The organism is Streptomyces sp. NPDC007875 (assembly GCF_042868035.1).
GTDB lineage: Bacteria > Actinomycetota > Actinomycetes > Streptomycetales > Streptomycetaceae > Streptomyces > Streptomyces antimycoticus.
Genome location: NZ_JBIADZ010000030.1, coordinates 55,930 through 108,933 on the forward strand (window position 1 = coordinate 55,930; position 53,004 = coordinate 108,933).

Genomic DNA, 53,004 nt, shown 5'->3' on the forward strand with positions numbered 1-53,004 from the left:
GGGGCGGTGGGGGGGGTTCGGGGCCCCCCCCCCCCCCGGGCCGCCCCCCCCCCCCCCCCCCCCCCCCCCCCCCCCGGCGCCCCCCGCCCCCCCCCCCCCCCCCCGCCTCCGGGGTGTGGGTCAGCCGCCGATGGGACGACGGTGGGGCTTCTTCGGGCCCTTCTTCGGGTCCGGCTTCGGGGCGTGGTGCTTCTTCTTCGGCTCGGCCTTGCGGGCGGGCTTGACCGGGACGATCTTGTGGAAGCTCATGATTCTGCCTCTCGGAATTCGGTGTTTCTTTTCCTTTGCCGGAGCCGTTCGGCTTCGACACGGAAGACATTAGGAGCGATATCCGTGAGGAGAATCGGGCTGAGCTGTGCGTTTACCAAGAACGATTTCAAGGAATTCTCATGCCGGATGGGGAACCGCACCGCCTACGGCCCGGAGAGTGCGGCCCGGGGCGCGAGCCGGGCCGCGCGTACGGCGGGCCACAGGCCGGCGAGCGCGCCGATCGCCATGGTGGCGCCGACTCCGACGCCCAGTGCCCAGGGCGGAACGACCACCTGCCAGTTCTGGGAGAGTGCGTATCCCGCCGATGCTCCCGCGCCGAGGGCGGCGCCGCTGATGCCGCCGAGGGCGGAGAGCATGACCGACTCGGTGAGGAACTGGGTGCGGATCTGGCCACGGGTGGCGCCGAGCGCACGGCGCAGGCCGATTTCGCCACGCCGTTCGAGGACGGCGATGACCATGGTGTTGGCCACGCCGACACCACCGACCAGCAGGGCGATGGCGCCGATGCCGACGAGCAGGCTGGTGAAGGCCCGGTTGGCGGCCTGCTTGGCGCTCAGCGCGTCGGAGGGCCGGGAGACCGTGACCTCGTTGGGCGCCTCGGGGTTGACGGTGGCGGCGAGGACTCCGCGTACCTGGTCGACCTTGCTGTCGGCGGTGCGGGTGTAGATCATCGTGGGGCGGCCGTCGAAACCCAGGTGGGTCTTGGCCGCGTCCCAGCCGATGAGCGCCGCCGAGTCCAGCTCGGGGGCGAGCGGCGCCTTCTGGAGGATTCCGGTGACGGTGAACCACTGCTCCCCGAGCCAGATTTGGGCACCGGGGGTGGTGATGCCCAGGTTCTCGGCCGCGGTGGTGCCGAGGACGACGGCCGGGTAGCGGCTCTGGGCGCCGTTGAGCCACGTTCCAGCGGCCATGTGGAGCCCCACGGTCCTGGGCAGGTCGAGTCCGGCCCCGAGGACACCGATGCCTCTGCTGGCGGCCTTGGGAATGCGGTCGTTGCGGTAGACCTTGGCGTCCTTGACGCTGCCCGTGGCAGCGGCGTTCTCGACCGGGGCGATGTGTCTGACCATCCCGGCGGCGTTTTCGGGCAGTGGCGCGGGGTCGCCGACGAAGTCCTTTCCGGGCGTCACGGTGAGCATGTTCGTACCCACCGAGGCGAGTTGGGCGTTGAACGCGGCCTGACTGGAAGCGGATACGGCGACCACCGCGACCATCGCGGCGATACCGATCGCGATACCCAGCGCCGACAGCAGTACTCGGGTGGGGCGGGTGCGCAGTCCCACGCTGCCCACCCGCAGGGTGTCGGCCAAGCTGAGCCTGCGGGGGGTGGGGCGGGCCGCGGTGAGGCGCCGCGGGTCGAGGCGGCGGCTCACCGCAGGACCCCTTCGGTGATCCTGCCGTCGCGTACGCGGATGCGGCGGGGCAGTGCGGCGGCCAGTTCCTGGTCGTGGGTGATGATCAGGACGGTCGTGCCGGCCGCGTTGAGTTCCCGCAGAAGTTCCACCACGGACGCTCCGGACGTGGTGTCGAGCGCTCCGGTGGGCTCGTCGGCCAGCAGCAGCGGCGGGTCTCCGACCACCGCGCGGGCGATGGCGACGCGCTGTTTCTCGCCGCCCGACAGTTCGTTCGGGCGGTGGTCGAGGCGGTGCCCGAGGCCGACCCGGCGCAGGACCTTTTCGGCCCGCGCGCGGCGTTCCCTGCGGGCGACGCCCAGGTAGAGGAGTCCGTCGGCGACGTTGTCCAACGCGCTGACCCCGTCGGCCAGGAAGAACTGCTGGAAGACGAAGCCGATGGACCGGGCCCGCAGCGCGGACAGCCTGTTCTCGCTCAGGCCGGCGATGTCGTGACCGTCGATGCGTACGGTGCCGGACGTCGCCACGTCCAGCGTGCCGATCAGGTTGAGCAGGGTGGATTTTCCGGAGCCCGACGGGCCGACGACGGCCAGGAGTTCGCCCCGGTCGACGCGGAAGGACACCTGATGGAGCACCTGTACCCCGCCCGGATACACATGGCCGACGTCTTCGAGCTCCACCAGCGCCGGTTCTGTTGGCGCCGGTCCGGCCGGCCCGGGTCCGGTCGGCACGGGCCCCGCCAGGGCCGGCGTCATGCGGCGACCCCTACCGTGGTGCCGGCCGTGAGGCCGCTGCCGCTGACCTCGACCCTGCCGTTCGCGAACATGCCGAGCTTCACGGCGCTGACTGTGCCCTTGCCGTCGGCGCCGATGACCTCGACGCCGTAGCCGCCCTCACGGAGCGCGAGCAGTGCGGTGATCGGCACGGTCAGGACGTTCTCCTTCTTCGCGCTCTGGAGCCCGACGGTGACCGGCGCTTCGGTGATGTCCGCGACGCCGTCGTCCAGCTCGATGTCGACGCGGATGGTGGATTTGTCCGCGGCGCCGTCCGTGCCCGGCGTCTTCTTCACCGTCGTACCGACACTGGTGATCGTGCCCTTGACCGTTTTGCCGTCGGGGAGGGTGACGGTGGTCGTGCCGTCCTTCTTCGCCAGCGACCGGTCACCGATGTCCAGGTCGACATGGACCTGGCGCTTGGACGAGGTGCCGGTCAGCACGGGTCCGCCCGGCCGGACGTCCGAGCCGACCGGGGCCTTGTGCCCGCCGATCCTCAGGGCTCCGGAGGCGAACACGACCCGGCCGTCCTCCACCTTCCCGGTCTGGAGAAGGCCGAGAGCCTTCTGCCAGCGTTTGACCGCCTGCGCGGTGAGGTCGGTGAATTCGCTGTCGGGGGTGAAGCCGCGGTAGCCGAGGGCCTGGAGGTTCTCCTCCAGCTGGCGTACGTCCTCGCCCTTGTCTCCGCTCTTCATGTCCCGGTACGCGGGCGACTTCCCGTACAGGAGGACCACGGGTTTTCCGTCCACGCCGTAGAGCTGCTCGCCGCGGGAGACGGTGCTGCCGATGCCCGGCAGGCCGGTGACGGTCCCGGGCAGCCGTCCCATGACCGAGGTGCTGCCCTTGAAGCCGAGCGTTCCGTCGACCTGCTTGCTGTTGATGAGCGTCTGGCGGGTGACCTTGTCCGTGTGCTGCGTCGGCTTGTCCGAGCCCGCCGCCGGGGCGGTGCCGACGTCGGCGGTCGCGTAGTACACGCCGCCGCCGACCGCCGCGACCAGGACGGCCGCGATGATCCAGTGGCCGCGGCGCCGGCGGCCGCGTGGCCGGTGGCGCGGGGCGGCGTCGGGGGAGTCGTCCCCGCTCTCTTCGCTCTGCGGCACGGTGCCGCTCTCCGTGGCGGCGGTCACAGGCCGGCCTTACCGCTGGACATGGCGCCGCATGCCTCGAGGGCGTCCTGCGTCTTCTTCGATTCACTGTCCGGGATGTTCATCCTCCCCTCGTCGGTCGGGTCCTCGGCCTCGACTCCCTTGTCGCGCAGACACTTGGCCAGCTTCACGTCCTTCGCCTTCTGCTCAGGGGTGTACTTCGGGGCCTGGCCGTCGGCGTTCGGCATGAACTGCTTGCACTGATCGAGCGCCGCCTGGAACTTCTTCGGGTCGGAGGGCTGGACGAAGTTCGCCCCGTCGGCGTCCGGGTCGGGCATGTCGATGCCCTGTTCGCGCATGCAGGACGCGTACTTCAGCCGGGCCTTCTGCATCTCCTCCGGGCTCTTCTCCTTCTGGGAAGCGCCCGCGGACGGCTTCTTCCCGCCACCGGCGCTGGCGACATCGTCATCACCGCCGCCTCCGCCACAGGCCGTCAGGACGAGGACCATGCCCAGGGTGGCCGAGGCCAGGGCACAGTGCTTACGCAGGGAGAGGACAGGCATGGGGACCTCACGGTTGGGGGTAAGAGCCGGTGCTTGCGCCATGAGAGAACCAGCCGGCCGTGCGCAGGGAGGTAAGCGCGGGAGGCCGTCGCGCCCCGCCACGCTTATCCCTCTGCAATCGCCTCCCTGCTTGCATGGCTGGGCCGGGGTCCGATCCACCCGGTTTGTTACCTTCAGTAACTGCCGCGTACCACCCCGAGGAAGCTCCCCCATGAGGGTCCTGATCGCCGAAGACCACCACATCCTGGCCCGTACGATCGCCACCGGCCTGCGCCGCGAGGCCATCGCGGTCGACCTGGCCGGCTCCGGGGACGTGGCCGAGCGGATGTGCCTGCTCAACGCCTACGACATCATCGTCCTGGACCGGGATCTGCCCGTCATGAGCGGCGACGAGGTGTGCCTGCGCCTGCGCGCGCTCGAGGACCCGCCCCGCATCCTCATGCTCACCGCCGCCGGTTCGGTGGAGGACCGAGTGGCCGGGCTCGATCTCGGCGCCGACGACTACCTGGCCAAGCCCTTCGACTTCGCCGAACTCCTCGCACGCATACGAGCGTTGAGTCGGCGCGTGCCCACACCCCCGCTGATGATCCTTCGGCACGGCGGCATCGAGCTGGACCGGGGCCGTCGCGAAGTCCGCATCGACGGGGGGCCGGTGGAACTGAGCCCGAAGGAATTCGCCGTCCTTCAGCTCCTGATGGAGGCGCGCGGCGACGCCGTGACCCACCGTGCCCTTCTGGACCAGGTGTGGGACGAGAACATGGACTCGCGCACCAGCGCCGTACGCGCCACCGTCAGCCGGCTGCGTGGCAAACTCGGCCGCTCCGAAGCGATCTCCATGGACGACGGCAAAGGCTACCGGCTGTGCTGAATCCCCTGTCCCTCGTCAGCCCGCCGGCCCTGCGGGCCGCGCTGCGCGACCGCCTGACCTTCCGCGCCAAACTCACCGCCGCTTTCACCGCGCTGTTCTTCTGCGCCGGAGCCGCACTGCTGATCTTCGTCACGGTGCTGGCCCGGCAGGGAACCATGGAGCAGTTCGCCCGCATCACGATGGACCATACCGGCGGGCCAACCGCTCCCCAACCCACCTCCTCGACCTCGTTGGCCCCCGTGAGTCCGCCGGGGCCCGACCGCGCCGCCTCAACGCCGGGTCCCGGCCCCGCCGCCTCGACGGAGCCTTGGCAAAAGGCCGAGGACGCCCGGCTGGCCAGGGTGGAAGTCAACAACAGGCTCCAGGAGACCGCCGTACGGCAGATGGTGGTGTGGTCGGCGGTCGGTCTGGCCGTCATGGCCGTACTGTCCGGCGCCATGGGCTGGTGGCTGGCCGGCCGAGCCCTGCGCCCCGTACGCAAAGTGATCCTCGCGGCCCGCCGGATGAGCGAGGAGAACCTCCACGAACGCCTACAACTCACCGGACCACAAGACGAGTTGCGGGAACTGGGCGACACCTACGACACCATGCTGGACCGCCTGGAGAGGTCCTTCACCAGCCAGCGCCGGTTCGTCGCCAACGCCTCCCACGAACTGCGCACCCCCCTGGCCGCCCAGCGCACCAGCATCGAAGTCGGCCTCGCCGACCCGCTGCCCGCCCACCTGATCCCGGTCCGCGAGGACCTGCTCATCACCAACCGCGAGGCCGAACACCTCATCGCCGCACTCCTGCTGCTCGCCCGCAGCGACCGCGGGCTCGACGAGACCGAGGACACCGACCTCGCCGAACTCACCCGGCAGGCCGCCGACGAACTCAGCTCCCTCGCCGCCGAACGCACCGTCGTCACGACGGTGCACACCACGCCCCTGTCCGTGAACGGAGACCCGGTGCTCCTCAAGCACCTGGCTTCCAACCTGGTACGCAACGCCATCCAGTACAACCACCCGCAGGGCACGGTCACCGTGCGCATCGACGATGCCCGCCGACTGACCGTGACCAACACCGGCCCCCGCATCGACCCCACCCGCGTGGACAGCCTGTTCGAACCTTTCCGCCGCCTCGACCGCGATCGCACGGCCGTTCACGGCCACGGCCTGGGCTTGTCCATCGTCCGCTCCATCGCCACCGCCCACGGCGGCACGGTCACCGCCGCCCCGGTCCCTGCGGGCGGCCTCCGTATCGAGGTACGGCTGCCGACGACGCGGTGACGCACGGCGGTGGCGCACGGGACCGGTCGCGGCCCGCGCCCGCGACAAGGTTTAGCGGGTCTTCCCGAATGTCAGCCCCGCGCCGGTCAGATCGGCCCGAATTCCCTCCGGGGAGACGCCGATGTTCGCCAGCTTGATGCCCTTGGCCTTTTGGGGCAGCTGGAAGGAGAGCTCCAGCTTTTCCGTCAGCTCCGGCACCTTCATCCGTGTCAGCGCCGCGGCCACCGTCGGATCGATGCCGAGCTTCCTGGCCAGCTGGGGATGGTCGTTGGCCGCCTGGACGAGGTTGACCGCGAGCAGCGCCGGGACGAAGCGCGGCGCCCCCGTGATCCGGTCCAGCATCCGGTCGTCGTTCCGCGCCTGCCCGGCCTCCGCCGGCGACACCCCGAGCTTCTCCGCCACCGAGGGGATCGACAGCAGCGCCCGCGCCTTCTCGGAGTCCTCGCTGATCTGCCGCGCCGCCTTCTTGTGCAGATACAGCCCGGCGCGCGGCTCGGGGCCGGGCCGGTAGGTGGCGATCCCGGGGATGTCCAGCCGCATATCGGTGACGCTGGTGGAGATCCCACGGTCTCCCTGGCGCCGGATGTGTGCCTGGGCGTGCAGCGACACCTGCTGGCCGGCGACCGGAAGCTTCCCGTCCGCGCGCACCGAACTGGGCCCCAGCGCCTGGAACCGCACCTGAGAGGCGCCCAGTTCACGGCTGAGGTCCTCGAAGGACAGCAGCACATCGCCCTTCATCCGGCCCACCGTCGCGCCCCGGAAGGAGCTGGGCAGATCCCCCACGATCCGGATGTCCTGGGCCTGGGCGCGCACCTCGGCGAGCGAGACCCGGTCGGCTGCCACATCGGGGACGGCGATGTCGACCTGCTGCAGATCCTTGCCGAGCACCTGGGTGAGGAACGGGAAGCCGTGGATCGTCACATTCGGCGCCGTGGCCAGATCCAGCTTCTTCTGCAGCTCCTGCTCGGCCTTGCGCTCGCTGTACATCACGGCACAGCGGTCGCCCAGCACCAGCAGCAGGCCCAGCACGAGCAACCCGATCAGCGCCTTCGCGGTGAGCGGTATCCCCCTGAAGCGGCCGCGCCGACGCCGGGACGAACGGCGGTGGTTGGGCGGTGACCACGCCGCGCCGTCGTCCTCGGAGCCTGAGCCGGACCCCGAGCCGACCGGCTCACCCCTGCGCCCGCCGCCATCGGCGTCGTCGTCATCCGACGCCAGGCCGAGGCCCAGGGGATCGTCCGGATCGTACGGATCGGCAAGCTCGGCGAGTTCCTCATAGGGGTTGCTGTAATGAACAGCAGGTGAACCGCTGTGAGGATGCGAGGGCTGGGGTGAAGATATGCGTGTGGGGGATCGCATTGATCCATACCACCACGGCACACTGCTCCACCCGCAAGTCCTAGCGGCGATACGTGGCGAACCGCACGTTCCGATTTCGCCCTCCGTGCACGTGGCGTTTCTCAGCGCGTGCCGCGTGAGACCGCCCTCGCCTCGGTGACGGTGACCGCCCTGCCGTCCATCTCCGTGCCGTCGAGCTGGGCCATCGCCTTCTCCGCGGCCGTCTCGTCCATCTCCACGAACCCGAACCCCCGCGAGCGGCCGCTCTCCCGGTCGGTGATCACGGTGGCGTCCAGCACCTCGCCGAACTGCCCGAACAGGGTCGCCAGGTCCCTTGTCGTCGTCTGGTAGCTCAAGTTGCCCACATGCAGTCGTTTGGACATGACCGGCTCTCCTTGTTCTCCGTGGTCCCCAGTGCAGCGAACCGTGTCAATCGTCTCAGCGAGGCATGAAACGGGCCATCCGCATGGGCTGAACCGGTCATACGGCTCAGTGCAGCGTGCCGAGCTGATCCTTGGAGAAGGGCACCAGTTCCGCCGTACGCCCGCCGAGTACCTTCGCGGCCCACTCGGGGTCGGCGAGCAGGGCGCGGCCGACGGCGACGAGATCGAACTCGTCCCGCTCCAGCCGATCCAGCAGATTCTCGATGTCCGCCACCCGCGCCTGCTCACTGCCGGTCCCGGGGACGAACGTCGGCAGGAAGTCCTGGTCGAGCCCGACCGAGCCGACCGTGATCGTGGACTTCCCGGTGAGCTTCTTCGTCCACCCCGCGAGGTTCAGATCCGAACCCTCGAACTCCGGTGTCCAGTAGCGCCGGGTGGAGGAGTGGAAGACATCCACCCCCGCCTCCACCAGCGGGGTGAGCAGCGCCTCCAGCTCCTGCGGGGTCTCGGCCATCCGCACGTCGTAGTGGTCCTGCTTCCACTGGGACATACGGAAGATGATCGGGAACTCGGCCGAGACGGCCTTACGGCAAGCGGCCACGAGTTCGGTGGCGAACCGGACCCGGGAGGCGGAGTCGCCGCCATAGGCATCGCCGCGCCGGTTGGTCGCACCCCACAGGAACTGGTCGATCAAATAGCCATGGGCGCCATGCAGTTCGACCCCGTCGAAACCGATCCGCTCCGCGTTGGCCGCCGCCTCCGCGAAGGCCGCGATCACCGCGTCCACGTCGTCCTGCGTCATCGCCCGCCCGACCGGCTCGCCGTTCAGCCCGATCCCCGACGGGCTCAGCACGGGCGCCTCGGGGCGCGGCGGCGCGCCCTCCTCCCGCGACACTCCCACATGCCAGATCTGCGGCGCGATCCGCCCACCCGCGAGATGCACCTGCTTCACGACCTCGGCCCACCCCGCCAGGGCGTCCTCCCCGTAGAAGCGCGGCACGCTGTCGCTCAGCCCCGCCGAGGGGTGCTCGATATAGGTCCCCTCCGTAATGATCAGCCCCACCCCACCGGCCGCGCGGCGCGCGTAGTACGCCACCACATCGGCATTGGGCACGCCCCCGGGCGAGAACATGCGGGTCATCGGCGCCATGGCGATCCGGTTGGGCACGGTCAGCCCGCCCACGGTGAACGGCCGGGAAAGAACCTGGGCCGCGCGCTCAGCACTCCCGTTTATGGACACGTTGATACTCCTTGACCATGCGTCGTCACAGCGTGGAATCGCGCTGCCCGGCCAAGCTAAAACCTGACGTCAACGTGAGGGTCAAATACCGGAGGCCGCCTCCGGGGGGGCGAAGCCCCTGCCGGGGCGCCTGTGCGGCCGATTACGTACCGTCATCACCCTGTCGGCTCCTTCAGGCTGCCACCGGGCGCCGGAGAGGGCAGAGTGGGGCCGTGGCGCGGCCCGCCGAGCGCACAGGCGCTGGCCTTATCCCTGCGGCATCGGGTTCTTCCCCCGGCCAACGCAGGTCAGGAGACCACTCATGGCGGCAGGAGCGAGCAACACCACCGCGAATGACGACTGGGGCAAAGCGAACTTCAACGACATCTACGACTGTCCCGACCCACGCCCGTACTTCGCAACCCTGCGACCCCTCGGGTACCAGATACCCCACCATGGCCAGGCCGTCTTCCGGGCACTGGCCCATGCCCTGCGCCGCCTGCACCCCGACCGGACGCCACTGAACGTGGTGGATCTGTGCTGTTCCTACGGGATCAACACAGCTCTCCTCAACTACCGTGTCACTCTGGCGGACCTGTCCACCCGGTACACCTCCCACCACCTCTCCGCCCTGCCGGCCCGGCACCTCGTGGCCGAAGACCGGACCTTCTTCGCAGCGCGCCGCCGCCCAGAAGCCGCAAGGGCGACAGGCATCGACTCGGCGGCCCGGGCCGTCGGATACGCCCGCGCCGTCGGCCTGCTCGACCACGCCTTCGCGGAGAACCTCGAAGTCACCGAACCGAGCCCCGCCCTGCGCCGCACACTGGCGGGCACGGACCTCATCACCGTCACAGGCGGCGTCGGCTACATCTTCACCCGGACCTTCACCAGGCTTCTCGACTCCATGCCGACCCCGCCGTGGGTCGCGGCGTTCGTGCTGCGCACCGTGCCCTACCAGCCGATCGCCGATCTGCTCGCCCGCTCGGGCCTGGTGACGGAGAAGCTGCCCACCCGTACCTTCCGGCAGCGCCGCTTCGCCGACAGCGCCGAACGGTACGCGGCGTTCGACGCCCTGGCTGTGAACGGACTGCACACGGCAGACAAGGAAGCGGACGGCTACTACCACACCGACCTGTATGTCTCCCGGCCCGCTTCCGACATCGCGGTGTTGCCTCTCGCACGTCTGCTGTAACCCGAGGCGCGACGGCGAACCCTCGGTGCCTGGCTGGAACTCCGGCGCTGACGCTGGCCCGACACCCTCGAAGAGAAGACCGCGATCCGCTACGCGAACTCCGTACCCCAGTTCCTTGAGCGTTCTCACCGGTTATCGGTGAGAACGATCATTGGTCTCGACCGACCAGCAGTCGACCGCCCGGCAGAACCTCGTCCTTCACGAGGCCGGGATCGAGGACGTCCCGGCCCGGGAGCTGCCGGTCACCCTCGACATGTCGGGCAGGGCCGCCATCCGGCCGGCCCCGGGGCTGTCACACAAACCGACAGGTGGCCGTCGAAGGTGCCGATGCCGTCACCGGTCCGGCCAGGTGAACCCGCTCGTAGATTCGGCATCCGGGCCGAGCGCGGTGTCGCCATCGTGCCGAGCGGGGGCTACCTGCGAGCCCCGGACACGCCGCCCAGCGGATCGGCCCGGCCTCCGTCAAGATCAATCCCACCGATGACCGCTGTATCGATGTTCGCCGAGGCCGGCCACCCCCTCTCGAAATCGCTTGATGTATTAGTTGTGCTAGATCAAGCGATTTCGAGAGGGGGGTACCGGGGAGGGCCGCACCCCCACCGGCCCGCCGGTCGGCAACGCGCCCTGCGCCGCTGCTCAAGCGAACAACTCGTCACGCCGAGCGGTCAGACACTCGTAGAACTCGCCCCGGAAGCGTGAAGCTTCCGCCAACGCTTCCCTCCGGACAGCATCAGGCAGCAGACTCACCCTCACGGCCTTCGTCGTGATCACGTGCACCTTGGTCGGAGCACATGATCAGACGAAGGCCGCCCCCGCGTCTGGCGAACCCCCAGGTGAGCGGCTCAGTTCGAGACACCGTTCGAGGCCGGAAGAAAGAGAACAAGCTCATCGGGCGAGAGGCTCGGGGAGACCTGTGAGCCGAATGCCGGCGTGGGTCTTGTAACGCCTGTTGATCCCGATCAGCAGCGCGGTGATCCGCTCGCAGACACCGCTCATGTCCAGCAGGCCGCAGTCGACGGTGCGCAGCCCGGGGATACGGTCGATGAGATCCGCGGCCAGGACCTTGTCGGCCGTGTGATCGCCGCAGAGCAATACGTCCTCGTCCAGCCGGAGCTCGATGTCCTGCAAGGTGGCGGCGCTGACCGTCTGCAGAGCCGAGACCACGCCTGTGCCGTCCGGCAGCAGGGCCTGGGCCTGTTCGGCGGCAGAACCGGCCCAGGGGACGATGGGGCGCAGGCCGCGGGGGCCGACGGGCAGAAGGGGCGCGGTCGTGTCGATGACCAGTTGTCCGGGCTGGATGACTTTCGCAATGGCGCGCATCGTCTCGACGTGTGCGCTGAAGGGCACAGCGACGACCACCGCCGCCGCGCCTTCGATCATTGTGGTGTTGTCCCCGCCGACCGCTCCGGGGAGTTTGTCGGCGCAGCCCTGCGCCGCTTCTGCACGCCGGGATCCGATGCGGACGTTGACGCCGCTGTGGGCCCACCGGGTGGCGAGCCCAAGACCGAGGGCGCCGGTGCCGCCGACGATGGCGACGGTGTTCTCGTGGTGCGTTGTTGTGGCGGGGAGCGAGTCCGGCTGAGTGACTGTCATGGGTGATCGCCTTCGGTCGGCTGGTTCGGGAGACAGAATGCTGGTCATTCGCTGAGGGGGTGGCTCTGTGCGTTGTGTGCGGGGCCGATCCACACGCTCTTGACGTTGGTGAACTGACGGAGTCCGAAGACACCCAGCTCGCGCCCGTAGCCGCTGCGCTTGATGCCGCCGAACGGCAGCCGCGGATCGGAGGCGACGATCCCGTTGACGAACACCGCGCCGGCCTCGATGCCGGGAATCAGGCGATCGGCGCGCTCCAGGTCGGTTGTCCACAGCGCGGCGCCGAGACCGAATTCGGTGGCGTTGGCGATGTCGACGGCCTGGGCCGGGTCCTTCGCGGAGACAACGGCGGCCACCGGCCCGAACGTCTCCTCCGCCGCGACAGCCATCGTCGGGGTGACCTGGTCGAGGACGGCAGGCACATAGAAATACCCGGGGCCGTCGAGGACCGTGCCGCCGGTGACGACTCGGGCGCCCGCTGCGGTGCTGCGCTCGACCTGGTCGACGAGGTCGGAGCGAAGACCGGACCGGGCGAGCGGGCCGATCCGTACGTCTCGGCGGAACGGGTCGCCCATGGTCAGGGCAGCGACACCGGCGGCAAACGCGTCGGTGAATTCCTCGACGACCGTTTCCTCGACGATGAACCGCTTGGCGGAGATGCAGCTCTGCCCGGTGTTGTGCATGCGTGCGCTGACCGCCGCCGCGGCGGCGGCCGGGACGTCCGCGTCGGCGAGGACGATGAAGGGGTCCGAGCCGCCGAGTTCGAGGACCTGTGGCTTGAGGTGGTGCGCGGCCATAGCAGCGACGGCAGAGCCCACTTCGGTCGATCCGGTGAGGGTCACGGCGTGGATGCGGGGATCGGCGATGAGGTCCGGCACCGCGTCGGGGCCGACGAGCAGCGTGGTGAACAGACCGGGCGGGCAGCCGGCCCGGTTCCAGATGTCGGCGATGGCCAGGGCACAACGCGGCACGTTCGAGGCGTGTTTGAGCACGGCACCGTTGCCGGCCAGCAGCGCGGGCGGCGCGAAGCGGAACACCTGCCAGAGCGGATAGTTCCAGGGCATGACTGCCAGGACGAGGCCCAGCGGGTCGAAGGCGACGTGGCTGCGGGCGGCCCCGGTTGCCACGGGCTGGTGCATCAGTAGTTCCGGTCCCTGCGTCGCGTAGTACTCGCAGCACCAGGCGGACTTGTCGACCTCGGCTTCCGCTTCGGCGATGGGCTTGCCCATCTCCTCGGTGATGAGTGCGGCGAGTTGGTCGCGTTCGGCGCGCAGTAGCGCGGCGGCCCGCTTGAGGTGCTCGGCCCGTGCCGGTACGGGTATCGTCCGCCACCTCCTGGCGGCGAGGGATGCCCGCTCGACTGCCGCGTCGACAGCTGTCGGCGAGTGGGGGGTGAACTGGGCGATGACTTCCTCGGTGGCCGGGTTGACGGAGTTGATCTGGTGAACGGCCATGGTGGCCTCACTCCTTGGGGGTTGACGTGATGGTCCGCGAAGGGCGGGCATGTCCGCCGGTCGGTGTCTCGGGGCGCTCCTCGCGTGGCCGGATCAGGCGACGGAAGTGCGGCCGACCAGTTCCGGATCGGGGCCGCTCCACAGCACGTCGTCGCCGGCGACCCGCTCGTGCGCGGCGGGCGAGGCAAGCGCTTCGAGGACTTCGCCGGCGACCTGCTCGTACCATCGCGCCACTTCGGCGGGATAGTCGGCGTAGCTGCCGTTCTCCCGCAGCACGGGCCCCTCGACGGTCGGGATGTCCGTGACGCCGTCGTAGGTGACGGTGTAGGGCTTGCCCAGACGGGTCGCTGTGGGCGCGTCGATGGTTGCGTCCAGCTTGATCCACCGGCCGTTGAGGAAGGCTTCGCCGAGCGAGTGCCAGGGCAGTGGCCGTCCGACCGGCCCTCCCCACAGGGTGCGGACCTCCGGTGAGAGGAATTCCATCTTCGGGGCGTGGAGCGCCTGGAACGCGATGCGGGCAGGGATGCGGGCGGCCCTGGACAGGGCGACGAACGAACTCGCCTTGCCCATGCAGAAGGCGACGCCGTGGGCGAGGACGTCGCTGGCCGCCGATTCGCCCTCGGCGAGATAGCGGAACGAGGCGAGGATGTCGTAGGGCAGGTCGCGGACGTAGTGGTAGATGCGGCCCAGTCGTTCGCTGTCGGTGGTGGCACCGTCCGTCAGCTCTCGTGCAGTGGATACCACGAGCGGGTGGTCGGAATCGATGTAGGCGGTCGGCCTCAGGTACGCCTCGTCGATGGTGGTGAGCTCGTTGTGCGCGGTCGTCTCGGAGGTCACGGAGTAGCCCTTCGTTGAGTCGTTGGCGTCGTGGTCGCGCGGCTGGGTCAGGTGGGTTGCGTGTGCCGTGCGGGCTTGATGTGGGGCAGGATCTGCTCCCCGACGACGTCGAGATAGGTCGAGTCCGCGACGTCGGGGATGGTGAACAGGAAGTGGTCGATGCCGGCGTCCTGGTAGGCGCGGATGCGCTCGACACAGGCTTCCGGCGTCCCGGTGATCAGTCCGGTGTCGGGAATCGACTGGAAGCGGGTACGCAGCTCGTCCTGCTGTGCCGAGGAGTCGGTCGGTGCGAGCAGGGTGGTGATCGACAGGCGCAGGGTCGCCGGGTCGCGGCCGATCGCCTCGCACTCACGGTCCAGGAACGCGCGGCGCTCCGCGCACTTCTCGGCGGGCCACCATCGGACGTTGATGCCGTTGGCGTGCCGGGCGGCGATGCGGTGGACCCGCAGCCCCTCGCCGCCCACCCACAGGGGCGGATGCGGCTGCTGGAGCGGGGGCGGATCGCAGACCGCCCCGTCGATGCTGTAGAAGTCGCCGTGGAAGGTCGGGTGCGGGTCGGTCCACACCTGGCGCATCACCTGGAGCGACTCGCCGAGCGCGGTGACCCGGTCCCCGGTCGGGGGGAACGGGATGCCGTATGCCTCGTACTCCTGCTGGAACCAGCCCGCTCCCATGCCCAGGTCCAGTCGGCCGCCGGAGATGACATCGAGGGTGGCGGCCATCTTGGCGAGCACGGCGGGGTAGCGGTAGGAGTTGCACAGCACACTGGTGCCCAGGCGCACGGTGGTGGTGTCGCGGGACAGGGCCGACAGCGCGGTCCAGCATTCGAGCAGCGGGACCGACGACGAGCGGCTCTGCTGGGCGTCGCCGTCGCTCTCGGGTCCGGCGGTGATGCCCGCGTCCCGGACGTAGTCGTCGGGGCTGAGGGTCAGGAAGTGGTCGCACAGCCACACGGAGTCGAATCCATAGGACTCGGCCGCCTGCGCGGCGCGGACCATGTCGGGATAGTTGCCCACGGCGAGGCCGCGGATGGTCAGGGCCAGGATCAGCCCGATGTGCGGCTCGGGCTCGTGGGCGGGACCCGCGCCGGAGGGATCGTCGTCGTTCATGGACGTCGCCTTTCTGTCATGTCGGTCATGCCGACCGGGGCACCGGAGACGGTGCGGGGAAGCGTTACGGTGAATCCGTAGCGTTCCGGGCGGTAGTGGAAGATCACGACTTCCAGTGGACGGTCGTCGTGGCCGAAGCTGACCCGCTCCAGGACGAGCACGGGTGCGGACTCGTCGATCTCCAGCGCCGCGGCGACGTCCGGAGAAGCTGCGGCCGCGTGGATCTGGTGCCGGGCCTGCGCGATCCGCACCCCCAGGCGCTGCTCCCACATCGTGTACGTGGTCTCGGTGGCGGGTTCGCCGGAGCGCAGCGGCCCGGCCGCCTCCAGCACCCGCGTCGGGAGGTGGATCGTGACGAGCGCGACCGGCTTCTCCCCGTCCCCGTACCGGCGCCGGATCGTCAGTACCTCGGACTCCCCGAGGACCTGCGCGACGTGGGGCGCAGCGGATTCGACCCCGAAGCCCAGGACGTCGATGTGCGGTGTGACGCCCTGTTCGAGCAGGACCTCGGTGATGGTGCGCACGCCGGAGGACAGCTCTTGGTCCACCGGTTCGGAGACGAAGGTGCCCAGTCCTTGCTTGCGTACCACCCAGCCCTGCGACTCCAGTGCACCCACGGCGGCACGGACCGTGATGCGGCTCAGACCGGTCTCAGCCATCAGCTCCCGTTCCGTGGGCAGCCGCGTTCCCGGCGGCAGCTGCTGCTTGAGGATCAGTGCCTTGATCTGCTCCGCCAGCTGCGTCGTCGCCGATGTCCGGCCCCGTTCGATCCGGAATCCGGCGGCCGACAGGTCGAAGCGGGGCTCGTTGCCCATGTCAGATGTCATAAGTCGTATTGAACCCGGCAGCAGGCCCGGACGCGTAACAACTCCTTCGGGTGTCACGGTCGGCGGGGGCTCCGAACCCTTGACGCATGTCATAAGACGTTTTATAACGTCTTACATCTGGTGGGCGCAAGTAGCCCCCGCCGGGAATCAAAGGAGCCCCCGTGCCAGACCAGAACCACGTGACCGTGATCGCCCGCTTCACCCCGGCCTCAGACCGCGCTCCGCAGCTGCAGGCCCTGCTCGAAGGAATGATCGCCCCGACCCGATCCGAGCCGGGATGCCGCTCCTACGACCTCTACACCACCGAGACGGAAGCCTCGGACTTCGTCCTCCTGGAGCGCTACCAGGACTCCGCAGCCCTGGAGGCCCACCGCACGACGGCCCACTACAAGGCGTACCGCGCCCAGCTGTCCGACCTCCTCGCCAAACCGGTCGAGGTTTCCGTCCTCAGGCCGGTCAACGTCATCGGCTGACGACGGGCACGTCACGACGTCGCGCGACCGCTCAAAGGAGAGCACCATGTCCGACCTGCAAAACGACGTGTCGCCCCCCAGAACTCTCGGCCCGTCCCCAGCCGTGCGCCACATCGACAAAAGCAGCCGCCGTGCGCTGTTCGCGTCCTGGCTGGGATGGACCTTCGACGGGTTCGAGACCTACGCCCTCGTCCTCGTCGGCCCCACAGCCGTCATGGCGGTGGGCACCGAAGCACAGCTGGCAGACCTTCCCACCTACGTCAGCGGCCTGCTTGCGGCCACCCTCGCCGGCTGGGCGCTCGGCGGGATCCTCGCCGGCTTCGCGGCCGACCGACTCGGCCGACGCCGCACCCTCATCCTCTCCATCCTCTGGTACGCCCTCTTCACCGGTCTGACCGCACTCGCACCCGACTACTGGTGGCTGCTCACCCTGCGCTTCATCACCGGCATGGGACTGGGAGCGGAGTGGGGCAGTGCCACCGCCCTGATCGGCGAACTCTGGCCGGACCGTTCACGAGGACGAGCCGCCGCAGTACTTCAGTCGGGCTTCGGTGTCGGCGCTGTCTTCGCCGCGCTGGCCTGGTACCTGCTGGAGCCCGTGGGCGACAACGCCTGGCGCTACCTCTTCCTGATCGGCACGCTCCCGGCACTCATCGTCCTCTACGTACGGCGGGCCGTCCGCGACCCGGAGATGTGGACCTCGGTCCGCGACCGGCGGCGCAAGGCCAAAGCCGCCCAAGAAGCCGGCAACACCGTCGCAGCCGCAGACAGGGAACTCCTGCGCTCCCCCTTCACCGCCGTCTTCAGCCACGCCCACCTACGCCGTCGCGGGCTGCGGCTGCTCGTGCTGACTGTCGTGTCGGTCATCGGCCTGTACGCCGTGTCGGCCTGGATCCCCGCATACACCGCCCAACTCGCCAAGGACATCGGCGAGACGGGCACCCGATGGGGTGCCAACGCCGGCCTGGTGTTCAACGGCGCCTCCGTACCCGGCTACCTCCTGCTCGGTTACCTGGCCGACCGCTGGGGCCGAAAACCCACCATGCTCCTCTACTACTCCGTATCCGCGGCCGTCGTCCCGGTCTTCTTCTTCGCCGTCCACACCCCGCAGGCGGCACTGGCCGTGGCAGCCGTGGCCGGGTTCTTCATCCTGGGCCAGTTCGCCTGGATGCCCATCTACATGCCCGAGCTGTTCCCCACCTCGGGTCGCGCCACAGCGATCTCCGCGGTGTTCAACTCCGCGCGCATCGCAGGCGCGCTGGTCACCCTCGGCACCGGAATGCTCATCAGCCTGCTCGGCGGGATCACGGCCGCTGCCACGGTCGTCGGAGTGGTGATGTACGTCATCGCCATCGCCACCGTCTGGTTCGTCGGGCCGGAGACCAAGGGACAACCCCTCCCGCAGTGAGCCGCTTCCAGGTCCCCACCGGCCACGACCGCACAACGGCAGCCGGTGGGACCACCAGTGAACACCGCCTGGCCGGTCAGACCACCCGGCCCTACTCCGAGAACATCGGAGGGCTCCCGAAGGCTCCGCGCCCGTGATCCACAACGGCCGGCCCACCCGAGCCATACGGTCGGCTGGCGATCGAGCAGCAGACAAGCATGAACTTCCCGAGCTGGGTGTAGTCGCGCCAGGTGAAGCCTGGCACCCGACATGGAGTCTCGCTGCAGGTGGCACGCGACGCAGACCGTCTGCTTTCAGGACGACCAGGCGCATGCGGACCTGCTGCACCATGACCGGCGACAGACAAGAAGTGTCCGTCAAGGTTGCCCACCGCGGTCATGCGGGCGACAAACTCGACGGACGGCCTCAAGTCACCCGATGGCCGGTCAGAGCCCGGGGATCAGCAGTGTCTCGTGGCTTTGCAGGTGGGCCGCGCGCGATTCCAGTTCAGCTGGTCACGGCCCTCTCCGATGTCTGCGGCATGACACTCGACGAATCCGCCGAAAGCACCGGCAAAGCGGTCTGGTTCGAGTTCAACGTCCCGTCCACGTACGCGAAAAGCCCCGCATGAACCCCACCCCCGCCGAGCGGGCCGCCATCCTCCCCGACGAGTTCGCCGCCCAAGGCGTACGGCTCCCCGACATACGAGCCGACCTCAGCGACCCCCGCGACCCGCACCTGGGACTCGGCACCGTCCCCCTCGGCACCGGCTTCGCGCTGCTGCGCGTGCTCACGGACTATCAGCGCCTGCTGAAGGCCGAGCGGCGGAGGGAAAAGCCGTCACCGTGACGCCGTGCAGCGATGCGGCACCGCTGATCTCCGCGTTGATGGTGACCGTCTCCAGGTCGGGGAGGGCCGCGAGCGGGGACAGATCGATGGGGCGGTCGGCGCCATGGGGAAAGAGGATGTTCAGGTGACGAAGGCGGGGGAATGCCGAGGGCATCCAGGCGGTGTCCAGGAACTCGTGCAGAATATGCAGATCCAACCAGGTGATGCTGGGCGGGAAGTCGCGCTCCATGCTTGCGTGTCCGATCGTGACCTTCAGCCGCTCCAGTGCTGTGAGCTTCTCCAGGCCATAGGGCACGTCCACGCCTGACAGGCCCGATGTTTCGACGACCAAGGTGCGGAGGGGGAGGTCGGACAGGCCGGTGAGGAAGAGGCCCCCACCAAGACAGTCGGTCAGATAGAGCGTTTCGAGGTTCGCCAGGTGGCCGATCGCGGCGCCGAGGTCTTCCACCACGTGGTTACGGTTGAGCCGCAGCCCAGTCACCTCCTCACCATTGAGGCTGTCCCTGATCTCGTCGTCCGTGAAATTCCCGCGCAGGATCAGCCACGGACGCGGACCCGTATCCAGCAGTATGCGCAATTGCTCCATGGACTCGGCCACGAAATACAGGTCGTCCCGGTCCAGGCGGAGGATCACCTCGTTGAAGTATCGCTCGATGTCGTACCGGCCCCAGCTCGACGCCAGTTGCGCGCGCACCTCGACCGCGGGGTGGTCGGCGAATTGGGCCAGATATGGGATGGCCGCGTCCACCGGTATGCGTGAAGCCGCCACCACACAGCATTGCGCCACCTCGTCCGTCAGCCCCTCCGGCCCCGGAAGAAGTTCCAGCACCAAGGGGCCCACCGCGGCCAGCTCCCGTGCTTGCGGGATGGTCACAGGCGGGACGAACTCCATCGCGTTCTGCGTGACCTCGTTCCGTATCCCCGGGTCCAGATCTGGCGCGTGCTCCAGGCAGGCCATGGCCAGCAGGTGCAGACGGAGCGACGACCGCGCGTCCCACCGCGTCGCCTCCACCAGCAGCTTGCGCAGCAGCTCCGCCCGCTCGCGCGGTCGCCCATGCGCGACCGCCATGCGGATGACGTCCTCCCACTGCGCGTCATGCGCGTTGCGGATCAGCAGGCCGACGTCCCACGCCTCCACCGCCGCCTTCGCACCCAGGTAGTCCTGGAAGGTGCGGTGGACGAAGTCCACCGTGCTCACCGACGGCTCGCGCAACAGCCCGCTGCGCAGCAGCAGATGGCGCAGGATGGCCGGGGCGTCGCCCAGGGCCCGGGCGGCGGGGACGGAGGGGAGGGCCTCCTCGATGAGGTACTCCGCGCGGTCGCGGTCCAGTTCGGCCTCGCCGTTGCGGATCAGGTAGTAGGCGAGCCGCTGGAGGAGCTGGATCTGAGGCTCCTCGTCGAGCTGGACGTCACCCGGCGCGTAGATGTGGCGCTCGGTGTCGCGCCGCGTCAGCAGCATCGACAGCGCCGCGTCGTACAGAGCCTTGCGGCCCGGTGGCAGATAGCCGCGCCGGGCGCGGTGCAGGGCGCAGATCAGCCCGCACATCAGCGGGTTCGTGGCGAGGCGGCTCAGGTCCTGCTTGGTGCGGACGGCGGTGTGCAGGGCCGACTCGTAGTCGCCCAGCGCCGTCCGTTCCTCCTCCGTACGGCAGGTCTGGCGCGCCGCCTCATGCCAGCGGTCGATGAACGCCGCCATGTCCTCGCGGCTCATCGGGGACAGCGTGAACTCGGCGAAGTCCTGAGCCCCCAGCCAGTCGTCGGCCACGGCCGAGGGGCGGGAGGTGACCAGCCACAGATTGTCCGGGTAGGCGATGAGGAGATCGGCCAGCCAGGCTCGGGTGCGCTCGCGGTCGTGCTCGGGGATCTCGTCGATGCCGTCGATCAGCAGTAGCCCGCGGCCGGCGTTCAGGACGCGGTCGACCCAGCCGGGCGGCTGGGCGCCGTCCAGCGGGTTGTGGACCGAGGCCAGGAACGAGGCCGGAGAGGGCAGGGATTCTTGGCGGGCGATCGTACGCAGCGGAAGGACGAAGGGGACGCGGCCGATGAGCTGCTCCAGGCCGCGCAGCGACTCCTGCCGTGCGGTGCACACGGCGAGCCACTGGACGAGCGTGGTCTTGCCGGAGCCCGCGACCCCGCGCAGCAGCACCCGCTGATGGCCGGAGAGCGCCCGGTCGGCGGGAAGTACGGAGGGGAGAGCGGCGTGCTGCTCGGCAGCGGGTGGCCCACCGGACCCACCGGGCTCCCCGGCGAACGCGCCCAGCGGCCGCTCCTCGCCGGAGGAGGAGACCGCCTCCAGGCTGAGATACGCCGCGTCCAGCGGCCACGTGGCCTCCGCGTGGCTGAGGTCGATCCCCACGATGGTCAGCGTGGAGTGCTTGCGGATCATGTACTCGGCGTACCGGCGCTCAAAGCCCGCGTCCTGCGCGGTCTGGGACGGTATGCGCTCGATCAGGATGTCGATCTTGGTGATCAGCTCGCTGAGCCGGCCGCTCTGTTCGACGAGGGTGCGGGGGACGAAGGCCGAGCGCTGGGTGAAGAAGTGCAGGATATGCAGGCAGGCGGTGTCCAGCAGGCGCTCGTAGAGCAGCGTGCCGCCCTGGCTGAGACGCAGCGTGGCCCTTCCCCGGGTGCGGGTGGCGTGGGCCAGCTCGTAGGCCAGTCCCTGGTGGCCGAGCTGCACCGCCTGGACGTCGTTCATATCGAGGTCGCCGAGCGCGTACAGCGTGGTGGCCAGTTGCTCGGCGACCAGCTCGTCCTCGTCGGCGGGGCACGGACGCTCGCCGGGGCCGGCGTGCCGGGTGGCCTGGGCGACCAGTTCCGCGGCGAGCTTGTCGAGGTCCTTCTCGGTCAGGGTGCGCTTCTCGCCTCGGAACGAGACGAGGGAGGAAATGCGGACCGGCTGGTTGACCAGCCCGGCGCCCGGCCCCTCCTTGACGAACAGCTTCTTGACGAGCGGTGCGACGACGCTCGACGCCAGGCGCGCGCCGATGACTGCGGGATCCACGTCCCATTCCCCCCGGTAGTTGTGTGTCCCTGACCGGACAGCGTACAGCGGGGTAAGGACGTTGGTCCCGAATCGGACATCCGAAAGTCCCTGCGAAGGTGACTTCTCGCACAGGCCCTTCGGCGTCTACTACGGTAAATAGGGGATCTCGCAGGTCAGGGGCGTGATGGGGGTTTCCGGGAATTTCGTGCGGGAAACGCTTCACATAACTAATTCGCTACGTAGCCACTTAGTAGAAGAACGCCTTGGCCTATTCACGAGAACGGGATAACAAGAGGCGTCCGAAGACGCTTCTGGAGGTACTTCCCATGGCCCCGCGCGCCACAAACCGCCGTTTCTCGCTTACGTCCGTATCCAAGGGGCGCGCCACTGTGGTCGCCGTCGGCCTGGGCGCCTCGCTCGCGCTGGGCGCCGGAACGGCGTTCGCCGTGGGGGCGGGCGAGGCCCCCGCCGCCCCGTCCGTCAAGCAGGTCGCCGCGAAGGCCCCGGCGAAGAAGGCCCCGGCCAAGAAGGCCCCCGCGAAGGACTGGCAGACCCCGGTCGACAAGTTCTCGATAGGCGCCGCCTTCGGCCTGGCGGGCAACCTGTGGTCGCACAACCACAGCGGTCAGGACTTCGTCGTGCCGACCGGCACCCCGGTGCACGCGGCCCACGAGGGTGTCGTCGTCAAGGCGGGCCCGAACGGTGGCGGTGACGGCCCCGCGTACGGCAACGCGATCGTGATCAAGCACGACAACGCGACGTACTCGCAGTACGCCCACCTGTCCCGCATCGACGTGCGGATCGGCCAGACCGTGACCGAGGGCCAGCAGATCGGCCTGTCCGGCAGCACCGGCAACTCGACCGGCCCGCACCTGCACTTCGAGATCCGTACGACGCCGAACTACGGCACCGCCGTCGAGCCGCTCAAGTTCCTCCGCGACCACGGCGTCAAGGTCTGACCCAATTCATGCGCTTTGCGCGCGTATCAGCCATGCGTCGATGACGCATGAGCCTGCTTCACCAGATCGAGGGCGACCTCGAGGACAGCCTTGCGCTTGTCCTCGGCGTTGCCCTCGATCGCCTGCAGCGCGAACATCCGCGCATGCATGCTGAACAGGGCGGTGACGCTCCGGACCTGGTCGACCATGGGCGCCTCCGGGTCCCGGATCAGCGCGGACATCGCGAGCATCCGCTTCTTGAAGATCTGGCCGATGCTCAGCTCGCGCACCGTCGCCTGGTTCTCCTGCATGAAGCGCATCAGCGGCTCGGCGATGTCCAGGGACGCGCTGTAGCGGCGCAGCAGCTCCAGCTTGGTCTCCAGCGTGCGCGGCTGCTGCTCGCCCCAGACGATCAGCTCGTCGAGCGGCCGGCCCAGGTCCTGGAACAGGCTGAGGACGATGTCTTCCTTGGTCTTGAAGTGGTAGTAGAGCGCTGCCTTGGTGACCTCAAGGTGCTCGGCGATCTCGCGCAGTGACGTTTTCTCGTAACCCCGCTCCGCGAAGAGTTCCAGGGCCACGTCCTGGATGCGCTGACGGGTGTCTCCCCGCCGCGATGTGCTGCCCATGGTGCTCTCCTGTGCTGGTGGTCTGGCTGCCCTCGGCAGGCCGAACGTAACTTACTTGACGCCCGGCTAGTTGGCGCCTTACCGTCTCCACTGTACTGAACTAGCCGGGCGGCAAGTAAGTGGGCGTCAGGGCTCTCATCACCCAGGGGGAGACGGAGAACATGTTCCGGAAACCATCAGAAGACGAAGCGCCATCCGCTTCGACACCGGCTCAGCCCGCCCAGGAGGCCCAGATACCCAAGGAGCCCAAGGGCAAGGCCGAGCCGAAGCAGCGCAGCACCAGCGTGGTGATCTTCGCGCTGATGATCGCGATGCTGCTCGCGATGCTCGACAACATGATCGTGGGCACCGCGATGCCGACCATCGTCGGCGAGCTGGGGGGCCTCGACCACCTCTCCTGGGTGGTGACCGCGTACACCTTGGCCACCGCCGCCTCGACCCCCATCTGGGGCAAGCTCGGCGACATGTACGGCCGCAAGGGCGTCTTCCTCACCTCTATCGCGGTCTTCCTCGGCGGCTCGGCGCTGTCCGGCATGGCACAGAGCATGGGGGAGCTGATCGGCTTCCGGGCCATCCAGGGCCTGGGCGCGGGCGGCCTGATGGTCGGCGTGATGGCGATCATCGGTGACCTGGTGCCGCCCCGGGAGCGTGGCCGCTACCAGGGCATCATGGCCGGTGTGATGGCCGTGGCCATGATCGGTGGCCCGCTGGTCGGCGGTACCCTCACCGACCACCTCGGCTGGCGCTGGATCTTCTACATCAACCTTCCGCTCGGCGCCATCGCCCTCGCGGCGATCACCGCGGTGCTGCACCTGCCGAAGAAGCGCGCCGAGGGACGGATCGACTACACCGGTGCGGCCCTGCTGACCGTGGGCATCACCGCGCTCGTGCTGATCACCACCTGGGGCGGCAACGAGTACGCCTGGGGTTCGGCCCAGATTCTCGGGCTCGGGGCGCTCGGCGTCCTCTCGCTCGTCGCGTTCGTCTTCGTCGAGCAGCGGGTCGCCGAGCCCGTGCTGCCGCTGCACATCTTCCGTAACGCCAACTTCACGCTGGTCACCGCCATCGGCTTCCTCGTCGGCTTCGTGATGTTCGGCTCGACCACCTTCCTGCCGCTCTACCAGCAGACCGTCCAGGGCGCCACGGCCACCAACTCCGGGCTGCTGCTGCTTCCGATGCTGCTCGGCATGCTGGTCGTCTCGCTGGTCGCGGGCCGGGTCACCACCCAGACCGGCAAGTACAAGATCTTCCCGATCATCGGCGGTCTCCTGATCACCGTCGGGATGTTCCTGCTGTCCACGATGGACACCGAGACCACCCGCTTCAGCTCCGGCCTCTACATGGCGGTGCTCGGCATGGGCATGGGCTGCCTCATGCAGACGACCATGCTCGTGGCGCAGAACAGCGTCGAGATGAAGGACATGGGCGTCGGCAGCTCCTCCGCCACCCTCTTCCGCACCCTGGGCGGCTCCTTCGGTGTCGCCATCCTCGGCGCCCTGTTCACCAGCCAGGTGAACGACACCATGGCCGAGCGGGCCGGTGGGAAGGCGGCGGCCGTCACCTCCGGGAGCGCCCAGCTCGACCCGGCCAGCCTCAAGAAGCTGCCGCCGGGGATCCGGGACGCGTACACCCACGCGGTGGCCAGCGGTGCGCACCAGGTGTTCCTGTGGGGCGCGCTGATCAGCATCATCGGATTCCTCGCGGCGTGGTTCGTCAAGGAGGTCCCGCTGCGCGGGGGCGCCGCCAAGTCCGCCGACGGCGACGAGGCCACGGCCCAGGCGGCACCGGTCGCCGAGACCGTCTGATCGACGGCCTCTGTTCGACGGCCTCTGTTCGACGGCCTTTGAGCGACGGCCTCCCTGTCAGTGGGGCATGACAGCATCGGCCCCATGGTGACCTCGCCGGACGAGGCGCGGCTGGCGCATCTGCGCCGGCTGCGCCTCGCGAAGGACGTGATGGACCGCGACTGGGCCGAGCCGCTCGACCTGGACGCGGTCGCCGCGCATGCCGGCTATTCGCGCTATCACTTCATCCGTGCCTTCAAGGGCGCCTACGGATCCACGCCCGGCCAGTATCTGACCCGGCGCCGCATCGAGCGGGCCGAGGAGCTGCTGCGCTCGGCCAATCTCTCGGTCACCGAGATCTGCTCGCTCGTCGGCTTCAGCAGCCTCGGCACGTTCTCGACGAGCTTCAAGAAGCAGACCGGGCTCACCCCCAGCGCCTACCGGGACCAGTACGTCGGCCGGGCCGCGGCGGTCATACCGGGGTGTTACGCCATGTTGTGGTACGGCGGGCGCGACGCCCCCGCGATCCGCTCCGTGGCCGGTGGTGCCGTGGCCGGTGGCGCCGAGGACAGCAATTCTTGAGAAGCGGGCCGGACCCCCTGCTGCCTACGGTGGCGATGTCGCGACGACGCGCGATCCATCCCGATACCTCCGGAGGCAGCAATGATCAAGGGGATGTCCATCGTCACCGTCTGGGTCCTCGACCAGGACCGGGCCAAGGCGTTCTACACCGAGAAGCTGGGCCTCGAGGTCCGCACCGACATGAGCATCGGCGGGGACGGCGAGGGCGGCGGTATGCGCTGGCTGACGGTCGGAGCCAAGGACCAACCGGATGTGCAGCTCACCCTGATGGTGCCCAGCTCGCCGGGGCTCGACAAGGAGTCCGCCGAAGCCCTGAGGACGCTGGTCGCCAAGGGCGTGCTCGGCGCCGGGGTGTTCACCACCGATGACATCCACCGGGACTACGAGGCGCTCAAGGCCAAGGGCGTGGAGTTCGTCCAGGAGCCCCAGGAGCGTCCGTACGGCACCGAGGCGCTCTTCCGTGACGACTCCGGCAACTGGTTCTCGTTCACCCAGCCCCGCGAGGAGATGGACTTCAGCAAGCCCTGGGACGGCTGCGTCTCGGACTGAGCGCTCAGTCCGGCACCTCGATGATCGGGAAGCTGCCGGTGTTGGTGGGCGCGGACTCCGGCAGCCAGAGCACGGCGACCGCGCCCCGGCACTCGCCGTCCGTGCCGCCCGTTCCGTCCATCCCGTCCGTCCCGTCCAGCACCGGATCGGCGTTGCGGAACGTCAGCCGGGCGCCCAGCACCCGCGCCTGGCCCGCGGCTATCGTCAGCCCCAGGCCGTGCCCCGTGCCCGCGCGGTCCGTGCTGCCGGTGCGGAACCGGCTCGGCCCGTCCTTCAGCAGTTCCTCCGGGAAGCCGGGGCCGTGGTCGCGGACGCGCAGCACCCGTCCCTCGACGGTGACCTCGAAGGGCGGCTTGCCGTGCCGGGCGGCGTTGGCGAGCAGATTGCCCATGATCCGCTCCAGCCGCCGGGGGTCGGTGGAGACATGGGCGTCGCGCGCCACGTTGATCACCGCGTCGGGGGCCACCGCCCGGACCCGGCGGGCGATGAACTCGGCCACGGCTATCTCCTGGAGCTCCGCGCGCTCCGCGAAGCCGTCCAGCCGCGCGACCTCCAGCACGTCCTCGACCAGGGTGCGCATCGCCTGCGCCCGGTCCCGTACCAGCTCGGTGGGGCGGCCCGGCGGCAGCAGTTCGGCGGCCGTGAGCAGTCCGGTGACCGGGGTGCGCAGCTCGTGCGCGATATCGGCGGTGACCCGGCGCTCGGCCTCCAGCCGCTGCTGCAGCGCCTCGGCCATGCCGTCGACCGCCCGCGCCAGATCGTCGGTCTCATCGCGCACCCGGCCGCCGATCGCCTCGCGCACCCGGACCTCGGAGTCGCCCTCGGCCAGCTTGCGGGCGGCGGTGGCCGCCTTGCGCAGCCGCCGGGAGAGCTGATCGCCGATGAGCACGCCGAGTGCGATACCGCCCATCACCACCGCCACCGAGCCGATGAGCAACACCCGGTCGAGGTCGTTGAGGACGGCGAAGCGGTCCTGGAACTTGGTGTGGACGGACAGCACCTTGCCGTTCCGCAGCGGCACCGAGGCCCACACCTCGGGGGTGCCGGTGCCGGAGTCCTCCAGATAGGTGGCACGCTGGCCGCGCCACGCCTCTTTCTTCAGCTGCTCCGGCAGCTTGGGGTCATCCAGCTTGGCGCCGAAACCCAGCACCCGGGACTGCTCGTACCACCTCTGGGCGACCTTCACCCGCTCGTCCATCACGGTGCGGCTGTTGTCGAGCATCGAGACGCGGGCCGCGTTGTGGACGACGAGGCTCAGCACGACCGCGACGAGCGTGCTCACCGCCGCGATGGCGAGACTGACCTTCCACCGCAGGCCGCTGCGCAGCGCGAATCGCCCCAACGCCGGTCAGCCCTTGAGCTTGTAGCCGAAGCCGCGGACCGTCTCGATCCGGTCCTGGCCTATCTTGCCGCGCAGCCGCTGCACATGGACGTCCACGACCCGGGTGTCCCCGCCCCAGCCGTAGTCCCAGACCCGCTCCAGCAGCCGGTCACGGGAGAGCACGGTGCCGGGCGCGGCCGAGAACTCCAGCAGCAGCCGCATCTCGGTCGGGGTGAGCGCGACCTGCCGGCCGCCCTTGCGGACCTCCATGCCCTCGGGGTCGACCTCCAGATCGCCGAAGCACAGCACCCCGCCGTCGGGCTCCTCGGGGACGGGCTCCGCGCCCCGCCCACCGGGGCCGCTGGCATGGCCGAAGCGGCGCAGCACGGCCCGGATGCGGGCGACCAGCACGGCGCCGTCGAAGGGCTTGGTCACATAGTCGTCGGCGCCGGCTTCGAGACCGAGCACCACATCGATCGAGTCGGCGCGCGCGGAGAGCATGATCACGGGAACGGTGGACTCATCGCGGATCCGGCGGCACAGGCTGACCCCGTCCAGGCCCGGAACCATCACATCGAGCAGCGCGATATCGGGGCGGTCGGCGCGGAAGCACTCGAGACCGGTCAACCCGTCGGGTGCGGCCGTCACGAGAAAGCCATCGCGCTCCAGGGCGAGCTGCGTGGCTTCACGGATCACATCGTCGTCCTCGACGAAGAGCACATGGGTCTCGGCCACAGCCTCGGTTCAGCCTTCCGTTCCGTCGTCGGCGCTCATGGACGGCGCCGGGGTCGCCTCTTCCGTGGGCACATTCTTGCTGTAGTCGGTGTGCTTACGGGACAGCACGTCGAACGCCTTGTCCGCCTCGGTCCAGCGGTAGGTGATCACGGCCTCGCTCGAAGGGCAGCAGACCGAGTCCCCGGAGGCGTAGGAGAGCTTGGTCACCCGCAGCTCGTCCTTGGCGATGTCGGCGTAGACGGGCGGCTGCTCGTCGCTGAACACGTTCTCGTACCGGTCGCCCGCCTTGCGGTACACATACGAGCCGATACCGAAGCCATCGCCGCAGGTCATCACGTTGATCACCAGGTCGGAGGCGCTGGAGCCGGTCAGCTTGCCGTACGTCACGTCCACCGGGTAGCCCTTGATCGGCTGCTTGCCCTCGGGCTCCTTGCCCTTGGGGCAGGGCTTGAGGCTCGCCTTCAGATCGTCACTGACCTGCGGATCCGTCTTGACCAGCTTGATCGCGTCGACCTTCAGCCCGGCCGGTGACGGCCGTCCCGAGGCGTGGCCCCCTGCGTACGAGCCCGAGTCCGCGGCGGCCGAGGCCCACTCGGTGCGCGCCGGTCCCTCCTTGCGCACACCCTCGCTCGCGGCGCCGCATCCGGCCAGCATCCAGCCGCCGGCAGCCGCGAGGCCCACGACCGCACCGCCGGTGATCACGGCTGTCCTGCTGGGAGAGGCCCTGGTCAGGCCGCGCACCGGTCCTGCCCCCGCTCCTGGCGGCCGCGCCGGACCCGACCCGTGTGCTGCCGGACGCTCCCGGCCCGCTTGCCTTCCTCGTCCCGACGGCCGAGCGCGCGGGCGTCCAGATCGCGGCTCTCCAGCTCCTGCCGCAGCCGGGCCAGCGCCCGGTGCAGCGTGCTCTTGACCGTTCCGGTCGACATTCCGAGCGCCTCCGCGGTCTCTTCCGTCGTCATCTGCTCCCAGTGTCGCAGGACCACGACACTGCGCTGCTTGGGAGCCAGCACCGAGAGGATGTCCATCAGCAGGGCGCGGTCCGCGTGCTGCTCGGTGCCGTCCTCGACACTCGCCTCGGGAAGCTGCTCGGTGGGCACCTCGTCCAGCTTGCGGGCGCGCCACCACTCGGTACGGGTGTTGATCATCACGCGCCGGAGATAGGCATCGGCGAGCGATTTGTCGGCTATGCCGTCCCAGCGGCCGTAAGTGCGCACCAAGGCGGTCTGGAGCAGATCCTGTGCCTCGACCGGGTCCGGAATCAGCCGACGGGCGCTGCGCAGCAACGCGTCCTGCCGATTCCGCACGTACTCCTCAAAGTCCAGAACATTGCTGCCCATGATGCAGCCTCCATCCCGCTGTTTCCCCGCCGTTGATGTGCCGCCCTGTCGGTCGGCGCGAGAAGGACGCTACGGAGGCGCTGTTGCGGCGCCATGCGCATCCGGGCCTCGGCGAATGCACAGCTACCCATAGGTTGTGTAACAACGGAACCCGGTTCGACCGAGTGTCAGAACCGGGTCCTGGGCGTGTCACAGGTCTGTCACAGACAGGGCCGTGACGAGGAAATTTCTCAGGTCAGGGGCAGTCGGTAGAGGCCGCCCGAGAGCGGTTCCACCAGCCCGTCGGAGACCAGGCCGTCGAGCGCGCGGGCCCGCTGCACCGGCTCGTCCCACACCTGGTCCAGCGTCGCCTGCGGTACGGGTGTCACCGTCCCCCGCAACACCGCGAGCAGCTTGCCGCGCACCTGGCGGTCCGTACCGGCGTAGGTCTGGCCGCGCCGCGGCGGTCCGTCGTGCTCCGGAGAACCGGCCTGGCGCCAGGCGCAGAGCGCGGCGATCGGGCAGCGGGCGCAGTCGGGGGTGCGGGCCGTGCAGACCAGCGCGCCCAGCTCCATCGTGGCGGCCGCCCAGCGGGCCGCGGTCGGCTCGTCGTCGGGGAGCAGGGTGCGGGCCAGCTTGCGCTCGGCGGCGGTGGTGGCGTTCGGCGGGTACTGCGCACCGCCGACCGCGCGCGCGAACACCCGGCGGACATTGGTGTCCAGGACCGGATGGCGCTGGCCGTAGGCGAACGAGGCCACGGCCGCCGCCGTGTACTCACCCACCCCCGGCAGCGCCAGCAACTGGGCGTGGTCGCGCGGTACGTCACCGCCGTGCCGCTCCCTTATGGCGGCCGCGGCGCCGTGCAGCCGCAGCGCCCGGCGCGGATAGCCGAGCCGGCCCCAGGCGCGGACCGCCTCACCGGGCGGTTCGGCGGCCAGGTCGGCCGGGCGCGGCCAGCGGGCGAGCCACTGCTCGTACACCGGCAGCACCCGGTTCACCGGGGTCTGCTGGAGCATGAACTCGCTCACCATCACTCCCCAGGCACCGGCCTCGGGGCGACGCCAGGGGAGGTCGCGCGCGTGCGCGTCGAACCAGTCGATGACGGGCCGGTGCAGGACGGCTCCGTCGGGGTCGGGGGATGCGGCGGCCGGGACGGCGGAAGCGGAAATGGCAGTCATCGCTCTCGATCCTGGCACGACGGGACGGTTTGCGGGCGCGCTGGGCGCGGGCGTTCGGGTCGAGCCGCGCCAGTCGTTGCCAAATCGTGCAATACGGGCGTCCGTGCGGGAACGGATGGCCGCTTACCGCGCCCGGGTGCGGTCTTTCCGCCCCCTCAGGGTGGCCGCGGGGCGATTCAGGGGCGTCTGAGGGGCGTCTTGGGGCGACTCGTGGTGGCCTGGTGGCGGACTTATGGCGGTCTCATGTGCGGGATCCGGTCGGATCATGAGAAAAGAAGGGAACGGGGCGGGGGTTATTGGCCGGTAGAGCTCCCGATCTCTCGTAGAGTTTCCACGTGGGATCTCTGCGCAATCCGATCGGGCCGCTTCCCTCCTCCATTTACTGGCGGCGGAGGATCGTTGCGCTGGCCCTGCTCGTCGTCATCGTGCTTCTGGTCATCTGGGCCTTCGGCTGGGGTGGTTCGGGCGGTGGCGGAAGTGACGAGGGCAAGGGATCGGGCGGCGGGGGACCCGCGAGCACGATCACCCCGGGGCCCTCCTCATCCGGGCCGGTGAACAGCGAACGGCCGGGCGGGCGCGATGAGTCGGACAACGGCGGCTCGGGCTCCGGCGACTCCGGCGGCAGCGGGGGCGGCTCGGACGACGGCGGTACCGGCGGCGCGAGCGACGGTGGCGCGGGCGGCGGCGGCTCCGGCGGCTCCTCGGGTGGTGGCGCGGGTGGCGGTGGCATCGGCACCGGGACCGGACAGGGTCTGCCCGCCGGGTCGAGCCTGCCGGACTGCCGCCCCGGCGATGCGGAGTTGACGGTGCGCAGCGTCAAGGACTCCAAGGTCAAGAACACCTGGGCGCCGGGGGAGAAGCCCACCTTCGAGATCGTCGTGAAGAACACCAAGTCGAGCTCCTGCAAGGTCGACTTCGGCCGCTCGGCGGCCTCGCTGACCATCACGGACGCCAAGAACGCCCACGTCTGGGCCTCCGGCGACTGCCCGGAGGGCAGTGCCAGCGCGCTGGTCGAGGTAAAGGGCTCCGGCGAGACCAAGCGCACCGTGGAGTGGGACCGCAAGCGCAGCGCCGAGCACTGCGCCACCCCGTCGGGCAGCGCGTCGGCCAAGCCCGGCACGTATCTGGTCGAGGTGAAGGTGGACGGCCTCGGCACGGCCAAGGTGTCGTTCGTCCTCGAGAAGGACTGACCAGCGCAAGGGCTGACCAGCGGCTTTTAGGGGCGCCGTTACGCGGGCGGCGCCCCGCCCACCGGCTATACCGCGGCTACGGGGCGTCCGCCGCGTGGTGGGGCTCCGCCCCAGACCCCGGACCGGGGCTCCGCCCCTTTCCGCGGCATCGGTATGCGGCTCCGCGCGGTCCAGGGGCGAAGCCCCAGGGCCGCGGGGGTCGACGAGCCGACCGTCGCCGCCGTGAACACCTGCGCCGGCGGGCTGATCGCGGTCAGCCCGCCGGCGCGGCGCATGACCGGGCGGACGCTCGCGCACATCCGGGCCGTCTGGCCGGGGTCCGGGGTGGAACCCCACCACGCTGCGGAGCCGTACATCGATGCTGTGGGAAGGGGCGGGGAGCAGTCCGCTGCAGGCGCCAAGACCCGCCCGACACCCCGCAGACGTACGGCGGCTCAGGGCGGGCTAGACGTACCGCTCCAGGATGGACGACTCGGCCAGCCGTGACAGGCCCTCGCGGACCGAGCGCGCCCGGGCCTCGCCCACACCGTCGACCATCTGCAGATCGTCCACGCTTGCCGCCAACAGCTTCTGCAGGCCCCCGAAATGCTCCACCAGCCGCTCGATGATGGCGCCCGGAAGCCGCGGCACCTTCGCCAGCAGCCGGAAACCGCGTGGCGAGACCGCCGAGTCGAGGGTCTCGGGCGAGCCGGTGTACCCCAGTGCCCGGGCCACGATGGGCAGTTCGAGCAGCTCGGCGTGGGTCAGCCGGTCCAGCTCGGTGAGCGCGTCGGCCACCGTACGGGTGCGCTTGGCGGTCGGCTCGGGGACGTAGTCGCGCACCACCAGCTCACGCTCCGGCTCCACGCCCGCGATCAGCTCGTCCAGCTGGAGGGAGAGCAGCCGGCCGTCGGTACCCAGCTCGACCACGTACTCCGCGATCTCGGTGGCGATGCGCCGGACCATCTCCAGCCGCTGGGCGACCGCGCTCACATCCCGGACGGTGACCAGGTCCTCGATCTCCAGGGCCGAGAGCGTGCCCGCGACCTCGTCGAGGCGGAGCTTGTACCGCTCCAGGGTGGCCAGCGCCTGGTTGGCGCGGGAGAGGATCGCCGCCGAGTCCTCCAGGACCCGCCGCTGGCCGTCCACATACAGCGCGATCAGCCGCATCGACTGGCTGACGGAGACCACCGGGAATCCGGTCTGGATGGAAACCCGCTGCGCGGTGCGGTGCCGGGTGCCGGTCTCCTCGGTGGCGATCGCCGCGTCCGGAACCAGCTGCACCCCCGCCCGCACGATCTTGGTGATGTCCTTGTCGAGGACCAGCGCGCCGTCCAGCTTGCACAGCTCGCGCAGCCGGGTCGCGGTGAACTCGACGTCGATCACGAAGCCGCCGGTGCACAGCGACTCGACGGTCTTGTCGGTACCGAGCACGATCAGCCCGCCGGTGTTTCCCCGGAGGACGCGCTCGAGGCCGTCGCGCAACGCCGTGCCGGGCGCGACCGCGCTCAGGGAGGCACGCATCAGACCGTCGGCCTTGCCGGGTGCCGTTGCCCGGTCGCCTGCTGCCACTGCACTCCTCCGTCGCAAGGTCTGTCGGTGCCGCGAGTCGCCCTGCCATGCCGGTGTGCGAGGCCACGTATGGGCGAGACCAGGGCAAAGTCTACCGGCGGCCACCGGCCTCCCGTGGGGTCTCCCGGCGTACGCCCGTAGGTGTGAAACGGAGCGCGGCTCCCCCTGTGCCGCGCACCACCCGGCCCACCGCCCCCTTGCGTACGCCCTCACCAGCACACACCGCAGCCCACGGCCTGTCACCTCAGCCGCGCTCCTCCGCCTCCGCCCGCGCCTTTTCGCCCCGCTCCCGCCGCCGCGGCAGCATCCGCAGCGCGTCCCCGATGTCGGCGACCTCCAGCACCCGCATTCCGTCCGGAATCCGGCCCGGGTCGCTCGGCACCAGGGCGTGGGTGAAGCCGAGCCGGGACGCCTCCGCCAGCCGCCGCTGCACTCCGGTGGCCCGCCGGACCTCGCCCGCGAGACCCACCTCGCCGATCGCCACCAGGTTCTTGGGCAGCGGGGTGTCACTGGCGGCGCTGGCCAGCGCGAGCGCCACCGCGAGGTCGGCGGCGGGCTCGGACAGCTTCACCCCGCCCACCGTGGCGCTGTAGATGTCCCGCTTGCCCAGCGCGCTGATCCGGCCGCGCTGCTCCAGAACGGCCAGCATCATCGAGACCCGGGAGGTCTCCAGACCGGAGGTGGTGCGGCGCGGGGAGGGGATCTGGGAGTCGACCGTGAGCGCCTGCACCTCGGCCACCAGCGGCCGGCGGCCCTCCAGGGTGACCGTCAGACAGGTGCCCGGCACCGGTTCGTCGCGGCGGGTGAGGAACAGCCCCGAGGGGTCGGCGAGCCCGGTGATGCCCTCGTCGTGCAGTTCGAAGCAGCCGACCTCGTCCGTCGCCCCGTAACGGTTCTTCACGCCGCGGACCAGCCGCAACCGGGCGTGCCGGTCGCCCTCGAACTGCAGGACGACATCGACCAGATGCTCCAGCAGCCGGGGCCCGGCGATGGCGCCGTCCTTGGTGACATGGCCCACCAACAGCGTGGACATGCCGCGCTCCTTGGAGGCGCGGATGAGCGCCCCGGCCACCTCGCGCACCTGCGCCATCCCGCCCGGCGCGCCGTCGATCTCGGGCGAGGCGACGGTCTGCACCGAGTCCAGGACGAGCAGCGAGGGCTTGACCGAGTCGAGATGGCCGAGGACCGCGGAGAGGTCGGTCTCGGCGGCGAGATAGAGATGCTCGCTCAGCGCGCCGATGCGGTCGGCGCGCAGCCGCACCTGACTCGCCGACTCCTCACCGGTGATGTAGAGCGTGCGGTGCTCCTCGGAGGCGGCCTTGGCCGCCACGTCCAGCAGCAGCGTGGACTTGCCGACCCCGGGCTCCCCGGCGAGCAGCACGACCGCGCCGGGGACCAGCCCGCCGCCGAGCACCCGGTCCAGCTCGTCCACGCCCGTGCCCCGCGCGGTGGCCTGACGGCCGTCGACCTGACCGATGGGCAGGGCGGCCGAGGTGACCCGGCCGGGCGCGGTGGTGCGCACCGCGGGCGTGCCGTACTCCTCGACCGTGCCCCATGCCTGGCACTCCGGGCAGCGGCCGAGCCACTTGGCGGTGGTCCAGCCGCACTCCGTACAGCGGTAGGAGGGGCGGTCCTTGGCGGATGAGCGGGAGGAGCTACGGGCAGCCATGCCGTAACGCTAGCGTCGGCCACCGACAAAGCCGAACGGCGGCGGTGGCGGCTCCTTCGCGGGCCCCGGCACGGCCCCCGCACCGGCCTCGCCGGAGGGCGCCGGGCGCATAGCAGGTTTGGGCCACCGGAGGGGGACACCTGTCCCCTTATGAGGGAGATGGTCACCCGTAAGGGTTAAAACAGTGCAAGTGGCGCGAGGAAGTCTGCATCATCCGCCTACCGTCGCCGGGTGATGAGCAGCAGGTCCGAGCACTCGACACAGACCACCGGCGCACAGCGGGTGCGGCGCCGTGCGCCCCGCTCCACCACCACCCGTCCCCAGCGCCCTCCCGAACGCTACGAGCCGTATCTCGACGGCCTGTTCACCTACTGCCTGTCGGCACTGTGCGAGCACGACGCGGCGGCCGTCGCGGTGGGCGACGTGCTGGCGGTGGCCGAGCGCCGCCCCGGCCGGGGACGGGGGCGGGTGACCGCCGAGGGCGAGCTGTCCCGCCCCTGGCTCTACGCGGTCGCCCGCTGGGCCTGTCTGCGCAAGCTTGCCGAGCGCCGCGGCCGTACGGGGACGGACACCCCGGGCGACGGCGCCGGGGCCGAGCTGCCCGAGCCCATCGCCGCCCAGCGCCGTCGCGAACTGGCCGCGCTGGCCTGGCCGGAGGCCGCCGGGACCACCGCCGAGCAGCGCGAGGCGCTCGAGCTCGCGGTGCGCCATCGGCTGGGCCCCTCCGAGGTGGCCGCCGTGCTCGGCAAGGACCAGGAGGAGACCCGCGCCCTGCTCTCCAGCGCCGCCTGCGAGGTGGAGCGCACCCGCGCCGCCCTCGCCGTCGTCGAGCTGGGCCACTGCCCGGTCGTCGCGCGGCTCGCGGGCGACACCCAGGTGCTGCTCTCCGCCGCCCTCCGCCGCGAGCTGGTGCGGCATGTGGACGACTGCCGCGAATGCCGCCGGATGGCCGAGCGGGCCACGGCCGACGGACCCTGGCCCGGTACGGCGGCCGCGCCCGCCGCGCTGCCGGTGGTGGAGGCCCCCCGCGCCGCCGTGCACGCCGCGCTGCTGAGCGCGCTCAGCGGACGCCCCGCCCGCGCGGGCGCCGGGCCGCGGTTCGACCGGCGCGGCTTCCCGCTGGAGCCCCAGGACCGGGCCGCCCGCCGCAGCCGGATGCGCAGCCGCGCGCTGACGACGACGGTGGTGGCGACGGTCGTCGCGGCCCCGGTGCTCGCGCTGTGGGCCGCCTACCGGAGCGCCCCGCTCGCCGGTGACGAGCGTGATACGGACTCGGTGGCCGCCGCCGAGGCGGACGGCACGAACCAGGCCCCGGCCGGTCAGGACCGGCCCGCCCGGCGCTCGTACGAGCGCGGCGGCAGCGCGCAGGACCGTTCCGGCACCCAGATCGGCTCCGGCCCGCGGAGCGCCAAGGCGGGCCGTGGGGCATCGGATGTGTCGGTCGAGGTCATCGGCGTGGACGGCGCGGTGGAGCGGCCGGGGCGCAAGGGCGGGGAAGCGTCCCGCCCGGACGGCTCTCCGGCCGGCGGCGGCCGCCCCGGGGACGGCTCAGGACCGTCCCGGCCCGCCCCTGGCCCGGGGCGGCTCACGGTCACGGCACACCCCGAGGGGGAGGTGACGGTCATCACCCTCACCGCGTCCGGCGGCTCACCGGTGCACTGGTCGGCCTCCGCCGGGGCGTCCTGGCTCCAGCTGAACCACACGGGCGGGGTGCTGCGGCCCGGCGACTCCACGACCATCACGGTCTCGGTGGACCACGGCCGGGAGCCGGCCGGTCACTGGAGCGCGCGGGTCTCGGTGGACCCGGCGGGCGCGGTGGTGCTGATCGAGGGCCGCGGGACCACCCCCGAGCCCACGCCCACCCCCACGGACCCCTCCGGCAACCCGACCCCGACCCCGACCGACCCGTCGTCCACCCCGTCCGGCTCGGCCGCCGCGAGGCGCTGACGGCGGACATGGCGCTGACCGCGCACGAGGCGCTGACCGCGCACGAGGCGCTGACCGCGCACGAGGCGCTGACCGCGCACGAGGCGCTGACCGCGCACGAGGCGCTGACGACTGCCCGTACGCGCTGACAGCCGCCAGCGCGGCAGGGCCCTTACGCCGTCGCCGCCGCGTCAGTCCGCCGGATCCGCCGGATGCGGGGCCACCAGCGGCAGCGCGGACGCCAGGCGCTGCTCGCACAGTTCGGCCAGCCGGTTGTATCCGGCCTTGCCCATCAGCTCCGTGAGCTCCGGCCGGTACGACCGGAACACCGGCTCCCCGGCCCCGTGCGCCGAGGTGGCCGACGTGCACCACCAGTGCAGATCGTGGCCGCCCGGCCCCCAGCCGCGCCGGTCGTACTCGGCGATGGTGACCCGCAGCACCCGGGTGTCGTCCGGCCGGTCGATCCAGTCGTAGGACCGGCGCACCGGCAGTTGCCAGCACACGTCCGGCTTGGTCTCCAGCGGCTCGCGCCCCTCCCGCAGCGCCAGGATGTGCAGGGCGCAGCCCGCGCCGCCTGCGAAGCCCGGCCGGTTCTGGAAGATGCAGGAGCCCTTGTGGCGCCGGGTCTGCCGCTCGCCGTCGTCGTCCTCCTGTACCCACCCCGAGGCGTGCCCCACATCGTGGAACTGCCAGATCTCGGGGGTCAGCCGGGCCATATGGCGACCGACCCGCTCCTCGTCCTCCTCGTCGGAGAAGTGCGCGCCCAGCGTGCAGCAGCCATCGCTGGCCCGCCCCGCCTGGATGCCCTGGCAGCCCTGGCCGAAGATGCAGGTCCACCGGGAGGTCAGCCAGGTCAGATCGCATCGGAAGAACTGCTCGTCGTCGGCCGGATCGGGGAATTCGACCCATGCGCGGGCGAAGTCCAGACCGACCTCGTCCTCGGCGGCCTCGGCCCCGGACGGCGTCGGCTCCTCGGCCGCCCACTCCGAGGCGGTCTTCCGGCCTTTGTCCTGCTTCGCCTTTTTCGTCTTTGCCACGGTGCAAGGGTAGGCCCCTCGGCCAAAAGCCGGACGTGGGGACCGCGCACGGCCCGGCGGCGCGGTCCGGGCCCGGGATCGGCCGCCCGGGCGCGCGATCGTGGGGGATCTGTGCATGACACCGAGGGGGGAGCAGTAGCGTTCACGTTATGAGACTCGGTGTCCTCGACGTGGGTTCGAATACGGTTCATCTGCTGGTGATGGACGCCCACCCCGGCGCGCGCCCGCTGCCCGCGCACTCGCACAAGGCCGAGCTGCGGCTGGCCGAACTCCTCGACGGCGCCGGGGCCATCGGCCCCGAAGGCGTCGACCGCCTGATCGCGGTGGTCAAGGAGGCGCTGGAGGCGGCCGAGGACAAGGGCGTCGAGGATGTCCTGCCGTTCGCGACCTCCGCCGTCCGCGAGGCGTCCAACGCCGATGAGGTCCTGGCCCGGGTCGCCGAGGCGACCGGCGTGCGGCTCCAGGTGCTCAGCGGCGCGGACGAGGCGCGGCTCACCTTTCTGGCCGCCCGCCGCTGGTTCGGCTGGTCCGCGGGGAAGCTGCTGGTCCTGGACATCGGCGGCGGTTCGCTGGAGATCGCGTACGGCATGGACGAGGAGCCCGACGCGGCGGTCTCGCTGCCGCTGGGGGCGGGCCGGCTGACCGGTTCCTGGCTGCCCGGCGACCCGCCCGACCCGGCGGAGGTACGGGCCCTGCGGCGCCATGTGCGGGCCGAGATCGCCCGGAGCGTCGGCGATTTCAGTCGTCATGGGGCGCCGGACCATGTGGTGGCCACCTCCAAGACCTTCAAGCAGCTGGCCAGGATCACCGGCGCCGCGCGCTCCGCCGAGGGGCCGTACGTGGAGCGCCGTCTCACCCACCGGGCGCTGGTGGAGTGGGTGCCGAAACTGGCCGCCATGACCACCGAGGAACGGGCCGGGCTGCCCGGCGTCTCCGAGGGCCGGGCCGGACAGCTTCCGGCCGGGGCGCTGGTGGCGGAGGCCGCACTGGATCTGTTCCGCGTGGAGCAGCTGGAGATCTGCCCGTGGGCGCTGCGCGAGGGCGTCATCCTCCGCCGCCTGGACCACCTGCCCACGTGACCACGCAGCGTCACCGGGGCCGGGAGCGGTGGCGGCCGGGCCGGAAAGCCCCGGTGGCCGGGTCGGAAAGCGGCGGTGACCGGGCGGGAAAGCCCTGTTGGCCGGGCCCGAGAGCAGAGGTGGCCGGGCCGGAAAGCGGCGGTGGTTCAGCCGCAAGCGCCGCCGCGGTTCGGCTGCGGAGAGCAGCCGCCGTACGCTGTCCCTCGTGACAGAGCCAGTGGTGCGCATCCCGGATGCGAAGGTCGCGCTGTCCACAGCCTCGGTCTATCCGGAGTCGACGGCGACGGCCTTCGAGATCGCGGCACGCCTGGGCTACGACGGCGTCGAGGTCATGGTGTGGACCGATCCGGTCAGCCAGGACATCGAGGCGCTGCGTCGGCTGTCGGACTACCACCAGGTGCCGATCCTCGCCGTGCACGCTCCCTGTCTGCTGATCACCCAGCGGGTCTGGTCGACCGACCCCTGGGTCAAGCTGCAGCGGGCGAGAGCGGCCGCCGAGAAGCTCGACGCGTCCACCGTCGTGGTCCACCCGCCGTTTCGATGGCAGCGGTCCTACGCCCGCGAGTTCGTCAGCGGAATCTGGCGGATGGCCGATGAGACCGATGTGCGGTTCGCGGTCGAGAACATGTACCCGTGGCGTTATCGCGATCGCGAGATGCTGGCGTACGCCCCGGGCTGGGACGTCACCCGGGACGACTACCGCCACTTCACGATCGATCTGTCGCACACCGCCACCGCCCGTACGGACGCGATGGAGATGGTGGACCGCATGGGCGACCGGCTGGCCCATCTCCACCTCGCCGACGGCCAGGGCTCCAACAAGGACGAGCACCTGGTGCCGGGGCGCGGCACCCAGCCCTGCGCCGAGGTGCTGGAACGGCTCGCGGCCACCGGTTTCGACGGCAATGTGGTCGTCGAGGTCAACACCCGGCGGGCCATGTCCACCGCCGAGCGCGAGGCCGACCTGGCGGAGGCCCTGGCGTTCACCCGGCTGCATCTCGCCTCGCCGACCTCGGCCAATCCGCCCAGCAGGGTGGTGCCCGGTTCATGACCCCCGCCTCGTCCGGGCCCGCCACGGGCCCGCGCAAGCGTGGCCGCCCGGCCCGTACGAGCGCCTCCGACGGCCCCGGCGCCCGCGACCGGATCCTGGCCGCGGCGCGCAACGAGTTCGCCGAGCGCGGCTACGACAAGACCTCGATCCGTGGCATCGCCAAGGCGGCGGAGGTGGACCCGGCGCTGGTCCACCACTACTTCGGCACCAAGGAGCAGGTCTTCGAGGCGGCCATCGAGCTGATCTTCGCGCCCGCCATGGCCGCCCCGGACGCGGTGCAGGGCAGCCGGGAGGGCGCGGGCGAGCGGATGGCCCGCTTCATGTTCGGCATCTGGGAGAACCCCGTCAGCCGGCTGCCGCTGCTCGCCGTGATGCGCTCGGCGCTGACCAATGAGGCCGCAGCCGTGGTGCTGCGCGGCATGATCGAGCGCCGGGTGCTGCTGCGGATGGCGGGTGAGCTGGACGTTCCGAACCCCGAGTTCCGTGCCCAGCTCGCGGCCGGGCACCTCATCGGGATCGCGATGCTGCGGTATGTGATCCGGATGGAGCCGATGGCCTCGGCGGAGGTCGATGACATCGTGGCCATGGTGGGGCCCACCCTGCAGCGCTATCTGACCGAGAGCTGATCGCGGACGGCCGTGCGCTGACCGAGGACGGCCGTGCGCTGACCGAGGACCGGCCGGCGCTGACCGAGAGCTGATCGAGGGTTTCCACACAGTGACCCCACCGTCTCTGGATCCGGACGGACCATCCGGATCCATGGACACAGGCGTAGGCTCAGAAGACTCCGATCCGATTCGCCGGGCGTCCCATTCGCTGGACGCACGTATCACGAGGGAGCCGAGCACCGTGCCCGAGCTGAGGTCTCGCACCGTCACCCATGGCCGCAACATGGCGGGCGCCCGCGCCCTTATGCAGGCGTCCGGCGTAGCGCGCGAGGACTTCGGCAAGCCGATCATCGCCGTGGCCAACAGCTTCACCGAGTTCGTGCCCGGCCACACCCACCTCCAGCCGGTCGGCCGGATCGTCAGCGAGGCGATCCACGCGGCGGGTGGCATTCCGCGCGAGTTCAACACCATCGCCGTGGACGACGGCATCGCCATGGGCCACGGCGGGATGCTCTACAGCCTCCCCTCCCGCGACCTGATCGCCGACTCCGTGGAGTACATGGTCGAGGCGCACTGCGCCGACGCGCTGATCTGCATCTCCAACTGCGACAAGATCACCCCCGGGATGCTGATGGCCGCGATGCGGCTCAACATCCCGACCGTCTTCGTCTCCGGCGGCCCCATGGAGGCGGGCCGGGCCACGCTCGTCGACGGCACCGTCCGCAAGCTGGACCTGATCAACGCGATCTCGGACGCGGTCAACGAGAACGTCTCGGACGAGGACATCCTCCGCATCGAGAACAACGCCTGCCCGACCTGCGGCTCCTGTTCCGGCATGTTCACCGCCAACTCGATGAACTGCCTGACCGAGGCGATCGGCCTCTCCCTGCCGGGCAACGGCTCGGTGCTGGCCACCCACACCGCCCGCAGGGCGCTCTACGAGACCGCCGGCCGTACGGTCGTGGACATCACCAAGCGCCACTACGAGCAGGACGACGAGACCGTTCTGCCGCGCTCCATCGGCACCCGCGCCGCCTTCGACAACGCCATGGCGCTCGACATCGCCATGGGCGGCTCGACCAACACGATCCTGCATCTGCTGGCCGCCGCCCAGGAGGCCGGTCTCGACTACGACCTGAACGACATCAACGAGGTCTCCCGCCGGGTGCCCTGCCTGGCCAAGGTCGCCCCGAACGTGGCCCCCGGCGGCACGTACTACATGGAGGACGTGCACCGCGCGGGCGGCATCCCGGCGATCCTCGGCGAGCTGTTCCGCGCCGGGCTGCTGAACGAGGACGTCCACTCCGTGCACAGCTCCTCGCTCGCCGACTGGCTCAAGACCTGGGACGTGCGCGGTGGTTCACCGTCCGCCGAGGCCGTCGAGCTGTGGCACGCGGCCCCCGGCTGCAAGCGCTCCGCCACCGCCTTCTCGCAGTCCGAGCGCTGGGACACGCTGGACACCGACGCCGCCGGCGGCTGCATCCGCGACCTGGAGCACGCCTACTCCCAGGACGGCGGCCTCGCCGTCCTCAAGGGCAATCTGGCCGTCGACGGCTGCGTGGTGAAGACCGCGGGCGTGGACGAGTCGATCTGGACCTTCGAGGGCCCCGCCGTGGTCTGCGAATCCCAGGAGGAGGCCGTCGAGCGGATCCTGGGCAAGCAGGTCAAGGAGGGCGACGTGGTCGTCATCCGCTACGAGGGCCCCAAGGGCGGCCCCGGTATGCAGGAGATGCTCTACCCCACCTCCTTCCTCAAGGGCCGGGGCCTGGGCAAGGCCTGCGCGCTGGTCACCGACGGCCGCTTCTCCGGCGGCACCTCGGGCCTGTCCATCGGCCACGCCTCGCCCGAGGCGGCGTCCGGCGGCACCATCGCCCTGGTCCAGGACGGCGACCGGATCCGCATCGACATCCCCGGCCGCACCATCGAACTCCTGGTGAACGAGGAGGAGCTGGCGGCCCGGCGCGAGGCGCTCGGCGGCGTCTACGCCCCGAAGAACCGCGAGCGCAAGGTGTCCACCGCACTGCGCGCCTACGCGGCGATGGCCACCAGCGCCGACAAGGGCGCGGTCCGCGACATCAGCCGCCTCGGCTGACGTCGGTCCCGGCCGCCTCCACGGTGTCGTATCCATAGACCGTGGTGAGGGCGTCACCGTTCAGCGTCAGCTCGGCGGTGACGCCACCGGGGTCCGTACGCGCCTTGCCCCGCCACAGCACCCGGCCGTCCCCGCGGTCCAGCGCGACCACCCGGCCCGCGGCGGTGGCCAGATACAGGGCGTTCCGGCGCGCGGACACGACGGGCGAGCCCAGCCACTCCACCTGCGTCGCCTCGCTCCACAGCCGCTTTCCGGCCGTGGTGACGGCGGTGACCTCGCCGTTCTGCCGGACGAAGTAGAGCGTGTCGCCCACCAGGGTGGGCCTGGTCTGCTGGGCGGAGAGCCCCTCGGGCAGCTTCACCCGGCGCGCCGGTCCGCCGTCCGGGGAGAGGAAGAGCAGATCGGTGTAGTCGAAGCTGTCGTGGTCGCCCTGCTCCAGATAGAGAAGGTCGCCCGAGCGCTCGGCGAGCGATACGCCCGTATTCGGCGTGCCGATCTGCCGGGGCGTTCCCGTGGTGGGGGAGAGGGCGTAGAGCCGGCTCGGAGTGTCCGGGTCGCCGCGATCCTCCATCGGTCTGCAGTCGGCGAGGGGGCGTCCGGCCACCACCTCGGGGGAGCAGGTCAGCCCGCGGCCGACCCGGCGCGACCAGAGTGTGTCGCCGGTGCGCGCGTCCACCGCCTGGAAGGTCTCCTCGTCCCAGCTCTGGGTGAGCACGGCGGGGTGGTGGCCCCGCCGGAACACCGCGCCCTGGTCCGCGCCGCCGATATCGGTTTTCCAGACCCGCTCACCGTCGCCGGTGCGGTAGCCCTCCAGCCGGGCCGTTCCGTCCGAGAGTCCGACGGTGCCCAGGACGAGGCCCTCGGCCACACCGATCAGCGCGTCCGGCTTCGTCGGCCGGTGCCAGGTCACACGCCCCCGGGCGTCGAGCCGGGTGAGGGCGATCCCGGAACCGCCGCAGTACAGATCGGTGCCCGAGGCGAGACAGCGGCGGCCGCTCAGCCCGTTGACCGTCTGCGGAGTGCCTTCGAGGCGGGTCACGACGTCGTCGTCGCCGGGCTCGGTGAGCGTGCGCTGCCAGGGGCGCCATCCGGACGGGAGCGAGGCGTCCGGCGATGAGCCGGTGGCGGGGCGGGCGTCCGGCCGGTCGCCGGATCCGGCCTTGAGGATGACGACCGCTCCCGCGACCGCGGCGATCAGGCCCGCGGCCGCTCCGGCGGCCACCAGGGCGCGGCGGCGCGTGAGACGGGTGCGGCGGGGCGCGCGGCCGACCTCCGTCGGCACGGCGCCGACGCCCTCTGCAGCGGCGGCGCCTGTGCCGTCCGGGTTCGCGCCGTCCGCGTCCGTATCGTCCGCGTCCGTATCGTCCGCGTCCGTACCGTCCTCGTCGGGCAGCGTCCGCAGTCGCTCCAGCAGCTCGTCCAGCCCGGGACGCGCGGACGGCTCCTTGCTGAGGCAGTCCGCGACCGCGTCGCGCAACGGCCCGGTCACCGCGTCCAGTTCCGGCGGCTCGTACACCACGTGATAGGCGGTCATATACGGGCTGTCCGCGTCGAACGGGCTCTGGCCGGTCGCCGCGAACACCACCACCGTCGCCAGCGAGAACACATCGGACTCCGGTCCGACCTCCCGCGGATCGCGCAGCTGCTCCGGGGACATGAACGGGGGTGTGCCCATGACCCGGCCCGTCATGGTCAGGGTCTGGTGGTCCGCCGCCCGGGAGATGCCGAAGTCGATGACGCGGGGGCCCTCTTCGGACAGCACGATGTTGGCCGGTTTCAGATCCCGGTGCACCACGCCCGCCCGATGGATGTCCCGCAAGGCCTCCACCAGCCCGATCGCCAGCCGCCGCAGCTCGGCGCCGCGCAGCGGACCGTCCGCCGCGACCCGCTCGGCGAGGGTGCGGCCGGGGACGTACGAGGTCGCCATCCACGGCAGTACGGCGTGGGGGTCGGCGTCCACGACGGCCGCGGTGAACGCGCCGCTGACCCGCCGGGCGGCCGCGACCTCCTGCCGGAACCGCACCCGGAACTCGTCGTCGTCGGCGAACTGCTGATGCACCACCTTCAGCGCCAGCCGCCGCCCCGACTGCGACCGGGCCAGATACACGGTGCCCATCCCGCCGCGGCCGAGCCGCCGTTGGAGTGCGTAGCCTCCGATGGACTCCGGGTCCCCGGCGCGCAGTGCCATTCCTGTTCTACCCCCAACGACCCACGATCCGGTGGTCTACGTAATCCAGCCCCTCCGGCGATTGAGGAGCGGAGTCCAGGGGCGGAGCCCCGGCGGGGGCCGGACACCCCGTCGCCCCGGCCGCCCCGGGGACCCTGTCGTGGCTCACCAGCCGGCCGGATTCCGTCCGTCCACGGCGAACAGCGTGCCGTCCGGGGCCGTCGCGAACACCTTGCCGTCCGCCGCCACCGGCGCGGGCATCAGGTCCAGGAAGCCGCGACCGGCCGCGCCCCCGCGCGAGCGGGTCTCGCCGATCACCTCGCCCCGTTCGGCGTCCACGGCCAGCAGCCGTCCGTCCGCCGCCGAGAAATACAGCCGGCCGTCCGCCGCCACCAGCGGCGACGCGTTGGCCACCGAGGTCTCCAGGCGCCAGAGCCGCGCCTGCGCCGAACCCTCGCGCCCGGTGTCGACGGCCACCAACCCGCCGTCCGCGCCCAGCACATATACCCGGTCGCCGCTGGTGACGGCACTGGTCGCGGACACCGGCGCGGACAGCGCGACCCGCCGCGCCGTACGCCGCTCGGGGTCGTAGCGGACGACGGCGGTGGTACGGGTCTGGGTGTCCGTCTCGGTCAGCAGCAGCACTCCCCCGGGGCCGCTCCCGGCCGGGGTGAGGTTGCCGCTGAGCGAGGCGCGCCAGCGCGTGTCGCCGCGCACCGTGTCCACCGCCGTGACCAGCGTGTGCGCGCCGTCGTCCGCGGTGGTCACGGCGTACGCCGTGCGGCCGTCACCGTACGAGAAGAAGGCGGGCCGGGCGTGGCCGGGCAGCCGATGGCTCCAACGCTCCTTGTTCGTCGCGCCGTTCACCGCCGTGACCGTGCCGTCCGGCGCGGCCAGCAGCACGGTGTCGCCCGAGGCGTAGACCCCGCCGTCGTAACGGGACACCTCGCGGCTCCAGCGGACGTCGTGGGTCGTGGGGTCGAGCGCCCGCAGCCGCTCGCCGTCCGGGGAGACCGTCTGCACCAGACCGCCGGAGAACACGGGAGGGGAGATCGCCTCGCCGTCACCCGGACTCCCCGCCGCGGACGGCCGCGACCAGACCACCCGGCCGCCGTCCGGATCGACCCGGGCGGCCTCGATACCGCGCCGACTGCAGTACAGCGCGCCCGCTCCGTATGAGCAGAACGCGGGCCGCACCCCCGAGCCCGCGGCCTTTCCGACGTCCAGCCCCGTCGTCCAGGGGCGCCACGCCTCCGCGGTCGCCGCGCTGTTCCGCGGCTGCTGCCCGCCGGACGCGTCCGCGCCGCCGAACGGGCGCAGCGCGACGACCGTGCCCGCGCCCAGCAGCACGACGGCCGCGAGCCCGGACAGGGCCCACCGCCGAGTTCCCCGGCGCCGCGCCACCGGCCGGTCCGCCATGGCCTCGTCCGCCACCGGTCCGTCGGCCACCGGCTCGTCCGCCACGGGCCCATCCGTCACGGGCCCGCTCGTCACCGACTCGGGCTCGTCCGCCACCGGTTCCGGCTCGGCCTTCATGCCCTTCATGAGCCGGGGCGCGGGCTCAGGGGCCGCCTTCACACGCGTATCCGTGGCGCCGCCGACCTGCTCCCCGCGCCCGCCCGGCAGGGAGTGCGGCTCCGGTGTCCGCTGCTGCGGCACCAGCGGGACGGGGCCGCGGGGCATCGGCGGATGGGGGCCGCGGACGGCGCGCAGGACCGTCATCAGGGCGTCGGGCGTGGGGCGGTCCTCGGGGTTCTTGGCCAGACACCGCTGGATCAGCGGCAGCAGCTCATCCGGCACCCCCGCCAGATCCGCCTCGTCGTGCACCACCTGGTACGCCACGATGTACGGGCTCTCGGACTCGAACGGCCCCCGCCCGGTGGACGCGTGCACCAGCAGCGAGCCCAGCGCGAACACATCCGCCGCCGGGCCCACCGCACGCGGCCGCTGGAACTGCTCCGGCGCCATGAACGGCGGAGTGCCGATCAACTGCCCGGTCTCAGTGCGCAGTTCGCTGTCGGACGGCCGCGAGATGCCGAAATCGATGACCTTCGGGCCGTCCGCCGCGAGCAGCACATTGCTCGGCTTGAGATCGCGGTGCACCACGCCCGCCCGATGGATGTCCCGCAGCGCCTCCGCGAGCCCCGCGGCGAGCTGCACCGTCTCGTCCGGCGGCAACGGGCCGCTCCGCTTGACGTGTTCGGCGAGGGTCGGGCCGGGGATGTAGAGGGTGGCCATCCAGGGCCTCGGCCCCTCCGGATCGGCGTCCACCACGGGCGCCGTGAACGCGCCGCTGACCCGCCGGGCGGCCGCCACCTCCTGCCGGAACCGCGCCCGGAACTCGGGGTCTTCGGCGTACTCGGCATGGACGACCTTCACCGCGAGACGCCGTCCCGAGGGCGAGCGGGCCAGATGGACCACGCCCATGCCACCCGATCCGAGGCGCGCCTCGAGCCGGTATTGCCCGGCGTATTCCGGATCCTCCGCTTCCGGGCCCGTCCCGGCTCTGTGCACCGGCGGCATGCCCCACCCCCGTGAATTCGGCCGCATTCGCGACTCGGCGAGCCTAGTCGATGACACGTGCGAGCCTTGTTAGCCTCCGCATGTCGTGTCACTTCACACGACATGTGCACAACTTCGGAAAGAAGTTCAACGGGGGAGGGGCCGCCATGGCCATGGAAGAGACCGCCGAAACTATTGCCACGACCGACACCGCGAACGCCGCCGACACCGCGGACGGCACGGACGCCGTAGAGACCGCCGCCGGAGCGATCACCTATCCGACCGCGCCCGGTTACCAGGTGAACGTCCGCAGCGGGCCCGGCACCAACCACAGAGTCGTCAAGGTGCTGCCGTACAACACCCGCGTTCCCATCCGCTGCCAGCGGCACGGCGAGAAGGTGTCCGGACCGTATGGCACCACGGACATCTGGGACAGCATCGCCCCGGGCCAGTACGTGTCCGACGCGTATGTGAGGACCGGCAGCGACGGCTTCGTCACCGTGCCCTGCGGCTGACCCACCTCCGGAGCGCAGCCGGCCCCCGGAGCCGCGAGGGCGGCGCCGGGGGCCAGGTGACGGAGGGGGCGTGTCCCCTCAAGCGGCGTCGTTACGCCGGGACCCGCTCTTCGAGGGCGGCGTCACGCTTGACCACCGCGTTGTGCCGCTCGGTCCAGGTGGCCAGCGCCAGCTCACACGCGTGGTCCACATGGCGCAGCCCGGTCAGGTCGAGCTCGACCTCCCGCTCACGGGGCAGCCCCTCCAACTCGTCCAGCAGCTTGGGCAGTCGCAGGAAGGTCGCGTGACCGCGCACCCGGACATGCAGGGGCTTGTCGTCGGCACCGTCGCCGTCCTCGCGCCCGCTGACCTCGACATGCACATGCGAGGTCTCCCAGGCCGTCTTGGCCACGGCCATCAGCAGACCGATGATCACGCCCTCGAACATATTGGTGATCACGATCGCGCCGGCGGTGACGACCAGGATGATCGCCTCACCGCGGTGGGCCCGCCACAGCGGCACCAGGTCCTTGGTCGGGATCAGCTTCCAGCCCGAGTACACCAGCACACCGGCGAGCGTCGCCACCGGGATGATGCCCAGGGCCGAGGGGAAGAGCACCGCGAAGATCAGCAGCCACACACCGTGCAGCACCCGTGACGCCTTCGTCTTGGCGCCGGCCTGTACATTGGCCGCGCTTCGCACGATCACCGCGGTCATCGGCAGGGCGCCGAGGACACCGCACACCGCGTTGCCCGCGCCCTGCGCCATGAGCTCCTTGTCGTAGTTCGTGCGCGGACCGTCGTGCAGCCGGTCCACGGCCGCGGCGCTGAACAGGCTCTCGGCCGAGGCGATCAGCGTGAAGGCGAGAACGGTGCCGATCACGCCCACCTCGGCGAGCGCCTGGAACTCACCGCCGCCGGGCGGCTGGATGGCGTCCAGCAGCCCCTTGACCTCGACCCGCGCGATCGGCAGGTCGAAGATCACGGTCGAGGCGGTGGCGAGCGCGACGGCCGCCAGCGGAGCGGGCAGCACCTTGGCGCCCTGGCGGAAACGCGGCCACAGCACCAGGACGGCGATGGTGCCGACGCCCACGGCGAGCGCCTTCAGGGCGTCCCCGGAACCGGCCACGTCCCCGATGAGCTCCGGAATGCCGAAGATCTTGTCGAGCCCGCTGGTCGGCGCCTTGGCGTCGGCGAGCGCGTACAGCTGTCCGGCGATCAGCACCAGGCCGATGCCCGCGAGCATGCCCTGCACCACGGCGACGGAGATCGCCCGGAACCAGCGGCCGAGGCCGAGCGCGCCCATGGCGAGCTGCAGCAGTCCGGAGATCAGGACGAGGACGCCGAGTGCGGCGACGCCGTATTGCTCCACGGCCTCGTACACCAGCACAGTCAGACCGGCGGCCGGGCCGGAGACCTGCAGGCTGCTGCCCGGCAGGAAACCGGTGACCAGCCCGCCGACGATGCCGGTGATCAGGCCGAGCTCGGCCGGAACACCCGAGGCCACCGCCACCCCCACGCACAGGGGCACGGCGACGAGGAAGACGACGAGAGAAGCGGTGAAGTCGGCGCGGAATGTTTTGGCGCCGGATGAGCCTGAGGTGCCTCCGGCACCACGGAAACGGTCAAGGAGAGAGTTTCGCATGAGGGTTGCCTCCAGTGCGCCCCGTCACCGGCTCATGGGCAGGCGGGGGCACGGCATAGCGCTACGTCAGTGGGATCGATGGAATCGGTCGCTGGCGGTTGAGATCGCTTGCTGTGAGAAGCGTGAAAAGCGCCGAGAAGTGTCCGAGACGAACCGCCGGGCTACGGCGGTGTAGCTCTCAGCAGCGGAAGATCTGGAGGATGACGGGCAGCTCGCCCGATCTCGACACCGGAACGGCTTGCCGTCCGGTGACCGAGGTGGAGATGGCGGTACGCGGCACCGAAACACCAGTGTCGCAACCGCACACACATCCGTATTTGCCGCTCGGGGTGGGAGCGGTCAGCGGGGCCCGTCCGCGGAGCCCCTTGCAGTCTTCTGTTCCGTTGCCGCCGTGCGCGGAGACCGATGATTCCGTGGCCGGCCGCGGATCGGCGGAAGCGGTGACGCTGCTCGTTTCGGGATGGATGACCTGCGCGGACGCGCAATCAGCCGCGATGAAGAGGGCAAGCAACACGGCTACCGCCGTTACCAGTGCGTGAGCGGTATGCCGAATGCTCCTCACCATCGCCCCCTTCCCGTACGTATAGACACCGACCCCTATTGTGGCCATGAGACTGTGACCATTTGCAAGTCGATATGTAACCGACTTGTGAACTCGGAGTCATCGAACAGGACTGCTTGGTTCCGGGCGCCCTCATGGGCGCGGGCGCAAAGCGGCCTCCTGGGCACGCCGGATGGCGCCAAAAATACTTATTCATCGAATGATGAATAAGTAATTCATAAGAGCCAGGGAGAATGAGCCACCCGTGGGAAGATGGCGGAGAACACCCATGCAGCACAGCACGAGCCGCTCAGGTATGAGGAGAGCCGCACTATGACGGAGAAGGTCGCCGTGCTCGGCACGGGAAAGATTGGCGAAGCCCTTCTCAGCGGAATGATCCGAGGTGGCTGGTCGCCGTCCGACCTCCTGGTCACGGCCCGCCGCCCCGAGCGCGCCGAGGAGCTCCGCTCGCGCCACGGCGTCGAGGCCGTCTCCAACGCCGAGGCCGCCAAGTCCGCCGACACCCTCATCCTCACCGTCAAACCGCAGGACATGGGCGCCCTGCTCGACGAGCTCGCCCCGCACGTCCCCGCCGACCGGCTGGTGATCTCCGGCGCCGCCGGCATCCCCACCTCCTTCTTCGAGGCGCGCCTGGCCGCCGGCACCCCGGTCGTCCGGGTGATGACCAACACCCCCGCACTGGTCGACGAGGCCATGTCCGTCATCTCGGCGGGCAGCCACGCCACCGAGGAGCACCTCGCCCACACCGAGGCGATCTTCGGCGGCGTCGGCAAGACGCTGCGCGTCCCCGAGTCCCAGCAGGACGCCGCGACCGCCCTCTCCGGCTCCGGCCCGGCCTACTTCTACTTCCTCGTCGAGGCCATGACCGACGCGGGCATCCTGCTGGGCCTGCCCCGCGACAAGGCCCATGACCTGATCGTCCAGGCGGCCATCGGCGCGGCGGTGATGCTGCGCGACAGCGATGAGCACCCGGTCAAGCTGCGGGAGGCCGTGACCTCCCCGGCGGGCACCACGATCAACGCCATCCGCGAACTCGAGAGCCACGGTGTGCGCGCCGCGCTGATCGCCGCGCTGGAGGCGGCCCGCGACCGCAGTCGCGAGCTCGCCTCCGGCAACGGCTGACACCGACCGACCGGGCCCCCGCCGCTTCGGCCAGCCGACCGGCGCCCCGCGCTTTGGTCAGGCGGGCGGCAGCAGCCCGACCGCCGCATACGCCTCGTCCACCCGGGGCCGGGCCAGCCCGCGCGCCCGCTCGGCCCCGGCCCGCAGCACCCCGTCCATATAAGAGGGGTCGGCGCACAGCTCCGCGTGCCGGGCCTGAAGCGGCCGCAGCAGCTCCAGCACCGCCTCCGCCGTGGCCCGCTTCAGCGCCCCGTACGAGCCGAACTCCTCGGCCAGCACCTCCGGCTTTCCCTCGGTGCACGACGCGAGCACATCCAGCAGATTGGCCACCCCCGGCTGCTCCGTCCGGTCGTACCGCACCTCGGTTCCGCTGTCCGTGACGGCCCGCATGATCTTCTTCCGCACCACATCCGGCTCATCGAGCAGATAGACGATGCCCGCTGTCTCCGCATGCGACTTCCCCATCTTCGAGGTGGGGTCCTGCAGATCCATCACCCGCGCCGAGACCCGCGGCTGAGTGGCCCGAGGCACGGTGAAGACCGGTCCGTACCGCTGGTTGAACCGCTGCGCCAGATCCCGGGCCAGCTCGACATGCTGCGTCTGGTCCTCGCCGACGGGCACCTCATGCGTGCCATAGACGAGGATGTCGGCCGCCATCAACGCCGGATAGGTGAGCAGCGACAGCCGTACGCTCCGCCCCCTCGCCTGTTCCCGCGCGGCCTTCTCCTTGTACTGGATCATCCGCCGCATCTCGCCGTCGGTGGCCGTGCACTCCATGAGATAGGACAGCCGCGCGTGCTCGTCCACCTGGCTCTGGACGAACAGCGTGCACTGCTCGGGGTCGAGCCCCGAGGCCAGCAGCAGCGTGGCGGCCTGCCGGGTGAGCCGCCGCACCCGCGCCGGATCGTGCTCCACCGTGAGCGCGTGCAGATCGACGACGCAGAACAGCGCGTCGGCACGGTGCTGGTCCTCCGTAACCCACCGGCGTACGGCCCCGAGGTAGTTGCCGAGGGTCAGATGCCCGCTCGGTTTGATGCCACTGAAGATCCGGTGCCGTGCCGTCTTCGTCTCCGTCATCTCTCTGCCATCTCCCGCTGTGTCGGGACCGCCGACCCGGCCGGCCGGGCTTCGCGGGGAGGAGATACGCGAACGGCCGCCGGAGCGGCGGCCGTGGTTGCGCATGTGGTGGTAGAGGCGGCCGCCGTCAGGCGGCCCACCACCGTGGGTGTACACATGCGCTCGTCATGCCCTAGACGGTACGCCCTGACGGGGCGTCCGGCCATGAGTTTGATGGTCCTCGGGGCGTCGTGTACTGTTCACCGGGTTGCCACGGGGCCCTGCGGGGAAACGCGGCAGCCACTCGAGCCGCACCGGCGGCAAACCACTTCTGCACGGCCCCTCATCGGGATGGATTTCGGCATGCCGGAATTCGGATCGGGAAGCTCGATTATGAGCAT

The 53,004-nt window shown here is 70.7% G+C and carries 46 protein-coding genes; 18 read left to right on the forward strand and 28 right to left on the reverse strand.

Annotated elements, in window-relative coordinates; all coding sequences use genetic code 11:
* Positions 1 to 120: 120 nt before the first annotated feature.
* From ACFYOY_RS40100 to ACFYOY_RS40120, 5 genes are all read right to left on the reverse strand, one after another.
* Positions 121 to 249: a hypothetical protein gene (locus ACFYOY_RS40100; protein ID WP_014053944.1), complete on the reverse strand. Its 129-nt coding sequence runs from the start codon at positions 247 to 249 to the stop codon at positions 121 to 123.
* Between the two features lie 164 nt (positions 250 to 413).
* A complete protein-coding gene (locus ACFYOY_RS40105) occupies positions 414 to 1,640 on the reverse strand; it encodes an ABC transporter permease (protein ID WP_388592609.1) in 1,227 nt (408 codons plus the stop codon).
* A complete protein-coding gene (locus ACFYOY_RS40110) occupies positions 1,637 to 2,374 on the reverse strand; it encodes an ABC transporter ATP-binding protein (protein WP_388592612.1) in 738 nt (245 codons plus the stop codon). The genes ACFYOY_RS40105 and ACFYOY_RS40110 overlap by 4 nt, the downstream gene beginning before the upstream one ends.
* Positions 2,371 to 3,519, reverse strand: a complete 1,149-nt coding sequence (locus ACFYOY_RS40115; RefSeq protein ID WP_388592615.1) for a peptidoglycan-binding protein — start codon at positions 3,517 to 3,519, stop codon at positions 2,371 to 2,373. The genes ACFYOY_RS40110 and ACFYOY_RS40115 overlap by 4 nt, the downstream gene beginning before the upstream one ends.
* Positions 3,516 to 4,040, reverse strand: a complete 525-nt coding sequence (locus ACFYOY_RS40120) for a hypothetical protein (protein WP_351901068.1) — start codon at positions 4,038 to 4,040, stop codon at positions 3,516 to 3,518. The genes ACFYOY_RS40115 and ACFYOY_RS40120 overlap by 4 nt, the downstream gene beginning before the upstream one ends.
* Before the next feature lie 211 nt (positions 4,041 to 4,251).
* Here ACFYOY_RS40120 and ACFYOY_RS40125 point away from each other — a divergent pair, with 211 nt between their 5' ends.
* Positions 4,252 to 4,908: a response regulator transcription factor gene (locus ACFYOY_RS40125; RefSeq protein ID WP_351901066.1), complete on the forward strand. Its 657-nt coding sequence runs from the start codon at positions 4,252 to 4,254 to the stop codon at positions 4,906 to 4,908.
* Positions 4,902 to 6,176 (forward strand): sensor histidine kinase, encoded by a 1,275-nt coding sequence (locus tag ACFYOY_RS40130; RefSeq protein WP_388592618.1) that lies wholly within the window; start codon positions 4,902 to 4,904, stop codon positions 6,174 to 6,176. The genes ACFYOY_RS40125 and ACFYOY_RS40130 overlap by 7 nt, the downstream gene beginning before the upstream one ends.
* Before the next feature lie 51 nt (positions 6,177 to 6,227).
* Here the strand turns inward: ACFYOY_RS40130 and ACFYOY_RS40135 are convergent, their stop codons facing one another.
* From ACFYOY_RS40135 to ACFYOY_RS40145, 3 genes are all read right to left on the reverse strand, one after another.
* Entirely contained in the window at positions 6,228 to 7,535 is a 1,308-nt protein-coding gene (locus ACFYOY_RS40135; protein ID WP_351901062.1) for a DUF2993 domain-containing protein, read from the reverse strand.
* Between the two features lie 101 nt (positions 7,536 to 7,636).
* Positions 7,637 to 7,897: an RNA-binding protein gene (locus ACFYOY_RS40140; RefSeq protein WP_014053952.1), complete on the reverse strand. Its 261-nt coding sequence runs from the start codon at positions 7,895 to 7,897 to the stop codon at positions 7,637 to 7,639.
* Between the two features lie 106 nt (positions 7,898 to 8,003).
* On the reverse strand, positions 8,004 to 9,137 hold the full coding sequence (locus tag ACFYOY_RS40145; RefSeq protein ID WP_351901060.1) for an NADH:flavin oxidoreductase: 1,134 nt from the start codon (positions 9,135 to 9,137) through the stop codon (positions 8,004 to 8,006).
* A gap of 301 nt (positions 9,138 to 9,438) precedes the next feature.
* On the opposite strand from ACFYOY_RS40145, the gene ACFYOY_RS40150 reads away from it, so the two are divergent.
* Positions 9,439 to 10,308, forward strand: coding sequence for a hypothetical protein (locus tag ACFYOY_RS40150; protein ID WP_351901058.1), 870 nt, complete (start codon positions 9,439 to 9,441; stop codon positions 10,306 to 10,308).
* An 885-nt stretch (positions 10,309 to 11,193) separates the two neighbouring features.
* Here ACFYOY_RS40150 and npdG read toward each other — a convergent pair.
* The 5 genes from npdG to ACFYOY_RS40175 all read right to left on the reverse strand — a co-directional run bounded on the left by npdG (position 11,194) and on the right by ACFYOY_RS40175 (position 16,116).
* The gene (gene npdG / locus ACFYOY_RS40155) at positions 11,194 to 11,901 is read right to left on the reverse strand and encodes an NADPH-dependent F420 reductase (RefSeq protein WP_388592624.1); all 708 of its coding nucleotides are present in this window, start codon (positions 11,899 to 11,901) and stop codon (positions 11,194 to 11,196) included.
* A gap of 44 nt (positions 11,902 to 11,945) precedes the next feature.
* Positions 11,946 to 13,355 (reverse strand): NAD-dependent succinate-semialdehyde dehydrogenase, encoded by a 1,410-nt coding sequence (locus ACFYOY_RS40160; protein ID WP_388592627.1) that lies wholly within the window; start codon positions 13,353 to 13,355, stop codon positions 11,946 to 11,948.
* Positions 13,356 to 13,448: 93 nt separating this feature from the next.
* Entirely contained in the window at positions 13,449 to 14,192 is a 744-nt protein-coding gene (locus tag ACFYOY_RS40165) for a transglutaminase family protein (protein ID WP_059142201.1), read from the reverse strand.
* 47 nt (positions 14,193 to 14,239) lie between these two features.
* Positions 14,240 to 15,301 (reverse strand): TIGR03619 family F420-dependent LLM class oxidoreductase, encoded by a 1,062-nt coding sequence (locus ACFYOY_RS40170; protein WP_351901052.1) that lies wholly within the window; start codon positions 15,299 to 15,301, stop codon positions 14,240 to 14,242.
* Positions 15,298 to 16,116 (reverse strand): GntR family transcriptional regulator, encoded by an 819-nt coding sequence (locus ACFYOY_RS40175; protein ID WP_351901050.1) that lies wholly within the window; start codon positions 16,114 to 16,116, stop codon positions 15,298 to 15,300. The genes ACFYOY_RS40170 and ACFYOY_RS40175 overlap by 4 nt, the downstream gene beginning before the upstream one ends.
* Positions 16,117 to 16,289: 173 nt before the next feature.
* Between ACFYOY_RS40175 and ACFYOY_RS40180 the strand changes: the two genes are divergently transcribed.
* The 3 genes from ACFYOY_RS40180 to ACFYOY_RS40190 all read left to right on the forward strand — a co-directional run bounded on the left by ACFYOY_RS40180 (position 16,290) and on the right by ACFYOY_RS40190 (position 18,837).
* On the forward strand, positions 16,290 to 16,601 hold the full coding sequence (locus tag ACFYOY_RS40180) for a putative quinol monooxygenase (protein ID WP_161560999.1): 312 nt from the start codon (positions 16,290 to 16,292) through the stop codon (positions 16,599 to 16,601).
* A 46-nt stretch (positions 16,602 to 16,647) separates the two neighbouring features.
* Positions 16,648 to 18,009: an MFS transporter gene (locus ACFYOY_RS40185; protein WP_351901046.1), complete on the forward strand. Its 1,362-nt coding sequence runs from the start codon at positions 16,648 to 16,650 to the stop codon at positions 18,007 to 18,009.
* A gap of 606 nt (positions 18,010 to 18,615) precedes the next feature.
* Positions 18,616 to 18,837, forward strand: a complete 222-nt coding sequence (locus tag ACFYOY_RS40190; RefSeq protein ID WP_351901044.1) for a hypothetical protein — start codon at positions 18,616 to 18,618, stop codon at positions 18,835 to 18,837.
* On the opposite strand, the gene ACFYOY_RS40195 is transcribed toward ACFYOY_RS40190, so the two are convergent.
* Complete coding sequence (locus ACFYOY_RS40195; protein WP_388592632.1) at positions 18,779 to 21,841, reverse strand: NACHT domain-containing protein; 3,063 nt, start codon at positions 21,839 to 21,841, stop codon at positions 18,779 to 18,781. The genes ACFYOY_RS40190 and ACFYOY_RS40195 overlap by 59 nt on opposite strands.
* Positions 21,842 to 22,149: 308 nt before the next feature.
* Between ACFYOY_RS40195 and ACFYOY_RS40200 the strand changes: the two genes are divergently transcribed.
* Entirely contained in the window at positions 22,150 to 22,782 is a 633-nt protein-coding gene (locus ACFYOY_RS40200; RefSeq protein WP_351901040.1) for a M23 family metallopeptidase, read from the forward strand.
* Positions 22,783 to 22,808: 26 nt separating this feature from the next.
* Here ACFYOY_RS40200 and ACFYOY_RS40205 read toward each other — a convergent pair whose 3' ends face one another.
* Positions 22,809 to 23,387: a helix-turn-helix domain-containing protein gene (locus tag ACFYOY_RS40205; protein ID WP_351901038.1), complete on the reverse strand. Its 579-nt coding sequence runs from the start codon at positions 23,385 to 23,387 to the stop codon at positions 22,809 to 22,811.
* Between the two features lie 161 nt (positions 23,388 to 23,548).
* Here ACFYOY_RS40205 and ACFYOY_RS40210 point away from each other — a divergent pair, with 161 nt between their 5' ends.
* The 3 genes from ACFYOY_RS40210 (at position 23,549) to ACFYOY_RS40220 (ending at position 26,302) form a co-directional block, all read left to right on the forward strand.
* On the forward strand, positions 23,549 to 25,192 hold the full coding sequence (locus ACFYOY_RS40210) for an MDR family MFS transporter (RefSeq protein ID WP_388592636.1): 1,644 nt from the start codon (positions 23,549 to 23,551) through the stop codon (positions 25,190 to 25,192).
* Between the two features lie 84 nt (positions 25,193 to 25,276).
* On the forward strand, positions 25,277 to 25,753 hold the full coding sequence (locus ACFYOY_RS40215) for a helix-turn-helix domain-containing protein (protein WP_388592639.1): 477 nt from the start codon (positions 25,277 to 25,279) through the stop codon (positions 25,751 to 25,753).
* 81 nt (positions 25,754 to 25,834) lie between these two features.
* The gene (locus ACFYOY_RS40220; protein ID WP_351901034.1) at positions 25,835 to 26,302 is read left to right on the forward strand and encodes a VOC family protein; all 468 of its coding nucleotides are present in this window, start codon (positions 25,835 to 25,837) and stop codon (positions 26,300 to 26,302) included.
* A gap of 4 nt (positions 26,303 to 26,306) precedes the next feature.
* Here ACFYOY_RS40220 and cseC read toward each other — a convergent pair whose 3' ends face one another.
* From cseC to ACFYOY_RS40245, 5 genes are all read right to left on the reverse strand, one after another.
* The gene (gene cseC / locus ACFYOY_RS40225; protein ID WP_388592642.1) at positions 26,307 to 27,644 is read right to left on the reverse strand and encodes a two-component system sensor histidine kinase CseC; all 1,338 of its coding nucleotides are present in this window, start codon (positions 27,642 to 27,644) and stop codon (positions 26,307 to 26,309) included.
* Between the two features lie 6 nt (positions 27,645 to 27,650).
* Positions 27,651 to 28,358: a two-component system response regulator CseB gene (gene cseB / locus ACFYOY_RS40230; RefSeq protein ID WP_351901030.1), complete on the reverse strand. Its 708-nt coding sequence runs from the start codon at positions 28,356 to 28,358 to the stop codon at positions 27,651 to 27,653.
* A 9-nt stretch (positions 28,359 to 28,367) separates the two neighbouring features.
* Complete coding sequence (locus tag ACFYOY_RS40235; protein WP_351901028.1) at positions 28,368 to 29,060, reverse strand: hypothetical protein; 693 nt, start codon at positions 29,058 to 29,060, stop codon at positions 28,368 to 28,370.
* Between the two features lie 26 nt (positions 29,061 to 29,086).
* The gene (locus ACFYOY_RS40240) at positions 29,087 to 29,695 is read right to left on the reverse strand and encodes a SigE family RNA polymerase sigma factor (protein WP_351901026.1); all 609 of its coding nucleotides are present in this window, start codon (positions 29,693 to 29,695) and stop codon (positions 29,087 to 29,089) included.
* Between the two features lie 230 nt (positions 29,696 to 29,925).
* On the reverse strand, positions 29,926 to 30,852 hold the full coding sequence (locus ACFYOY_RS40245) for an A/G-specific adenine glycosylase (RefSeq protein WP_093463662.1): 927 nt from the start codon (positions 30,850 to 30,852) through the stop codon (positions 29,926 to 29,928).
* A gap of 335 nt (positions 30,853 to 31,187) precedes the next feature.
* On the opposite strand from ACFYOY_RS40245, the gene ACFYOY_RS40250 reads away from it, so the two are divergent.
* A complete protein-coding gene (locus ACFYOY_RS40250; RefSeq protein WP_388592647.1) occupies positions 31,188 to 32,042 on the forward strand; it encodes a hypothetical protein in 855 nt (284 codons plus the stop codon).
* 444 nt (positions 32,043 to 32,486) lie between these two features.
* Here ACFYOY_RS40250 and disA read toward each other — a convergent pair whose 3' ends face one another.
* Together disA and radA are read right to left on the reverse strand one after the other, a co-directional pair.
* Positions 32,487 to 33,545, reverse strand: a complete 1,059-nt coding sequence (disA, locus tag ACFYOY_RS40255; RefSeq protein ID WP_351901154.1) for a DNA integrity scanning diadenylate cyclase DisA — start codon at positions 33,543 to 33,545, stop codon at positions 32,487 to 32,489.
* A 292-nt stretch (positions 33,546 to 33,837) separates the two neighbouring features.
* Complete coding sequence (gene radA / locus ACFYOY_RS40260; RefSeq protein WP_388592650.1) at positions 33,838 to 35,262, reverse strand: DNA repair protein RadA; 1,425 nt, start codon at positions 35,260 to 35,262, stop codon at positions 33,838 to 33,840.
* Between the two features lie 234 nt (positions 35,263 to 35,496).
* Here radA and ACFYOY_RS40265 point away from each other — a divergent pair, with 234 nt between their 5' ends.
* Positions 35,497 to 37,209, forward strand: coding sequence for a sigma-70 family RNA polymerase sigma factor (locus tag ACFYOY_RS40265; protein WP_351901020.1), 1,713 nt, complete (start codon positions 35,497 to 35,499; stop codon positions 37,207 to 37,209).
* A gap of 170 nt (positions 37,210 to 37,379) precedes the next feature.
* Here the strand turns inward: ACFYOY_RS40265 and ACFYOY_RS40270 are convergent, their stop codons facing one another.
* The gene (locus ACFYOY_RS40270; RefSeq protein ID WP_351901018.1) at positions 37,380 to 38,225 is read right to left on the reverse strand and encodes a hypothetical protein; all 846 of its coding nucleotides are present in this window, start codon (positions 38,223 to 38,225) and stop codon (positions 37,380 to 37,382) included.
* 149 nt (positions 38,226 to 38,374) lie between these two features.
* Between ACFYOY_RS40270 and ACFYOY_RS40275 the strand changes: the two genes are divergently transcribed.
* The 4 genes from ACFYOY_RS40275 (at position 38,375) to ilvD (ending at position 43,055) form a co-directional block, all read left to right on the forward strand.
* Entirely contained in the window at positions 38,375 to 39,304 is a 930-nt protein-coding gene (locus ACFYOY_RS40275) for a Ppx/GppA phosphatase family protein (RefSeq protein ID WP_351901016.1), read from the forward strand.
* 205 nt (positions 39,305 to 39,509) lie between these two features.
* Positions 39,510 to 40,355 carry a sugar phosphate isomerase/epimerase gene (locus ACFYOY_RS40280; RefSeq protein ID WP_351901014.1) on the forward strand — a complete coding sequence of 282 codons (846 nt, stop codon included), beginning with the start codon at positions 39,510 to 39,512 and terminating at the stop codon, positions 40,353 to 40,355.
* On the forward strand, positions 40,352 to 40,981 hold the full coding sequence (locus tag ACFYOY_RS40285; RefSeq protein WP_351901012.1) for a TetR family transcriptional regulator: 630 nt from the start codon (positions 40,352 to 40,354) through the stop codon (positions 40,979 to 40,981). The genes ACFYOY_RS40280 and ACFYOY_RS40285 overlap by 4 nt, the downstream gene beginning before the upstream one ends.
* Before the next feature lie 223 nt (positions 40,982 to 41,204).
* Positions 41,205 to 43,055, forward strand: coding sequence for a dihydroxy-acid dehydratase (gene ilvD / locus ACFYOY_RS40290; RefSeq protein ID WP_351901010.1), 1,851 nt, complete (start codon positions 41,205 to 41,207; stop codon positions 43,053 to 43,055).
* Here the strand turns inward: ilvD and ACFYOY_RS40295 are convergent.
* Both ACFYOY_RS40295 and ACFYOY_RS40300 read right to left on the reverse strand, forming a co-directional pair.
* The gene (locus ACFYOY_RS40295) at positions 43,039 to 45,243 is read right to left on the reverse strand and encodes a protein kinase (protein WP_388592654.1); all 2,205 of its coding nucleotides are present in this window, start codon (positions 45,241 to 45,243) and stop codon (positions 43,039 to 43,041) included. The genes ilvD and ACFYOY_RS40295 overlap by 17 nt on opposite strands.
* Positions 45,244 to 45,387: 144 nt before the next feature.
* Positions 45,388 to 47,745, reverse strand: a complete 2,358-nt coding sequence (locus ACFYOY_RS40300) for a PQQ-binding-like beta-propeller repeat protein (protein WP_388592657.1) — start codon at positions 47,743 to 47,745, stop codon at positions 45,388 to 45,390.
* Between the two features lie 146 nt (positions 47,746 to 47,891).
* Between ACFYOY_RS40300 and ACFYOY_RS40305 the strand changes: the two genes are divergently transcribed.
* Positions 47,892 to 48,239: an SH3 domain-containing protein gene (locus tag ACFYOY_RS40305; protein ID WP_388592659.1), complete on the forward strand. Its 348-nt coding sequence runs from the start codon at positions 47,892 to 47,894 to the stop codon at positions 48,237 to 48,239.
* A 91-nt stretch (positions 48,240 to 48,330) separates the two neighbouring features.
* On the opposite strand, the gene ACFYOY_RS40310 is transcribed toward ACFYOY_RS40305, so the two are convergent.
* Both ACFYOY_RS40310 and ACFYOY_RS40315 read right to left on the reverse strand, forming a co-directional pair.
* The gene (locus ACFYOY_RS40310; RefSeq protein ID WP_351901002.1) at positions 48,331 to 49,863 is read right to left on the reverse strand and encodes a SulP family inorganic anion transporter; all 1,533 of its coding nucleotides are present in this window, start codon (positions 49,861 to 49,863) and stop codon (positions 48,331 to 48,333) included.
* 178 nt (positions 49,864 to 50,041) lie between these two features.
* Positions 50,042 to 50,377, reverse strand: coding sequence for a hypothetical protein (locus ACFYOY_RS40315; RefSeq protein ID WP_351901000.1), 336 nt, complete (start codon positions 50,375 to 50,377; stop codon positions 50,042 to 50,044).
* A 360-nt stretch (positions 50,378 to 50,737) separates the two neighbouring features.
* Here ACFYOY_RS40315 and proC point away from each other — a divergent pair, with 360 nt between their 5' ends.
* On the forward strand, positions 50,738 to 51,547 hold the full coding sequence (proC, locus tag ACFYOY_RS40320; RefSeq protein ID WP_351900998.1) for a pyrroline-5-carboxylate reductase: 810 nt from the start codon (positions 50,738 to 50,740) through the stop codon (positions 51,545 to 51,547).
* Positions 51,548 to 51,604: 57 nt separating this feature from the next.
* Here the strand turns inward: proC and trpS are convergent, their stop codons facing one another.
* A complete protein-coding gene (gene trpS, locus ACFYOY_RS40325) occupies positions 51,605 to 52,624 on the reverse strand; it encodes a tryptophan--tRNA ligase (RefSeq protein WP_388592662.1) in 1,020 nt (339 codons plus the stop codon).
* Between the last annotated feature and the right edge of the window lie 380 nt (positions 52,625 to 53,004).

Excerpts from the sequence above, each read along its gene's own strand:
- ACFYOY_RS40110 (WP_388592612.1), bottom strand. The coding sequence starts at position 2,374 with ATGACGCCGGCCCTGGCGGGGCCCGTGCCGACCGGACCCGGGCCGGCC.
- ACFYOY_RS40200 (WP_351901040.1), top strand. The coding sequence starts at position 22,150 with ATGGCCCCGCGCGCCACAAACCGCCGTTTCTCGCTTACGTCCGTATCC.
- proC (WP_351900998.1), top strand. The coding sequence starts at position 50,738 with ATGACGGAGAAGGTCGCCGTGCTCGGCACGGGAAAGATTGGCGAAGCC.
- disA (WP_351901154.1), bottom strand. The coding sequence starts at position 33,545 with ATGCGTGCCTCCCTGAGCGCGGTCGCGCCCGGCACGGCGTTGCGCGAC.
- ACFYOY_RS40300 (WP_388592657.1), bottom strand. The coding sequence starts at position 47,745 with ATGCCGCCGGTGCACAGAGCCGGGACGGGCCCGGAAGCGGAGGATCCG.
- ACFYOY_RS40140 (WP_014053952.1), bottom strand. The coding sequence starts at position 7,897 with ATGTCCAAACGACTGCATGTGGGCAACTTGAGCTACCAGACGACGACA.
- ACFYOY_RS40170 (WP_351901052.1), bottom strand. The coding sequence starts at position 15,301 with ATGAACGACGACGATCCCTCCGGCGCGGGTCCCGCCCACGAGCCCGAG.
- ACFYOY_RS40210 (WP_388592636.1), top strand. The coding sequence starts at position 23,549 with ATGTTCCGGAAACCATCAGAAGACGAAGCGCCATCCGCTTCGACACCG.
- ACFYOY_RS40135 (WP_351901062.1), bottom strand. The coding sequence starts at position 7,535 with ATGCGATCCCCCACACGCATATCTTCACCCCAGCCCTCGCATCCTCAC.
- ACFYOY_RS40175 (WP_351901050.1), bottom strand. The coding sequence starts at position 16,116 with ATGGGCAACGAGCCCCGCTTCGACCTGTCGGCCGCCGGATTCCGGATC.
- ACFYOY_RS40150 (WP_351901058.1), top strand. The coding sequence starts at position 9,439 with ATGGCGGCAGGAGCGAGCAACACCACCGCGAATGACGACTGGGGCAAA.
- ACFYOY_RS40310 (WP_351901002.1), bottom strand. The coding sequence starts at position 49,863 with ATGCGAAACTCTCTCCTTGACCGTTTCCGTGGTGCCGGAGGCACCTCA.
- ACFYOY_RS40125 (WP_351901066.1), top strand. The coding sequence starts at position 4,252 with ATGAGGGTCCTGATCGCCGAAGACCACCACATCCTGGCCCGTACGATC.
- ACFYOY_RS40305 (WP_388592659.1), top strand. The coding sequence starts at position 47,892 with ATGGCCATGGAAGAGACCGCCGAAACTATTGCCACGACCGACACCGCG.
- npdG (WP_388592624.1), bottom strand. The coding sequence starts at position 11,901 with ATGACAGTCACTCAGCCGGACTCGCTCCCCGCCACAACAACGCACCAC.
- trpS (WP_388592662.1), bottom strand. The coding sequence starts at position 52,624 with ATGACGGAGACGAAGACGGCACGGCACCGGATCTTCAGTGGCATCAAA.
- ACFYOY_RS40285 (WP_351901012.1), top strand. The coding sequence starts at position 40,352 with ATGACCCCCGCCTCGTCCGGGCCCGCCACGGGCCCGCGCAAGCGTGGC.
- ACFYOY_RS40275 (WP_351901016.1), top strand. The coding sequence starts at position 38,375 with ATGAGACTCGGTGTCCTCGACGTGGGTTCGAATACGGTTCATCTGCTG.
- ACFYOY_RS40240 (WP_351901026.1), bottom strand. The coding sequence starts at position 29,695 with ATGGGCAGCAATGTTCTGGACTTTGAGGAGTACGTGCGGAATCGGCAG.
- ACFYOY_RS40185 (WP_351901046.1), top strand. The coding sequence starts at position 16,648 with ATGTCCGACCTGCAAAACGACGTGTCGCCCCCCAGAACTCTCGGCCCG.
- ACFYOY_RS40245 (WP_093463662.1), bottom strand. The coding sequence starts at position 30,852 with ATGACTGCCATTTCCGCTTCCGCCGTCCCGGCCGCCGCATCCCCCGAC.
- ACFYOY_RS40190 (WP_351901044.1), top strand. The coding sequence starts at position 18,616 with ATGAACCCCACCCCCGCCGAGCGGGCCGCCATCCTCCCCGACGAGTTC.
- ACFYOY_RS40220 (WP_351901034.1), top strand. The coding sequence starts at position 25,835 with ATGATCAAGGGGATGTCCATCGTCACCGTCTGGGTCCTCGACCAGGAC.
- ACFYOY_RS40100 (WP_014053944.1), bottom strand. The coding sequence starts at position 249 with ATGAGCTTCCACAAGATCGTCCCGGTCAAGCCCGCCCGCAAGGCCGAG.
- ACFYOY_RS40120 (WP_351901068.1), bottom strand. The coding sequence starts at position 4,040 with ATGCCTGTCCTCTCCCTGCGTAAGCACTGTGCCCTGGCCTCGGCCACC.
- ACFYOY_RS40265 (WP_351901020.1), top strand. The coding sequence starts at position 35,497 with ATGAGCAGCAGGTCCGAGCACTCGACACAGACCACCGGCGCACAGCGG.
- ACFYOY_RS40295 (WP_388592654.1), bottom strand. The coding sequence starts at position 45,243 with ATGGCACTGCGCGCCGGGGACCCGGAGTCCATCGGAGGCTACGCACTC.
- ACFYOY_RS40205 (WP_351901038.1), bottom strand. The coding sequence starts at position 23,387 with ATGGGCAGCACATCGCGGCGGGGAGACACCCGTCAGCGCATCCAGGAC.
- ACFYOY_RS40160 (WP_388592627.1), bottom strand. The coding sequence starts at position 13,355 with ATGGCCGTTCACCAGATCAACTCCGTCAACCCGGCCACCGAGGAAGTC.
- ACFYOY_RS40215 (WP_388592639.1), top strand. The coding sequence starts at position 25,277 with ATGGTGACCTCGCCGGACGAGGCGCGGCTGGCGCATCTGCGCCGGCTG.
- radA (WP_388592650.1), bottom strand. The coding sequence starts at position 35,262 with ATGGCTGCCCGTAGCTCCTCCCGCTCATCCGCCAAGGACCGCCCCTCC.